Origin of the sequence: Thermohahella caldifontis (assembly GCF_041153465.1) — a bacterium.
Lineage (GTDB): Bacteria > Pseudomonadota > Gammaproteobacteria > Pseudomonadales > Oleiphilaceae > Thermohahella > Thermohahella caldifontis.
The window spans coordinates 626124-683794 of sequence record NZ_CP154858.1; the positions used below are offsets into that span (position 1 = coordinate 626124).

50 protein-coding genes and 2 pseudogenes (1 of these 52 only partly in view) are annotated in these 57671 nt (G+C 54.8%); 37 read left to right on the plus strand and 15 right to left on the minus strand.

Annotated features, from left to right (window positions below; translation table 11 throughout):
• The first annotated feature begins 222 nt into the window (after positions 1–222).
• The 28 genes from AAIA72_RS03045 to AAIA72_RS03180 all read left to right on the plus strand — a co-directional run bounded on the left by AAIA72_RS03045 (position 223) and on the right by AAIA72_RS03180 (position 31887).
• Entirely contained in the window at positions 223–1635 is a 1413-nt protein-coding gene (locus AAIA72_RS03045) for a TIGR03013 family XrtA/PEP-CTERM system glycosyltransferase (RefSeq protein ID WP_369601976.1), read from the plus strand.
• A 32-nt stretch (positions 1636–1667) separates the two neighbouring features.
• Positions 1668–2294 carry an XrtA/PEP-CTERM system exopolysaccharide export protein gene (locus tag AAIA72_RS03050; RefSeq protein ID WP_369601977.1) on the plus strand — a complete coding sequence of 209 codons (627 nt, stop codon included), beginning with the start codon at positions 1668–1670 and terminating at the stop codon, positions 2292–2294.
• 18 nt (positions 2295–2312) lie between these two features.
• Positions 2313–3824, plus strand: coding sequence for an XrtA system polysaccharide chain length determinant (locus tag AAIA72_RS03055; protein WP_369601978.1), 1512 nt, complete (start codon positions 2313–2315; stop codon positions 3822–3824).
• Positions 3821–4645, plus strand: a complete 825-nt coding sequence (locus tag AAIA72_RS03060) for a polysaccharide biosynthesis protein (protein ID WP_369601979.1) — start codon at positions 3821–3823, stop codon at positions 4643–4645. The genes AAIA72_RS03055 and AAIA72_RS03060 overlap by 4 nt, the downstream gene beginning before the upstream one ends.
• Positions 4638–5903, plus strand: coding sequence for a hypothetical protein (locus AAIA72_RS03065; protein ID WP_369601980.1), 1266 nt, complete (start codon positions 4638–4640; stop codon positions 5901–5903). The genes AAIA72_RS03060 and AAIA72_RS03065 overlap by 8 nt, the downstream gene beginning before the upstream one ends.
• On the plus strand, positions 5900–6766 hold the full coding sequence (locus AAIA72_RS03070) for an XrtA system polysaccharide deacetylase (RefSeq protein WP_369601981.1): 867 nt from the start codon (positions 5900–5902) through the stop codon (positions 6764–6766). Before AAIA72_RS03065 ends, AAIA72_RS03070 begins: the two co-directional genes overlap by 4 nt.
• Complete coding sequence (locus AAIA72_RS03075; protein ID WP_369601982.1) at positions 6763–7908, plus strand: glycosyltransferase family 2 protein; 1146 nt, start codon at positions 6763–6765, stop codon at positions 7906–7908. Before AAIA72_RS03070 ends, AAIA72_RS03075 begins: the two co-directional genes overlap by 4 nt.
• A complete protein-coding gene (xrt, locus tag AAIA72_RS03080) occupies positions 7887–9260 on the plus strand; it encodes an exosortase (RefSeq protein WP_369601983.1) in 1374 nt (457 codons plus the stop codon). The genes AAIA72_RS03075 and xrt overlap by 22 nt, the downstream gene beginning before the upstream one ends.
• 118 nt (positions 9261–9378) lie before the next feature.
• Positions 9379–10506 (plus strand): glycosyltransferase, encoded by a 1128-nt coding sequence (locus AAIA72_RS03085; protein ID WP_369601984.1) that lies wholly within the window; start codon positions 9379–9381, stop codon positions 10504–10506.
• Positions 10499–11860, plus strand: a complete 1362-nt coding sequence (locus tag AAIA72_RS03090; protein ID WP_369601985.1) for a phenylacetate--CoA ligase family protein — start codon at positions 10499–10501, stop codon at positions 11858–11860. The genes AAIA72_RS03085 and AAIA72_RS03090 overlap by 8 nt, the downstream gene beginning before the upstream one ends.
• Positions 11844–12815, plus strand: coding sequence for a CapA family protein (locus AAIA72_RS03095; protein WP_369601986.1), 972 nt, complete (start codon positions 11844–11846; stop codon positions 12813–12815). Before AAIA72_RS03090 ends, AAIA72_RS03095 begins: the two co-directional genes overlap by 17 nt.
• Positions 12816–12826: 11 nt before the next feature.
• Complete coding sequence (locus tag AAIA72_RS03100; protein WP_369601987.1) at positions 12827–13858, plus strand: glycosyltransferase; 1032 nt, start codon at positions 12827–12829, stop codon at positions 13856–13858.
• Positions 13859–14123: 265 nt separating this feature from the next.
• On the plus strand, positions 14124–14846 hold the full coding sequence (locus tag AAIA72_RS03105; protein ID WP_369601988.1) for a methyltransferase domain-containing protein: 723 nt from the start codon (positions 14124–14126) through the stop codon (positions 14844–14846).
• A gap of 518 nt (positions 14847–15364) precedes the next feature.
• Positions 15365–16672 (plus strand): hypothetical protein, encoded by a 1308-nt coding sequence (locus tag AAIA72_RS03110; protein WP_369601989.1) that lies wholly within the window; start codon positions 15365–15367, stop codon positions 16670–16672.
• Positions 16673–16687: 15 nt separating this feature from the next.
• Positions 16688–16894, plus strand: coding sequence for a glycosyltransferase family 2 protein (locus tag AAIA72_RS03115; RefSeq protein WP_369601990.1), 207 nt, complete (start codon positions 16688–16690; stop codon positions 16892–16894).
• Complete coding sequence (locus AAIA72_RS03120) at positions 16891–17649, plus strand: glycosyltransferase family 2 protein (RefSeq protein ID WP_369601991.1); 759 nt, start codon at positions 16891–16893, stop codon at positions 17647–17649. Before AAIA72_RS03115 ends, AAIA72_RS03120 begins: the two co-directional genes overlap by 4 nt.
• A 142-nt stretch (positions 17650–17791) precedes the next feature.
• The gene (locus AAIA72_RS03125) at positions 17792–18757 is read left to right on the plus strand and encodes a glycosyltransferase family 2 protein (protein ID WP_369601992.1); all 966 of its coding nucleotides are present in this window, start codon (positions 17792–17794) and stop codon (positions 18755–18757) included.
• A 39-nt stretch (positions 18758–18796) separates the two neighbouring features.
• On the plus strand, positions 18797–19903 hold the full coding sequence (locus AAIA72_RS03130) for a glycosyltransferase family 2 protein (protein ID WP_369601993.1): 1107 nt from the start codon (positions 18797–18799) through the stop codon (positions 19901–19903).
• Positions 19900–20802, plus strand: coding sequence for a glycosyltransferase family 2 protein (locus AAIA72_RS03135; protein WP_369601994.1), 903 nt, complete (start codon positions 19900–19902; stop codon positions 20800–20802). The genes AAIA72_RS03130 and AAIA72_RS03135 overlap by 4 nt, the downstream gene beginning before the upstream one ends.
• A gap of 32 nt (positions 20803–20834) precedes the next feature.
• The gene (locus AAIA72_RS03140; protein WP_369601995.1) at positions 20835–21947 is read left to right on the plus strand and encodes a glycosyltransferase; all 1113 of its coding nucleotides are present in this window, start codon (positions 20835–20837) and stop codon (positions 21945–21947) included.
• Entirely contained in the window at positions 21944–22954 is a 1011-nt protein-coding gene (locus AAIA72_RS03145; protein WP_369601996.1) for a polysaccharide deacetylase family protein, read from the plus strand. The genes AAIA72_RS03140 and AAIA72_RS03145 overlap by 4 nt, the downstream gene beginning before the upstream one ends.
• On the plus strand, positions 22935–24260 hold the full coding sequence (locus AAIA72_RS03150) for an O-antigen ligase family protein (protein ID WP_369601997.1): 1326 nt from the start codon (positions 22935–22937) through the stop codon (positions 24258–24260). The genes AAIA72_RS03145 and AAIA72_RS03150 overlap by 20 nt, the downstream gene beginning before the upstream one ends.
• Entirely contained in the window at positions 24257–25384 is a 1128-nt protein-coding gene (locus tag AAIA72_RS03155; protein WP_369601998.1) for a glycosyltransferase family 4 protein, read from the plus strand. The genes AAIA72_RS03150 and AAIA72_RS03155 overlap by 4 nt, the downstream gene beginning before the upstream one ends.
• Positions 25381–26631: a lipopolysaccharide biosynthesis protein gene (locus AAIA72_RS03160; protein WP_369601999.1), complete on the plus strand. Its 1251-nt coding sequence runs from the start codon at positions 25381–25383 to the stop codon at positions 26629–26631. Before AAIA72_RS03155 ends, AAIA72_RS03160 begins: the two co-directional genes overlap by 4 nt.
• A gap of 269 nt (positions 26632–26900) precedes the next feature.
• On the plus strand, positions 26901–28820 hold the full coding sequence (asnB, locus tag AAIA72_RS03165; protein WP_369602000.1) for an asparagine synthase (glutamine-hydrolyzing): 1920 nt from the start codon (positions 26901–26903) through the stop codon (positions 28818–28820).
• The gene (locus AAIA72_RS03170; protein WP_369602001.1) at positions 28813–29844 is read left to right on the plus strand and encodes an N-acetyltransferase family protein; all 1032 of its coding nucleotides are present in this window, start codon (positions 28813–28815) and stop codon (positions 29842–29844) included. The genes asnB and AAIA72_RS03170 overlap by 8 nt, the downstream gene beginning before the upstream one ends.
• Positions 29837–30724, plus strand: a complete 888-nt coding sequence (locus AAIA72_RS03175; RefSeq protein ID WP_369602002.1) for a glycosyltransferase — start codon at positions 29837–29839, stop codon at positions 30722–30724. Before AAIA72_RS03170 ends, AAIA72_RS03175 begins: the two co-directional genes overlap by 8 nt.
• A gap of 80 nt (positions 30725–30804) precedes the next feature.
• Complete coding sequence (locus tag AAIA72_RS03180) at positions 30805–31887, plus strand: GNAT family N-acetyltransferase (RefSeq protein WP_369602003.1); 1083 nt, start codon at positions 30805–30807, stop codon at positions 31885–31887.
• Here the strand turns inward: AAIA72_RS03180 and AAIA72_RS03185 are convergent.
• The 10 genes from AAIA72_RS03185 to AAIA72_RS03230 form a co-directional block, all read right to left on the minus strand.
• On the minus strand, positions 31875–32996 hold the full coding sequence (locus AAIA72_RS03185) for an acyltransferase family protein (protein WP_369602004.1): 1122 nt from the start codon (positions 32994–32996) through the stop codon (positions 31875–31877). The genes AAIA72_RS03180 and AAIA72_RS03185 overlap by 13 nt on opposite strands.
• 61 nt (positions 32997–33057) lie before the next feature.
• Positions 33058–33798 carry a PEP-CTERM sorting domain-containing protein gene (locus AAIA72_RS03190; protein WP_369602005.1) on the minus strand — a complete coding sequence of 247 codons (741 nt, stop codon included), beginning with the start codon at positions 33796–33798 and terminating at the stop codon, positions 33058–33060.
• A gap of 196 nt (positions 33799–33994) precedes the next feature.
• Entirely contained in the window at positions 33995–35851 is a 1857-nt protein-coding gene (locus tag AAIA72_RS03195) for an immunoglobulin domain-containing protein (protein WP_369602006.1), read from the minus strand.
• 238 nt (positions 35852–36089) lie between these two features.
• The gene (locus AAIA72_RS03200) at positions 36090–36998 is read right to left on the minus strand and encodes a tetratricopeptide repeat protein (protein WP_369602007.1); all 909 of its coding nucleotides are present in this window, start codon (positions 36996–36998) and stop codon (positions 36090–36092) included.
• Between the two features lie 35 nt (positions 36999–37033).
• The gene (locus tag AAIA72_RS03205) at positions 37034–38776 is read right to left on the minus strand and encodes a tetratricopeptide repeat protein (RefSeq protein WP_369602008.1); all 1743 of its coding nucleotides are present in this window, start codon (positions 38774–38776) and stop codon (positions 37034–37036) included.
• Entirely contained in the window at positions 38773–40146 is a 1374-nt protein-coding gene (gene prsR, locus AAIA72_RS03210) for a PEP-CTERM-box response regulator transcription factor (RefSeq protein WP_369602009.1), read from the minus strand. The genes AAIA72_RS03205 and prsR overlap by 4 nt, the downstream gene beginning before the upstream one ends.
• Positions 40147–40230: 84 nt before the next feature.
• Positions 40231–42333 carry an XrtA/PEP-CTERM system histidine kinase PrsK gene (prsK, locus tag AAIA72_RS03215; RefSeq protein ID WP_369602010.1) on the minus strand — a complete coding sequence of 701 codons (2103 nt, stop codon included), beginning with the start codon at positions 42331–42333 and terminating at the stop codon, positions 40231–40233.
• A 30-nt stretch (positions 42334–42363) separates the two neighbouring features.
• A complete protein-coding gene (locus tag AAIA72_RS03220; RefSeq protein ID WP_369602011.1) occupies positions 42364–42609 on the minus strand; it encodes a hypothetical protein in 246 nt (81 codons plus the stop codon).
• A 58-nt stretch (positions 42610–42667) separates the two neighbouring features.
• Positions 42668–43633 (minus strand): SDR family oxidoreductase, encoded by a 966-nt coding sequence (locus AAIA72_RS03225; RefSeq protein WP_369602012.1) that lies wholly within the window; start codon positions 43631–43633, stop codon positions 42668–42670.
• 1 nt (position 43634) lies between these two features.
• Complete coding sequence (locus tag AAIA72_RS03230) at positions 43635–44450, minus strand: lysophospholipid acyltransferase family protein (RefSeq protein ID WP_369602013.1); 816 nt, start codon at positions 44448–44450, stop codon at positions 43635–43637.
• A gap of 291 nt (positions 44451–44741) precedes the next feature.
• On the opposite strand from AAIA72_RS03230, the gene AAIA72_RS03235 reads away from it, so the two are divergent.
• Positions 44742–45191 (plus strand): phasin family protein, encoded by a 450-nt coding sequence (locus AAIA72_RS03235; RefSeq protein ID WP_369602014.1) that lies wholly within the window; start codon positions 44742–44744, stop codon positions 45189–45191.
• Here the strand turns inward: AAIA72_RS03235 and AAIA72_RS03240 are convergent, their stop codons facing one another.
• Complete coding sequence (locus tag AAIA72_RS03240; RefSeq protein ID WP_369602015.1) at positions 45192–45809, minus strand: TetR/AcrR family transcriptional regulator; 618 nt, start codon at positions 45807–45809, stop codon at positions 45192–45194.
• 42 nt (positions 45810–45851) lie between these two features.
• Positions 45852–46673, minus strand: coding sequence for an exodeoxyribonuclease III (gene xthA, locus AAIA72_RS03245; RefSeq protein WP_369602016.1), 822 nt, complete (start codon positions 46671–46673; stop codon positions 45852–45854).
• Between the two features lie 133 nt (positions 46674–46806).
• Here xthA and AAIA72_RS03250 point away from each other — a divergent pair, with 133 nt between their 5' ends.
• Both AAIA72_RS03250 and AAIA72_RS03255 read left to right on the plus strand, forming a co-directional pair.
• Complete coding sequence (locus AAIA72_RS03250) at positions 46807–48108, plus strand: HD domain-containing phosphohydrolase (protein WP_369602017.1); 1302 nt, start codon at positions 46807–46809, stop codon at positions 48106–48108.
• Positions 48105–48665, plus strand: a complete 561-nt coding sequence (locus AAIA72_RS03255) for a response regulator (RefSeq protein ID WP_369602018.1) — start codon at positions 48105–48107, stop codon at positions 48663–48665. The genes AAIA72_RS03250 and AAIA72_RS03255 overlap by 4 nt, the downstream gene beginning before the upstream one ends.
• A 39-nt stretch (positions 48666–48704) precedes the next feature.
• On the opposite strand, the gene AAIA72_RS03260 is transcribed toward AAIA72_RS03255, so the two are convergent.
• Complete coding sequence (locus AAIA72_RS03260) at positions 48705–50159, minus strand: HD domain-containing protein (RefSeq protein WP_369602019.1); 1455 nt, start codon at positions 50157–50159, stop codon at positions 48705–48707.
• A gap of 140 nt (positions 50160–50299) precedes the next feature.
• On the opposite strand from AAIA72_RS03260, the gene AAIA72_RS03265 reads away from it, so the two are divergent.
• The 4 genes and pseudogenes from AAIA72_RS03265 (at position 50300) to sixA (ending at position 53545) form a co-directional block, all read left to right on the plus strand.
• Positions 50300–51472 (plus strand): PP2C family protein-serine/threonine phosphatase, encoded by a 1173-nt coding sequence (locus AAIA72_RS03265; protein ID WP_369602020.1) that lies wholly within the window; start codon positions 50300–50302, stop codon positions 51470–51472.
• Between the two features lie 2 nt (positions 51473–51474).
• Entirely contained in the window at positions 51475–52017 is a 543-nt protein-coding gene (locus AAIA72_RS03270; RefSeq protein ID WP_369602021.1) for an STAS domain-containing protein, read from the plus strand.
• Positions 52018–52063: 46 nt separating this feature from the next.
• Positions 52064–53091: pseudogene (locus AAIA72_RS03275) on the plus strand (NAD(P)H-dependent glycerol-3-phosphate dehydrogenase).
• A 1-nt stretch (position 53092) separates the two neighbouring features.
• Complete coding sequence (gene sixA / locus AAIA72_RS03280; protein WP_369602022.1) at positions 53093–53545, plus strand: phosphohistidine phosphatase SixA; 453 nt, start codon at positions 53093–53095, stop codon at positions 53543–53545.
• Here sixA and AAIA72_RS03285 read toward each other — a convergent pair.
• On the minus strand, positions 53526–54659 hold the full coding sequence (locus AAIA72_RS03285; RefSeq protein ID WP_369602023.1) for an aminotransferase class V-fold PLP-dependent enzyme: 1134 nt from the start codon (positions 54657–54659) through the stop codon (positions 53526–53528). The genes sixA and AAIA72_RS03285 overlap by 20 nt on opposite strands.
• A 48-nt stretch (positions 54660–54707) precedes the next feature.
• On the opposite strand from AAIA72_RS03285, the gene AAIA72_RS03290 reads away from it, so the two are divergent.
• Both AAIA72_RS03290 and AAIA72_RS03295 read left to right on the plus strand, forming a co-directional pair.
• Entirely contained in the window at positions 54708–55601 is an 894-nt protein-coding gene (locus tag AAIA72_RS03290; protein ID WP_369602024.1) for a radical SAM protein, read from the plus strand.
• On the plus strand, positions 55598–56164 hold the full coding sequence (locus tag AAIA72_RS03295; protein WP_369602025.1) for a DUF1285 domain-containing protein: 567 nt from the start codon (positions 55598–55600) through the stop codon (positions 56162–56164). The genes AAIA72_RS03290 and AAIA72_RS03295 overlap by 4 nt, the downstream gene beginning before the upstream one ends.
• Before the next feature lie 122 nt (positions 56165–56286).
• Here the strand turns inward: AAIA72_RS03295 and AAIA72_RS03300 are convergent.
• Positions 56287–57671, minus strand: a pseudogene (locus tag AAIA72_RS03300) (electron transfer flavoprotein-ubiquinone oxidoreductase) (it continues 255 nt past the right edge of the window).

Below are 57671 nucleotides of genomic sequence, written 5' to 3' on the forward strand. Positions count from 1 at the left end.
GAAAGAGATTTTACATTTGAGGGCGCATGGAGCGGTTTCAGATCGCAATTACGAAAGTGTCTGCGCAGTCGCGAACGGAAATTTTCCTTGCCGGCAACGGGGTGACAGGGCGCACATCTGCAATGCGCTTTACAGAATTTGATGATTGGTAAACTTATGTAAAGATCATTTTTTTGGTAGGATGAGCACTTCAACAGGACGTTGTGCGAAGGAGTCACCGCGTTGACGCACGTCAGGATTTTCGGACACTACATACACTTTCCTTATGTCATGCTGGCGCTGCTGGATGCCGTCATCATGGCGTCTGCAGTTTATGCCGCAGCTTTCTTTCGGTTTTTCGGAGACTTGGGTTACTTTCTTCAGAATCTGCCTTATGTGCTGGATTCGTCCCTGATCTTCGCGGCGGTCAATCTGGTCACCATGCTGGCGATGGGGGTCTACCCGTCCCGAATCAGCGAAGGCATGAGCGGCATGATGCTGCGAACCATCATGGCGCTGATCGCCGGCATTGCGTTGCAGGCACTGCTGTATCAGATCTTCCGCGACTGGCTCTGGTACCTCAATCCGGACGTGCTGACCTTTGCCAGCCTGCTGTCCATCCTGGGCATGGGGATGGCCAGGAGTCTCTTCTTCTTCGGCCTGGGGGATCATGCCTTCCGGCGCAGAGTGCTCATACTCGGCGCCGGCAAGAGGGCGATGGGACTCATGGAAGACCTCAGCGATCCGCAATCCCGGCGAGGGTTCGAGCTTGTCGGGTTTGTGCCGGTCCCGGGAGAACCCGTAATGGCGCCGGCCGACAAACTGGTGGAACCCCATCAGTCACTCAACCATTTCCTGGTTGACCATGATGACATTGACGAAATCGTCATCGCCCTGGACGATCGCCGCAACAAGCTTCCGGTCGAAGAATTGCTCGAATGCAAGATGCTGGGCGTCAGTATCGTGGATGGTGCCACCTTCTGCGAGCGGGAAGGGCGCAAGATTCCGCTGGAGCTGCTGCAACCGAGCTGGATGATTTTCTCGGATGGTTTCGGCGGTGTTTCCGCACGTAATCTGGGCAAGCGTCTTTTTGATATTTTTGCCAGTCTCACGCTTCTGGCGGTGACCTGGCCATTCATGGTGCTGACGGCGCTCGCCATCAAGCTGGAGGACGGCTGGAACGCTCCTGTTTTCTACCGCCAGGTGCGGGTCGGGCAGGGTGGAAAGCCGTTTGAAATCATCAAGTTTCGCAGCATGCGCGTGGATGCGGAAAAGAGCGGGGCGCAGTGGGCCAGCAAGAATGACTCGCGCGTGACCCGTGTCGGTGCATTTATCCGCAAGGTCAGGATTGACGAGTTGCCCCAGATCTTCAATGTCCTGAAGGGTGACATGGCATTTGTGGGGCCGAGGCCCGAACGCCCCGTGTTTGTGGAGCAACTGGCAAAGAAGATTCCGTATTATAACGAACGTCACCGTGTCAAACCCGGCATCACGGGTTGGGCGCAACTCTGCTTTGCCTATGCGGATGATGAAGAAGACACCAGGGAAAAACTGAGGTATGACCTTTACTACATCAAGAACCAGAGCCTGCTGCTTGATCTCGTCATTCTCATTCAGACTGTAGAGGTGGTGTTGTTCAAGAAGGGAGCGCACTGAGCATGACATTCATTTTAACCGGGAGAACAACAATGAAAGTACTGATCACCTGCCTGTTGGCATTGCTCATGGCCGGCTGTGCCGGACAAAGGGTTCAGACCTCCGAGCCGGCACTGATTGACAAGGCACTGGCCATGAAGCCCGCCAGCCTCGAAGCCTATACGCTTGGTCCGGGCGATGTGGTATCGGTTAGTGTCTGGCGCAACCCGGATCTCTCCATCACCGTACCTGTGCGGCCTGACGGACGCATTTCCACACCGCTGGTGGGCGACGTGGTTGCCTCGGGCAAGACCCCTGCACAGCTCGCTCAGGATCTGCAGCGTGCACTGGCCGTCTATCTGAGGGAACCCCAGGTCAGCGTGGTGGTCACCGGCATGAGCAGCTACGAATACCTGAACCGGGTGCGTGTGACCGGTGCGGTCAACCGGCCCCTTTCCGTGCCTTACCGGGAAGGCATGACCATACTGGACCTGGTACTGGATGCCGGCAGCGTCAATGATTTTGCAGATGCGGACAACGCCATCCTCTACCGCCAGATGGGCAAGCAGACCGTCGCCATCCCCGTCAACCTGGATGACATCATCAGGGGTGGCAACCTGCAATCCAACTACCGCCTGCTTCCCGGCGATGTACTCTCCGTTCCTGAACGCGCATTCTGACAAACAGGACCACTAAGCATGGCAGTACCGATTACCCGCCTGGTGCGGGAGGCAGTACAGGAAGTTAGTCAGCACAAGGTGCTTGCCGCCTTGCTGATTATCGTGGTGAGTTTTGGCATCCTCGCACTGGGGTTTCTCTGGCCCTACAAGTACACCAGCCGGTCCGTCATATTTGTGGATGACCAGAATATCATCCGCCCCCTGATGGAAGGCTCCGCCGTCACCACCAAGGTCAAGGACCGGGCTGCAGATGCCCGGGAGATTATCTACTCCCGGCAGGTACTGGAAAAACTGGTGGCCATGCAGGACTTGTGGGGCGTACTGACGACCCCGGAAGAAAAGGAAGCCAAGATGCAGGAGCTGCGCAAGAAGATCAAGGTGCAGAATACCCGCTCCAAGGATTTTTTTGCCATCAGCTATACGGACAAGGATCCCGACCGTGCGTACTGGGCCACCCTGAAAATCACCCAGCTCTTCATTGCGGTCACGGATGAATCCAAGAAAGCCGAAAGCCGGGCGGCTTACGAGTTTGTGGATCGTCAGGTGAAAGCCTACCAGGCCCAGCTTCAGGCTTCCGAGCAAAAGCTTAAAGACTTCCTGTCCAAAAACGTTGAAGGCACAGAAGACGAAGTTAACAAGAAAATAGCCCGCCTGATGTCCGATATTGAATCGGCGGATCTGGAGATCAAGGAGGTTCGGGCACAGCAGGAGGTGATCCGCAAGCAGTTGTCCGGTGAAAGACGCGTGGTTGCGCAGGAAAGGGCAGGCAGCGAAATCCGGCAACGCATAAAGGCGCTGCAGAATCAACTGGACACACTCAGACTGAGTTACAAGGATACCTATCCGGACATTGTCAGCCTCAAGCAACAGATTGCCGACCTTCAGCAAGCGCTTCAGGAAGAGCTGGAGAGTGGCCGTAAGGCAACAGGCGACGCGGTTCTCAATCCGATTTACCAGGATCTGCGTACGGAGCTTGCCAAGGCCGAGGCCCGGATGCAGACACTGCTTACGCGGCGTGCTTCTCTCGAACAGTTACTGGAGAAAGAAAAGCTGCGCATGGAGAAAATCCAGAAAAACAAGGCCAGAATTGCGGAGCTCACCCGGGACTATGAAGTGAACAAGGAGATCTATAACGATCTGCTTAAACGCCGGGAAAAGGCACGTGTCTCCATGCGCATTGATGTGGAAGGTCACGGATTGCGTTACCGGATACAGGAGCCGCCATCCTATCCGCTGGCACCTGACAAGATCCGCTTTGAGATGTTCGCGGCCGGTGGTCTGGTATTCGGATTGCTTGCGCCGTTTGGTCTCGCGCTCGTGTTCGTGCAGCTTGATCCGCGTGTCCGCAGTGCCGATCAGATAGAACAGCAACTCGAAATTCCGGTGCTGGCAACCATCCCTCACTGGCGCACGGCCAGCGAGCGGAGAAGCGAACGCAGACAATGGGTAGCGTTCGCGTCTGTTGTGCTTGTCAGCCTGGGCGTGTACGGTGGTCTGTTATGGATGCATTACACCGGAGGGCTGGCATGAGCGAGGGCAAGAAGAATCCGAAAAGTGGTGATGTGTTGCCACTGCACAACGAATCCATCGATGATGCCATCAAGGGGATGGACCTCTGGCTTGATGCCCGCGAGGAACAGGCCGATGATCAGGCCCTGCAGAAATTCGAGTTCAGCCGCCAGATCAAGCAGATGCGGGAGCCCCTTGCGCTCAGCCCCCACGATCTTGAGCGCAGGAAAATCATTTATCCCGAAATGGATGACAGGCTGGTTCTCGATCGGTTCCGGGAACTGCGTACACGCCTGCTGGAACTGAGCCGGGGTGAAAACTTCGTTCTCCTGGTTACCAGTGTGGCACCCGAGGGCGGTGGCTCGTTTACTGCGCTGAACCTGGCGTCAGCGATTGCACTGGACGCCACCAAAACCGCATTGCTGATTGACTGCAATCTGCGCGAGCCATCATTGCACCGCTATCTGGATCTGGTGCCGGACATGGGCGTCACCGATTTCATCGAAGACCCGGACATGGAAGTGGCTTCCATCATTTACCCCACCGGCATCAAGCGACTGCGCCTGATCCCGGCGGGCAGCCGGCGCGAATCGCCCAGTGAATTCTTCACATCCTTCCGGATGAAATACTTCATCAAGAGCATCCGTGCCCGTTACCCGGACCGTTTTGTCATCATGGACGCGCCGAGTATCAGTACCTCGCCGGATGCACGGATACTTTCCGAACTGGCCGACTACACGCTCCTGGTGGTGCCGCATGCGCGGGTCACCCCGGAAGAAGTGCAGAAGGCCGCTGAAAGCGTTTATCCAGGCCGCTTGGCGGGAGTGGTGCTCAATGACTGACATCCGCCGCACGCTTGTACTGATTGCATGGGCCGTGCCGGCCATCACAGTGGCCGAACCTCTGGAGCTGGGCGCCAGCGCCGGCCTCACTTGGTCCGACAACATGCGTCTCGCCAGCCAGCAGGAAGAAAGCGACCTGCTCGAAACGCTGGACGTGACGCTGGCTCATCGGCTTGCCAAATCTCAGGTCCGCTGGGACACCGCACTGGATCTCGGTTTCGAACGCTATCAGCAAGACAGCTATGACGACAAGATAACCGGTGAGGGCAGCATCAGCGCCCTCTGGCGTCCGGATCCGCGCTTTGACCTGACCCTGAGCGACCGCCTCAGTCAGGAGCGAATCAATCGCAGCGATGCCCTGACACCGGATAACCGCACACAGCAGAACGTACTTTCCATTGAACCGGGCCTGAACCTTTATCAGAACACGCCCTGGCCGGTTCGCCTGTCGTATGCCCATGTGCGTACCGATTACAGCAAGGCCTCGCAGGTCGATAGCGTCCGCAATCGTGTTTCGGCTCGGGTCAGCCACGCACTCAGTCCCGTCGTCACAGCCGGGCTGGCGGCCAGTCATGAGGTGACCGATTTCGATGACGACAGCCAGAATACCCGCAATGAAGCCGTGTTCACCTGGAGTCGCATCCTGCCGTCCGGCATGGTTGATCTGCAACTGGGCGGCGTCACACTGGAAGCCGAAACCGGCAGCCTCACAAGGGATGACTCGGGCGTTTCCGCCAGCCTGAGCTGGACACACCGCTTGCCCGGTCGTGCCCGGTTCAACCTGTTCTTGGAGCACACACTGGATGACAGCGGCTCTGACCGTCAGGCGTTCGCTGCGGATGGCCGGCTTCTGAATGAAAACTACAGCCAGAGTTCAAAGATCACACGGGGTATCGGCACGCTGACATGGCAGGCCACCGGCCGCGACACCACCGAAGTCTCGGCGGGCTACAGCCGGGAAACCGAGCTGGGGCAGAGCCAGAACAGCACACAACTGACACTGGACATCAATCAGAGCCACCGGATCAACACCCTCGCATCGGCCGGCATCCGGGCGGCCTGGCAGCGGGACGCCAGCGTGACCGGGTTCGATACCAATCTCGGCACACTGGCCGTCTGGTATCAGCGCACGCTGTCTCGCCAGTGGTCAATCTCATCCGAAATCCAGCACCGAAAACGCACGGCAGACCTGGCCTCTGCGGAATGGGATGAAAACCGCATCATGCTCACCCTGAACTGGAAAGGATTGTCCCGATGATCAACGCGCTGACTGTGGATGTGGAAGACTACTTCCAGGTCGCCGCCCTGTCGGAAACCATCCGCCCCCAGGATTGGGAAAACTGGCCCTGTCGGGTCGAGCAGAACACACACCGGATCATGGCGCTTCTGGATGAAAAGGGTGTTCGCGGCACCTTCTTCATCCTCGGCTGGATAGCGGAGCGTTATCCGCAACTTGTGCGCGAGATTCAAAAGGCCGGGCACGAAATTGCCAGCCATGGGTACAGTCATCAACTGGTCTACGCGCAAACACCTGAAGTCTTCCGGGAAGAAACGCATCGCAGCAAAGCGCTGCTGGAAGACATTACCGGCGAACCCATCATTGGCTACCGGGCAGCCAGCTACTCCATTACCCGCAAGTCACTCTGGGCACTGGATATTCTGGCCGACCTCGGATTCCAGTGGGATTCGTCCATCTTCCCGGTCGTGCATGACCGTTATGGTATCCCCAATACCCCCCGCTTTCCCTATCGCATCGAAACCCGGCAGGGCACGCTGACCGAATTTCCAATTTCCACCTGCCGCATCGGCAGCTACTTGCTGCCCATCGCCGGAGGCGGCTATTTCAGAATCTTTCCCTACTGGCTCAGTCAGTGGGGACTGGCCCGGGTCAACCGGGAAGGGCAACCGTTCATTTTCTACCTGCACCCCTGGGAAGTGGATCCGGAGCAACCCCGGGTGCCCGTGAGTGCCCGGTCACGTTTCCGGCACTACACGAACCTGGATCAGACGATGCCGCGACTGGCACGTCTGCTCGACCGGTTCAGGTTCGGGCCCGTGCGTGACGTGCTGGATCAGCGGGCCCTGGAAACGCTCCGTCTTGACGAGGCGCTGGCGGCATGATGGAAACCCTGTTCTGGACCAGTATTGCACTGGTAGTTTACATCTATGCCGGATACCCCCTGATTCTCTGGATCTGGTCCCTGTTGAATCCGAGGCCCGTCAACCGCAAGGCACAGACCCCCTCTGTGTCGATCCTGATCTCCGCCTATAACGAAGAGGCCAATATCGGGCAGACACTGAAAAACAAGCTGGAACTGGACTATCCCAAAGACAAACTGGAGATCCTCGTGGTCTCGGACTGCTCCACGGATCGTACCAACGCCATTGTGGAAGACATGGCGGCCCGCTCGCAGATCCCCATACGGCTGGTCGTTCAGCAAACCCGGCAGGGCAAGACGGCAGGTCTCAACCGGCTCGTGCCCATGGCGCGCGGCGATATTCTCGTTTTCAGTGATGCCAACTCCCACTATGCTCCTGATGCCGTGCGCATGCTTGTCCGCAATTTTGCCGACCCCTGTGTGGGATATGTAACCGGCAAGATGATCTATGTGCAGGAAGATGGCAGCCTGATCGGTGATGGCTGCAGCACCTACATGCGCTACGAAAATCACCTGCGCCAGTGGGAAACCGACACGGGCAGCATTGTCGGCGTGGATGGCGGCATCGATGCCATGCGCCGCAACCTGTATTCACCACTCAGACCCGAACAGTTGCCGGATTTCGTGCAGCCGCTCAAGGTCGTGGAGCAGGGGTACCGGGTGGTGTACGAACCCGAGGCCTTGCTGGAAGAACCGGCGCTCAACAACCACCGCGACGAGTTCCGCATGCGTGTGCGTGTCTCGCTGCGGGCACTCTGGGCACTCCGGGACATGGCACACATGCTCAACCCCCTGTCATACGGCCTCTACAGCTTCAAGCTCTGGTCCCACAAGGTGTTGCGATATCTGGCGTTCATACCGCTGGCCGGTGCCTGGCTGACCAGCATTCTGCTGGCCGATCACCATCCCCAATACCTTGCCTTCGGACTGCTTCAGACCGGCTTTTACGGCCTCGCGCTGGCGGGAATACGTGGCTACGGCGAGTCCAACCGCTGGGTGCGGCTCGCTGCCTTCTTCACACTGGTCAATGCTGCCTGCGCGGTGGCATTCTGGCGATTCATTCAGGGACAGAAACAGGTCATATGGCAACCCCGATCCGGATAACACAGCAATGGCCCGCAAGCATCTGGGCCGGCATCCTCATACTGGCAGGCTGGCTGTTCACCCTCCCGACCTGGATGGAAGTCGTGCCCCAATGGACCATCATGGATGGGGCCTATTCCCATGGCTTTCTGGCGTTTGGCGTCTTCATCTGGCTGCTGCATCACCTCCGGCCGGAACTGGATGGCCAGCCGGTGCAATTCAGCTGGATCGGCGCGGTGTGGGTCCTGCTCAGTCTGGCGGGCATTCTGCTCGGCACGAGCCTGCTCATCGAAGCGGTGGAACAACTGGCGGCATTTGTTTTGCCATTCGCTCTGGTCTGGATGGTGCTGGGCTGGCCTGTTGCCCAACGTCTGATCCTGCCTGCCGGGATTCTCTTTACCGCCGTGCCGGTCTGGGATGTCACCAGCTATGCCCTTCAGAGTCTCACCGTGGCCGTGGATCACTTCCTGCTGGGATTCTCGGATATCGACTTTGAAGTGAATGATATCTTTGTTACCCTCAAGGGCCTGGGCACCTTTGAAATTGCCACAGGCTGTTCAGGCCTGCGCTATTTTCTGGTCGGCCTGGTCGTTGCCCAGCTCAATGCGATTCTTTATGTAAGGAGCTGGCCCCGGAGGCTGTCCATCATAGGGATCGGTATCCTGTTTTCACTGGCCGCCAACTGGCTCCGGGTCTACATCATTATTCTGGTGGGCTACTACTCCAAGATGGAATCCGGCCTCATCCGGGATCACGAAGCCTTTGGGTGGGTACTGTTCGCCGTCATGTTGGTGATTTTTTATTTTGTTTCCCGGAGGCTGGAAGATGCGCCGGACGGCCAGCCACAGGGCACGCCGGGCACAGCCGCTCCCGCAGTCGTCTCCGGTACCGCGCTGGCCTGCGTCGTGCTGGCGGGCATCGTTTCGCTTGGACTGTACGCGGACCAGCGTCAACCGTCGTCCGTTACCGATGCGCAGATTGCACCCTTGCCCGAGCGGATGGGGCACTATTCCCGTTTGCCCATCATGCTGGATCCGCCCTGGAAACCCATCTGGAAAGGCTATGACCGTCTCAACGCAGGCGCTTACATTCCCGCGGAACAAACCCCGCTCGGCAGCGTTTATGTGTTTGATTACTGGTACATCAACCAGAAGCCCGGCCGGGAAATGATTCAGGACGCCAACCGGTTCTACGACAGCTACCGCTGGAAGCTGATCCATCAGGATCAGATCACGCAGCCAGACGGAAACCTGGGCGTTTTGGTCCTCGAATCCCTGCGCGAGGGGGGCGCGTCAGAATTCTCTATGGGTTCAAGGTCGGAGATCGTTACTACGCAGACGGCATTGCCGCAAAATTTGCCCAGCTCCGGCTGATTGGCCGGGACGACAAGACCGTACGCGCGCTCTTTGTCAGCCAGGCCTGCACGCCTGAAACCTGCTCGAATGAGACGGATACGCTCGTCACCCTGATCCGGCAACTGGGAGGCGCCTGATGCGAGTGATCCACCTGATCGACAGTGGCGGCCTGTATGGTGCGGAACGCGTCCTGCTGACCCTGGTTGATGAACAACTCAAACAGGGTGACATCCAACCCCTGATCGTTTCCGTGGGGGCGCCGGGCGAGCCGGAAAAGCCCCTGGAAGCGGCGGCCCGCGAGGCAGGACTGCCGCTGCACGTGGCGCGCATGAAGCCCGGCCTCAACCTGAAGGCCACCCGGGCACTGCTGCAGACGCTCGGCGTTGGCAGCGAGGGCGAACCGGTCCTGCTGCACAGTCATGGTTACAAGTTCAATATCATCCTGGCCTTCCTGAAAGTGCGCGAAGCACTGGCCGTACCCGTGGTTTCAACAGTACATGGCTACGTCAGGCCGGCGTTGTTCAGCAAGATGTGGATCTACGAACGCATGGACCGATGGGCGCTGAAGCACCTGGATGGCATCGTTTGCGTAAGTGAAACCCAAAAGCGACACCAGTTGCCGGAGCGCCTGCAAGCCCGGGCCACCGTGATCTACAACGGCCTGCCGGGTATGGGAAAAACGCCGGTTCGCCTACCACAGGGGAAATATACACCCAGTCAGCCCATGAAGCTGCTTGCGGCCGGCCGCCTCTCGCCGGAGAAAGGCTTTGAATTGCTGCTGCGCGCACTTGCACCGCTGGTACACAAGGGGCTCCCCATCTGCCTGACCATTGCCGGAGAAGGGGCTTTGCGATTGCGTCTGGAACATCTGGTCGATACCTTCGGTCTCAGAAACGCCGTCACCTTCGCCGGTTATGTCAGGGATATGGAGGCGCTGTACGCCTCCCATGATGTCCTGGTCATGCCATCGCTGACAGAAGGACTGCCCATGACGCTCCTCGAAGCCCTGAGGGCCGGACTGCCGGCCATTTGCAGCGCCGTGGGCGGTATTCCCGAGGTGGCTGAGCAGGCCCCGATTCAGCTTTTTCGTGCCGGGGATGTGCGGGCGCTGGAAAAACTGATTGAAGATGCACTGCACGGAAACCTGCCGATTCGACAACACACGGATTTGAGCAAATTCTCGGCAGAAACCATGGCAGAGGGCTATCATCAGTTGTACACAGGCATCCTGCAGGGTGTAGCGGCAGGGGTGGCGTATGAATAAATGGGCGGAAAGCCTGTATTACCGGTCTCCGGTATGGCTGCAGAATATACTGGTCAGCCTCTATGGCCTCAAACTGGTTCGCGAACGCTACGCACCGGGCTCTGACCATGTTCTCCAGTCACTTTGTGACAAGGAGTTCGCCCCGGCTGATACGGTCCGAGCAGAGGTGGATGCCGCCTTCAGAACGCTGGCGCGTGAAGCCATTCGAGACGTACCGTACTACCGGAAATGGGCCAAAAGGGAAGGGGTGCGTGAACAGGACATACAAGGTTTGGATGACCTGAAACGCTTTCCGGTTCTGGACAAGAAAACCGTCAAGGCCAACCCGCTGGACTTCGTATCCGAGCGGTTTCCACTGCGTTCGCTCTTCAGACTGAATACCTCCGGCACAACCGGCACGCCCCTGGATATCTATACCAATGCCGAGTACCGGACGCTGCACTATGCCTTTTTCTCGCGCCTGCGCAGACACTATGGGCTGACCAAACACAGCCGGAGAGCAACGTTCTTTGGCCGGATCATCATGCCCGCAGCAGCCAGCAAGCCACCCTTCTGGCGATATGACAGGCCACAACGCAATCTGCTGTGCTCCTCCTATCACCTGTCAGAAGCTCATTTGCCACATTATGCACGCAAACTTGAGCAATTCTGGCCGGATGAAATCATCGGTTACCCATCCAGCCTGTACGTACTGGCGCGCTTCCTGGTAAACCATCCGGAATATTCCGTTAATCCGAAAGTGGTGTTCACAACATCAGAGACGTTGTTTGACCACCAGCGTGAAACGATAGCCCGGGCATTCAGGGCACCAGTGGTCAACCAGTATGGCTGCACCGAGATGGCATTCTTTGCGTCCGAATACGAGTGCGGCAAGCTGCACGTTCATCCCGAACACGGCTGGCTGGAATGCACGGATGTGGGAGAACTTCTGGCGACAGGGTTTGTGAACCGCGTGATGCCTCTGATTCGTTACAAGGTGGGCGACAGCGGAGAGGTTGTCACGACCTTTGAGAAGTGCAGCTGCGGACACGCCTGGCCCGTGATTGAACATCTGATCGGGCGGACGGATGACATTCTGTACAAAGCGGATGGGACGCCTGTCGGCAGGCTTGATCCGGTTTTCAAGGGAGGCCAGGGCATACTGGAAGCGCAGGTAATACAGACCGGACAAGGGCGCTTCACCGTCAATGTTGTGCCTGATGGCGAATTTTCTGAAGCGGAGAGAAATCATCTGCTGAATGAGCTCCAAAAAAGGCTGGGGGATGACGCAGTCATCTCCATTGAGTTGCTGGAAAGTATTCCCAGGGGAAATAATGGAAAGTTTAGAGCAGTGATCAATGACAACAGAGAATAAGTTGAAGATTGCGCTTGCAGGAGATATTTGTTGCGGAGATCACTATTTTAATATGGGTAGCGGGCTGGTAAGCGCAATACAAAAAGGTAGCGATCCTTTTGCTGTAATCCGAGACAAGCTGCAAGGCTGTGATCTGTTTATGGGAAACCTGGAAAGTGTTATCTCTGTTGGGAATTTTGAAAGCGGTTATAAAAATCAGGCATTTATAGCTCCTCCAGAAGCCGCGGATCTTTTGGATTTTAGCGGTGTTAACGTGTTGAATGTTGCCAATAATCATTTTGAGCAGCATGGGCCCCGTAAAGCCCGTGATTGTATCAGTTTACTCAGGGATAAAGGGTACATTGTTGTTGGAGAGAAATCGAAGCCTTGGGAAATAGTGAATGCGAAAGGCGTGAATGTTTTTATCGTGGGTGTGTCTATGGTAGACAAGCCACATGGTGACGCGGGGGTAGTGTTCTATCACGACATCAGTCATGTGGAGAATTTGTTGAAAAATGAAGCTTCTGAATGTGACCTTAAAGCTATATCAATTCACTGGGGTGAAGAAAATACCCTTGACTTGCACGACAGAAACACGCTGGTAGAAAAGTTATTAGATTTGGGAATTAATATCGTACACGGTCATCATCCTCACATATTGCAGGATTTTATTTTGAGTGACAATTCTTTTGTATCCTATAGTTTGGGTAACTTTATTTTTGATCTGAATTGGAATGACGCTAACAGATTCTCGGAGTGCATATTGCTGAACTGGAATGGCGATCTTGGTTTTAATGGACTCGAGCTTGTTCGTAACTTTATAAATGATGAATTCCAGCTCTCTACCAAGAAAATAGGAAGCAGAAGACGGGAGGCAGCCCGTAAGCTTTCCTATTTTTTGTTTAATCTTTTTGGAAAAGGCGGAAGAGGTCAAAAGATTGCTTTTTTAATGGATAAAATGTTTGGTAGGTTATGAGTGTAATACAAGTGGTACGTTGGAAAGATGGCGGAATTCCCTATGTAGCCAAAAAAATAACCGAAGAATTGCGCCTCGCTGGAATAGAATGTGAATATATTTGCTGCAACGAGAAAGGTGTTCTCAAAAACTATCTGGATTTTATCCGCGCGTGCTTGTCAAAAAAGAGTACCATAATCCATTCTCATGCTTTAGTGACCAGCTTGATTGCATGTTTTTGTCGTGCATTTAATAGACGTCTAAAGGTGTTGCATCATATACATAACGATTACCCTTATCTGATGCAAATGAATAATAGTTGTTTAGATCTGGCCAAGAGGTTCTTGTTTTTTTATGTTTTTAATCGCTCCGAAATTGTATTTACAGTTATTAAAAGTCATGTTGAAAGACTCAAATCATTTTCTATGGGCGACAAAATAAGGTATCTGCCGAATGCGGTAGATATAAATTACTGCCGGGTTCATTCTAAAGAGAGATTAAAAGAATATAAATCTTATTGTGCGTGCAGGCTGGATAAGGAAAAGAACCTTTATTATTTGATTGATCTAGTAAAATTACTTAATGAATCTGGTGTATACCTAACTTTTCATATATATGGTAGGGGGGTTTTGTATGAGGGCCTTCGAAGAAGGATAGAGAGCCTGGGATTATCTGATCTTATTTATCTTAAAGGGTATACAAATAACCCAAGCGTTCTTCCGATGGAGTACGATTTTTATTTATCTGCTTCTACCAGGGAAGGGGCTAGCATATCTTGTATAACTGCTCTTAAGGCAGGGAATGCACTGGTTAGTACTCGAGTGGGTGATGTTGATGAAGAGTACATAGACAAAAAATATTTTATTGAGATATGCGGAAAAGATGTTGAGAAAGATACAGTAAAATTAGTGGGGTTAATAAAAGATAATAATATAGGGCAAATTTCTATAAATGGGCATATTTTTGCTGAGAAGCGTTATGCTACAGAGGAATTTAGAAGTGAGTTGATAAAAGTGTATAGAGAATTGCTTGAAAAAAACATTGCTCGGTCTTTACAGCTATGAGTATATATTTCTGCATAATTGTGGTGGCGCATTTTTAGGTTTATAGTGTGTGCCCGTAAATCTTGAATGTAGTTTTTTGTTTGTTTGGTGATAAAAATGGCAAAGGATTGATGTTCTTAGAATTGTTCGTTTAAACTTAAAATTGATAATTTGGGTTCATGTCATTCTATAGTTTAAGTTATAATAAAATTAGCAATTCTTTGTGTGTGGTATGGTTAAGTTGTAATTCTCAGTTTGTGTGATGTAAAAGGTAGGAGTATTCGCTATGAATAAAACAGAAAATCTCCATATAGAGGATTACTTGCGCGGCAAAAGATTTTCAGATGGTGTTTCTGTTGTCTATAAAAAGACAGGGAGCGTTGTATCAAGAATAGAATATTTGTCCGCAATGGTTAATGGGAAGGCAGTGATTCACGTTGGGTGTGTTGATCATCTTCCTTTGTTAAATAAAAAAATAGACTCTGGCACTTGGTTGCACTCTAAGTTATGTGAACGGGCATCTCGCTGTGTTGGGTTGGATATAAATAGAGATGGTGTCGAAGAGCTTAGGCGGTTAGGGTATGATGACGTATATCATTTTGATATTTTGTCTGATATAGATCTCATTGAACACGAGGGAGGATGGGACTACTGTATACTGGGAGAAATGATTGAGCATGTTGACAATCCAGTTTTATTTTTGTCAAACATGAGGCAAAAAATGCTGGGGCGAGTTCGTGGACTGATTGTTACAACTCCTAATGCGTTCAGAAAGGATAATTTTTTGTTTGCTTTAAGATCTAGAGAGGTAATAAATTCAGATCACAGGTATTGGTTTACTCCGTATACGTTGAGTAAAATTTTGGCTTTATCAGGGTTTAAAGTAAACAGAATCGATTTCTGTCATGGCGCCATAGCTCCGAAAAGTAAAATTAAAAGAATATTTTATGATCGGTTTCCAATGTTGTCTATGGGATTGGTTGCTGTGGCGCATCCGTCTTGTGATTGATGTTAAAAGAATTGGTTTCTGTATGAAACTATCAATAATTTATGGCGGTCTTTGTTGTGTGTGAATATATGATAATGCATGTTTGACTAGCTTTGTTGAAAACAGGATTTTTTTAAATAAATTGCATCGCGCTGAATGGAGCTATAAAGAGTATTGTTCTAATATGTGATCTTGATGAATCTAAACGGGCAATGTCAGATTGATTAGGCGAATAGGTTTGATAATCTAAAGTTTTATGCATCGTAAGCCACATTAAATTTTATCTATAATCAATATTTGTTTTTCTCTTTGTTGAGTTTTTAAAAGATTTTGGTGTGTGTAATATGAGGTAATGTCTAAATTAATTGCGTTGCCAATGTTTGTGTAATCTGTATTGCATTTGCGTGTTTAAGTGTTAGTGGTTTTGGTTTTTTGTTAAGTTTCGAAATTCCGTGAGCTGGTTAATTTTTGGATATTCTCTTTAGTGATAGTGTATGTGCGTCATCAATATAACCCGAGATTTGTTGCGGAGGTCTAATATGAAAACTACAGTTTCGGTTATTGTGTTATCTTTGGCGTTTATAGCTAGCGCCAAGTCATTTGAATTGGTTTATGAATCGCCTTTAAAGACAGGGGATATGCTCAGGCTATCTGGTAAAGATATTGTTGTCAACAAAACGAGGCCAGCAATTCTTTATGATGCTGTAGAGTCGGTGATTGAAAATGGAACTATTCAGGGAAGAGACGATGTTGTTTACGATGGGTTCTTGGTGCAGAGAGGTGATAGCGCAACGGATCTTGGATGGGATAAGCCTAGCAATCCTGGGTTTTATGGTTCCGTAAATGTAAAGGTTGTGAGTAGCGAAGGCTCAGCCTGGGAAAGCGATAAGTATGTGTACTATGTTAAAGGTCACAAAGGCTATCTTGGTTGGCCTAGGGCATATACAGATTATACTAATGACAATAAGAAAATTTATGTGTCTTGGTGGCTTAAGCAGCGCTATGATACAAAGTTCTACTATGTTCTTAAGCTGAAATCCGTTGATGCATCATTTCAGAACATTAAAGATAGTGAACTGGAACTTGAGGATGGCACTATAGGTAAACTGATTAATTATAGTGATAACGAGGTTCATGTAGAATTTTCTGGAGTATCTAATGCAAGTAGTTTGGTTGGAAAAAAAGTTACCCAAAAATTAACTGGTGCACAGGCTGTTTTTGATATAGATGGCGCAATGTCCTCTGGCAACAATAAGTATATTAGAATATGGGAGCATCCAAATGGTGATCAGGGCATTAGACTGTCGTGGACCAACGCAAATTTGGGTGCTGGCGGAGCTGAGGATTGGTTGTATTCGCTGGAAAAAGTTGCGCCAAAGCCAGGGCAATGGAATCATATGGAGGTCTTTGTAGATGGGGCTTCTAATACGGCCAATTCTTACGTAAATGGAATTAAGCAAGCTAGCATCGATTGGAGTTCTGGTGTGGAGGCTTATAAAGACATTTCCGGGATGTATAGCCCGACCATTGCACTTATTGGATTTGATGGAAAAATACCGGTTCACCAAGAAACCTATTTTGATAATATCTACATGGATAATGATTTCGAAAGAGTGGTTATATCGAAAGATTCCGTGCTTACACAAGGTTCTGAGTATATAGTTCAGCCTATTATCAAAAGGCAGAATGGTGAAATAACAGTAATGTTTAATCCTGGATTTTTTCAACCTGGAACATATTACGTTCATTATATTAAAGGCGAAGAGTTTGAAGGGGATGTTGGTGTTCCTTTTTGTTATAAATGCGAAATTCCGAAGCCTTCCAGCCCTACATCATACGTGGAGTGAAATTTTGGTGAATTCATGTTGGTTAGTATAGTTATACCAGCATATAATGCTGAAAAAACAATTGCGCGCACATTGGATAGTATTAAGGGTATTGTTGAAGAAGACAAGGATGTCGAGGTTATTGTTGTCGATAATAATTCTTTAGATTCAACGGCAAATATTGTGAAAAATTATCCTTTTGTGAAGCTGATTGTGTCTGATGCTTGCTATGTGGGGGGGTGAGAAATACAGGTATTCATCAAAGTCAAGGAGTTGTAATATATAATGTAGATGCAGACTGCCTGGTTAATAAAGGCTCTATAAAAGAAATAAGGGATTCACTTAAAGACCCTAATGTTGGTGCCGTGGGCGGAGTTTATTTGAAAACGAATGAACCAACTTGGGTCGAAAACGGTTATATATTAGTCTCAGATGAGGGGGGTTTTGGAGAGGCTAACGACTTGCCTGGTGGTAGCTTGGCTTTCCGAAGAGAGGTTTATGAAAAAGTAGGTGGATTTGATGAGGATGTCGATGCAGGTGAAGACTCAAGATTCGTTCGCGTAATTAGGAGGTTAGGGTACAGGGTATTATATTTGCCCTCATGTTCCGTTGTTCATCTTAATAACTCTAAAACGATTGGGCAATTAGTCAAAAGGCAAATGTGGCATGGGTCTTCGTATTTCAGAACGACACCCCTGGTTTTAGATAAGACATTTTTTGCAACCGTATTATTTATTTTGTCAATTATTTCTGGGTTTTTGAGCCTAATTTTAGGGTGCCATTTGATATTTTTAATGTCTTTGGCTGGTCTCTTCTTTTTGATTTTTGTCTTTTCTTTAAAGAGAGCAAAATATTCTTTGTCCTTGCTATTGTCAAACCTATTTCCTGCGTTGGCAGTTAGTTTTTTCTATTTTTTGGGTCGTGCCTTAGGCTTGATCTATGGACTTATTCAATTTCTGTTTAAGTTTGGTGAAAGCAAGTCGATTCGTAAATTATAGGACTTTCACCTTTTTTGGTATGATTTATTGCTTTTATCGCAAGTTGATATTGGTTGAATTGGCTGTTTGGGGTTGTAATAGAGTTTTGTAAAAAATATATTTTGGGTTGCGTCTAACCTTTTAAACAATGGATTGAACTCGCATGTCGAAGAGTCCCTTTGGTAGCTGTTGTTTATCGGTTGTTGTGCCGGCTAAGAATGCTGGGCATACAATTTCTAAAACTATCTCTTCAATTATTTCTAGTTCAACTATTGGTGCATCTTATGAAGTAATTGTTGTGGATAATTTTTCTGTTGATGATACGTGTCTGAAGGCTAAGCAGTTTAAGAGTGTACTACTTATAAAGTCCTATTCTAATCGGGTCGGAGGCGTCCGCCACGATGGCATTCAGGCCTCAAAAGGCGATATCATCATCAATACTGACGCCGATTGCATTCTGGGGCCGGAATATATCCGCGCAGCCTGCGAAGCACTTGAAGATCCTTCGGTTGGGGCTGTGGGCGGTGTTTGTCTGAACCCCGACAATGCCACCTGGGTGGAGCAGGGCTGGTTGTTGTTCGAGCCGCCCGGGTTGTCCGGCCCGGCGAACATGCTTTGGGGGAGCAGTCTTGCCCTGCGTCGTGAGGTGTATGAGGAAGTCGGGGGTTTTGATACCACCATTGAAGCGGGTGAGGATTCCAAGCTGACCTACAGGATTCAGCAGGCAGGCTACAAGACCCTTTACCTGCCGGAGTGCAGCGTCATTCATCTGGGAAACCCCAAAACGTTGGGTGATGTGTTCAGGAAGGAAATCTGGCATGCGTCCAGCTTTCTCCAGTCCAAAACCAGCCTGCTGGACAAGACCTTCCTGGCGACCTGTGTTTTTTTGTTGGCCGAGGTGATGTTTGCACTGGGCTGGCTGATGGCGCCGGCAGTCTCTCTGGCCGGGTTGCTGCTGGGGGCTGCCGTGGTGACGGTGTTCACCATCCACCGTTTCCGGCGCAGCCGCAGAAAACGGATTACCCCCGATCTGGTACTCAAGGCGTGGATCGTGGACTGGGCGTATTTTGCCGGCCGGAGTGTCGGGCTGCTCAAAAGTATCTGGAAGACCTTCAAAAAACAGGTCTAATCCGTTAGGCTGATCCAGGCTCTCAACGTGGGATAGGGAATGTCAGATTCAGTGATCAATTCAGGTAATGCACAGGGGATGGAAAGCCGGCGTGCGGGCGTGGATCCCGGCGACTTCGGGGCTGAAAGCCAGGGTGTCAGAACCCGGTTCACAGTGTTCATTCCTGTCCGCAACGAATCACGCTATATCCGTCAGACACTCCAACAGCTTTATGATCAGGATTATCCCAAGGAACTCTATGAAGTGATTGTGGCTGATGGTGAGTCGGATGACGGAACGCCGGATATTGTTCGGGATTTTGCCAGGCAGCACCCCGACTTTGCACTCACCTTGATCAATAATCCCGTAAGGCTGTCAAGCGGGGCACGCAACCGCGCCATCCGGTCAGGGAAGGGTGACTACTTTCTCCTCGTGGATGGTCATGTCTATATACCGTCACGCCAGCTATTGAGAAATGCGGACCGGTTGATACGTGAAACGGGCGCAAGCGTGCTGGGTCGCCCCCAGCCTCTGGATCCTCCGGATATCACGTCTTTTCAGCGCGATCTGGCCATCATACGCTCCAGCCCCCTGGCGCATTCTGTCGAATCCCTGATCTACAGTGATTACGAGGGCTGGGCCAGTCCGCTGACTATCGGTACGCTGTATCACCGATCTGTTTTTGAGGCGGTAGGTCTCTTCGACGAGCAGTTTGATGCCGCGGAGGATCTTGAATTCAACTACCGGCTGGAGAAGCTGGGGTTTCAGTGCTACACCTCACCTGAACTCGAGATCAAGTATTATCCGAGGCATGACGTGCGTTCCCTGTTCCGGCAATTGCAGCGCTATGGCCTCGGGCGCGCACGGTTTATCCTGAAACATCCCGAGCGCCTGACCTGGGAAGTCCTGGTGCCGCCGGCCTTCGTGCTCTTTCTCACGCTGGGTGCGTTGATTGCGCTGATGCTGCCGGGTTTTGGTTGGCTCTGGCTTGCAACGCTTGCATTGTATGTTGGGCTGGTCGCCATAGAAGGCGTCCGCCTTTCCCTTGCTCACGGAAGATTCCTGCTGCACAGGGCGTTACAACTGATCCCGGTAGTGCATGTGGCGTTGGGTTGGGGATTTTTGAAGGGTTTGTTGGGGTTGCTTAAGAAGAGGTCAGATGCGTGACAGCCAGAGAGCCAGCCATTGAGGATCTTGTATCCGTCATCATCCCCGCCTACAACCGCGCCGCGTACATCGGGGAGGCCATCGACAGCATTCTGGCCCAGACCTGGCCGCACTACGAGATTCTGGTGGTGGATGATGGCTCCACGGACAACACCTGGGCCATCCTCAAGCAGTACGAAGCGGAGGGAAAGATCCGGCTGTTCAGTCATCCCGGCCATGTGAATCGGGGTCAGGCGGCTTCCATCAATCTTGGCCTCAGGCACATGCGTGGCGAGTATGTCCTGGTGCTGGACAGTGATGACTATGTCATGCCGGAAAAACTGGAAAAGCAGGTCGCTTACCTCAAGGCCCATACCGATGTGGGCCTGGTGTACTCGAATGGTTATTTCGTCAAGGCGGATGGGGAGATTCTCTGGCCTTACCATGCCAAGGACCATCAGGACCCGGGTGATCCGAATGCCGTGCTGCTGGATTGCTACATGGCCTTGCCGGTGAATGCATTGGTGCGGCGATCCGTTTATGAGCAGGTTGGAGAGTTTGAAGAGGGCTTCCGGGCTGCGCAGGATCACGACATGCTGATCCGGATGGCCGAAGTGACGCGTTTCGGATACATTCCCGATTTCCTGTTCTGTTATCGCCGTCACGGTGATTCCATCAGTGCCAAGCGTCAGGATGTACGGTGGCGTACCGGATTTGAAATTCTCGAGCGCGCTGCAAGGCGTTATCCGTATCGCCCCTCGACCCTCCGCAAACGTCGCGCAGTGCTCCACTACAGGATGGCGCAGGTCTCACTCTCTTCGAAAAGTTATGTCAGCGCTCTGTTACATTTGGTAAAATCAGGCCTCCTCGACCCGGTTCGGGCAGCGAAGGTGGCTCTGCGTCTGGAACGCAGGGCATGAGCCAGGGATGATGAGCAGGACGAAACAGGGCGGTGTCTGGTCTGAATATTCTTTACGTCATTGATCGTTTTGATTCGCCCGGAGCCGGGACAGAAGGGCAGCTCTGGCGCCTGGTGCGTGGCATGCAGGCCCGGGGGCATCAGGTGCGTCTGCTCATACTGGCCCCTTCGCCCTGGATTGAAGCCAATGGTTTTCCCTGTCCGGTCGATGTTCTGGGGCGCACGCAGGTATCCCGGCCGGCCACCTGGGTGGCGATGTTCCGCTATGCCCGCCAGTGTCGCAAGGACGGTATTCAGCTCGTTCAGTGTTTTTTCAATGATGCCTCGGTGCTCTGTCCACCGATTTTCCGGATGGTCGGTATCCCTGTGCTCATCTCCCGCCGGGACATGGGATTCTGGTACACGTCCCTGTACCGGAAGGTTCTGCCGATCACCGGGCGATTTGTCACTGCAGCCGTGGTCAACAGTCAGGCCGTTGCGGAGATTACAGCGCGGGTGGAACGTATTCCGACTTCGCGGATTGAGGTGATTTATAACGGTTATGAATCCGGAGATGTGGACGCCGTGTTCGTACCGGAACTGGAGGGGTTTCGCAAACTTTTCCCCGTGGTGTTCATGCTGGTGGCCAATCAGCGGCCGATCAAGCGCATCCAGGATGCCATCCGGGCACTGGCCATGATTGTACAGAAAGGGGTAAATGCCGGGCTGGTGCTGGTGGGTGGCGGTGACTGGGTACCACTGCAGAAGCTTGCACGAGGTCTGGGAGTGGCCGAAAATGTGTGCTTTCTCGGGCCCCGGCCAGATGCACAGGCCTGCCTTGGGTATGCGGATATAGGGATTTTGTGCTCGGAGTCCGAAGGTTTTTCGAATGCCATTGTGGAGTATATGCAGGCCGGACTGCCGGTGATCTGTACGGATACCGGGGGCAACCCGGAAGCGGTGCGCAATGGCCGGGAAGGGTACGTGGTGCCGGTTGCGGATGTTGAGGCGCTGGCAGGTGCCATGCGTGCGCTGGCCATGGATCCGCAGTTGCGGAAGCAGTTGGGAGAGCAGGCCCGCTTGTCCGCCAGTCAGCGTTTTGGCATGGACCGCATGCTCGCTGAGCACGAGGCGCTTTACCGGCGTGTAACGGGAGTCCTGGCATGAGTGTGATGGGCCGGCTCGTTCGCATCGCGGCGCCATTTGGCGTGTTTGCGCTTTCCCGTCTGATGACGCGCCACGCACCCAGGGTGCTCATGTATCATCGCTTTTCGCCAGAACCGGCACCTGGGGCGGTCTCCGCGGCGGCACTGGACCGCCAGCTCGCACAAATTGCCCGCCACTACCATACCTTCACCATGGCTGAGGCCATTCAACGCTATTATGAAGGGGAGGGCTTGCCACCCAATTCTGTGGTGATCACCATTGATGACGGATATCGCGACTTTTATGACGTGGCCTGGCCACTATTCAGAAAGCATGGCGTGCAGGCCACATTGTACGTGACCACCGGCTTTATTGATGGGGAAACCTGGCTTTGGCCGGATCGCGTCAAGCGCTGTATCCAGGGCGGTCGGTTCAGCAGGGCAATCACGCTGGGCCATGTGGTTGTGCCTGCCGGCCGGGTCAGTGAAGCGGCTCAGGATGCGCTATGTCATGCTTTGTACAGCGTACTTCTGAGCGTTTCCGATGATGAAAAGAACCGGATGCTCCTGGAGTTGGAAGAGGCGAGCGGGCTTTATCCTGCCGGCCAAATCGAGCCGCCCTGGTCCCCTTGCTCCTGGGATGAGCTGCAGCGCATGCAGGACGAGGGATTGGAAATTGGCGGGCATACAGTGTCCCACCCGTCACTGGGGCGCGTATCCCGGCGCCAGGCAGAAGATGAAATACATGGCTGTGCGGAACGCATCAGCCAGGTGCTCGGCCAGCGGATCCGAAGTTTCTGCTATCCCAACGGTACGCCTTCGGACTACACGACAGAGGTGATGGAGATCGTCCGGCAGGCCGGTTTTGTCGGGGCAGTCACGGCTTTTCATGACGATATGGGCTGGAAGCATCGTTATGCCATCCGGCGCTTTTCTGGTTGTGAAGATGCATTCCAGTTCGGAAAGGCGCTTCATGGTGTCGAATGGTTGAGCAACCGGAGCCGAAGGCATGTACTCAGCAATCCGTAACCAGGTCTCCGGTGGTACCTTCGTTCTCTACTGTCTGTTTCTGGCGGATTTCTTTCTCCATTCTTCGGCACGCATCCGGGCTCTGGAAGTGCTGAGACCGACACTTTTGCTGGCAGTGCTGATAACAATTTCTCTGGTGTTCCAGAAAGACAAGCTCCGGGGGCGTTTTGATTATCCTGCTGCCGAGCGCCTTAAAGCGCTCCTGATCTATCTGGTGCTGAGCCTGCCTCTGGTTTCCTGGCCCGGCTCGGCCTTGAATAACGCTGACAACTTCATCAAGGCTTTGGTGTTTTTCTATTTTACAGTGGCTTGTGTCGATTCGCCCGAGCGCTTCCGCAAGGTTGTCTTGTTGTTCATGGCACTTCAGACTTTTCGTGTGCTTGAGCCGCTTTACCTCAACATCACTGAAGGCTATTGGGGCAGCAGAACCTATCTGGGTTCCGACGACGGTTTTGCCCAGCGCCTTGCCGGCGCACCGGCGGATGTTATTAACTCCAACGAACTGGGGTTTGTGATCGCGACCGTGATTCCCTTCCTTCACTATTACATGTTCAAGTCACCCCGCAAGCTGGCAAAAATCTTGTACCTCGTGTTGCTCCCGGCGCTGCTCTATGCGCTGATTCTGACGATGTCCCGGGGGGCGTTTCTGGCTCTCCTGGTTGTGGCATTCTTTGTGTTTCGTGAATCACGTCAAAAGGCACGAATGCTCGCGCTGGTGATGATCGGTGCGGTGGTGGCATGGAGCGTAATGACGCCCGTGCAGAAGGATCGCTACCTTTCTCTGGTGAGCAGCGAAGCCAAACAATCCCATACCGTAGAAGGCCGATTGAATGGGATCATCCAGGAGTTTGAACTGGCCATGACACGGCCCATATTCGGCCACGGGCTGGGAACCACAGCCGAGGCCAAATATCACACATTCGGAAAGAGACAGGCAAGCCACACGCTCTACGCCGAGCTGATCATCGAGATGGGCCTCATCGGGGCCATCCTCTTCATTCGCTATCTTCTGGCATTGTACCAGCAACTGCAGGCAACCCGCGCGCTGCCTGATCCGGGGCAGGCATACCTGAGGCGCATGCCCCAGGTGTTTCAGGCGGTCTTCTGGATGTATGTGGTCTATAGCAGCAATTACTGGGGGCTTTCACAGTATTACTGGTATTTTTTTGGCGGGCTGATCCTGGCCTACGCGAACGTAGTGCAAAATCAGGTAACCGGTAAAAGCCAGAATGCTGAAGAAGCGGATAACAGAGCGGGGAAGCGCCTTCAGCTGGCCTTGCCGTTCAGGGAGGCCAAACGGACATGAACGTATTGCTGACAGCAAGGTGGCCGGCCGGAGGTATCCGGACTTATTTTCGGTACGTGTACGGCCGGGACGATTTTTCAGATATTCGTCTTACCCTTGTTGCACCGGACTTTGATCTAAGTGAATTCCTTGCGAACAAACTACCCGAAGGACGAATCCGGTTTATACCTTGTGATAATACCAACCAGGCGCTGTTCCGGGCTGCTCGTGAGCAGCTGAGACAGGAGAGGTGGGATCTCATTCACTCGCATGGTTTTTCCGCCGGTATTCTGACCGAGTGGGCACGGCTGGGGTATCGGAATATTCCTCATCTCATGACGGCCCATGATGTCTTTCTCGAGTCGCAATTTGCGGGGTGGAAGGGCCGGCTGAAAAAACTCATGTCAGGAATCAGTTTTGCGCGAATGGATGCCATTCACACCGTCACTGAAGATGCGGGCAGGAATTTCAGCGAGTTCTTTCCGCGTATTCCCCAGGACAGGATTGTCCCCATTCTGCACGGAGTGGATACTGGCTATTTTGCATCAGGAACGCCCTGGGATGTGCGCAGCAAGCTTGGTAACGTGTTGCCTTCAAATCCCGTCGTCGGATTTTTCGGTCGTTTCATGGCTCAGAAAGGCTTCCGGGTGCTGGTTCGTGCGGTTGAGCTGATGAATCGGGAACGGCCTGAGGATCAGAAGGTTCATGTACTGACCTGGGGGTGGGGCGGCTTTGTGCGGGAAGATTATGCCTGGATTCACGAGCAGGGATTGGAGCGTTATTTTCACCAGATGCCCCATACCGATGATATGCCGTCCGCAATAGCCAGCATGGATGCGGTGGCCATGCCTTCACGCTGGGAGGCCTGTGGCTTGCTGGCGATGGAGGTGCTGGCGGCCGGCGTGCCGATCGTGGGCACCAACTGCATCGGTTTGCGTGAGGTATTGGACGGGACACCCGCAACTCAGGTGCCTGTTGGCGATGCAGATGCGCTTGCTGCCGCACTTGATCAGGCCCTCACACCTGAAGCAAAAGCACGGTTCAGGGACTGGCAGGCAGAGGCCGTTCGCCGCTTTGATGTGACAAGGCCTGCGAGAGAGCTCGCTGAGCTCTACCGCCGCATGACAGGACGATCCCCGGCATGATACGTACCTTGCTGGTAAACACCGGCTCCAATATGGCCGTGCTGATCGTCAAGCTGGCGATCACGTTCATCATGACACCGATCTTTGTCCGCAATCTGGGCAATCATGATTACGGGTTGTGGGAGATGCTCGGTGCCATCATTGGTTACATGGGGTTGATCGAGATGGGCATCCGCCCGGCGGTCAGTCGTTATGCCGCACACTATCATGCGCTGCAGGATGACGCAGCACAGCGGGAAACCTACAGCACTGCTTGGCTCTTTATGCTGGCCGTGGGGACGATGCTCGGGGTGCTTTTTTATACTAGTGCGGCCTTATGGCCCGAATTGTTGTCTGATACCCAGCCGGTGCCGATGCGTTACGTCTGGGTACTCATGATTATCGGTACGGAACTGTTTTTCGTCTTTCCGGGCTACATCGCCGAAAGTTACCTGGACGGTTTTCAAAAATATTATCTGAAAAACGCCATTACTGTCGTCAATTCTGTCCTGGGTGCATTGATCCTGTACCATTACATCACGCCCGAAAATGGCCTGATGCTGCTTGCACTGATCAATGCCCTGGGCATGAGCAGCAAATATCTGATTTTTGCGCTGATTCTGTCGCGCCCACGTTTCGGGCGCCTGAAACCTTCACCTGGGTATTTTCGCTTCGTTCGTCTGACAGAGATTCTCACCTTTGGCTCAAAATCCCTGATACAGGGCATTGCGACCCGGATTGAGAACGCCACGGACAGCCTGGTCATTGGTGCCTTCATGGGGCCTGCTTCGGTGCCCTTCTACAGCATTCCGGCCAACCTGGTACAGTATATCCGCACGATAGGCTGGACACTGACGCATGCCTTCATGCCCTTGTTTGCCGCCATGAATGCAAAAGGCGAGGCAGAACAGATCAGTGAGGTGTACCTGCGCGCCAGCCGGATTGTGGTGGGACTGTTGGGAATGCTGGCAGCCTGTGTAGTGGTACTGGGCGGCCCATTCATCGGGCTTTGGATCGGGCAGGATTACGCTGCGCGGGCCGACGTGTTGGTTCCGGTGCTGACAGCATTCACGGTACTGCCCTTGCTCAATCCCTTTCAGAGCCGGGTGCTCACGGCCATGAACAAGCATGGTATCTATGCCCGGTGGCAGCCTGTTTCCGCTGCCATCAATCTTGGACTGAGTCTGTGGTGGGTGCAGATCTGGGGAATTGAAGGCGTGGCGGTTGCCTCTCTGGTACCGGCACTGCTGTTTTTCCCCTTTTCCTGAGATACGTCTGTCGTGCGCTGGATCTGCCATTGTGGTGCTACTTCAGGAACGTAATGGTGCCGGCCTTGGTGCCGGCGGCCGTGATTCTGTCAGTTGGCAGCTGGGGCCGTCAGTTGTATGTTCTGGATGACTGGAAATTTTTCCTGGCAACGGCCTGTATCCTTGCTGCAGCCGGGCTTGTCATGTTTGTGATGGTAACGCTGCAGCCGGACGAGCGGCGTTGGATGTGGTCAAAGCTGGCCCGTTATTCAGTAGCAGGAGGTTAGCGAATGTGCGGACTGGCAGGCATCATTGATCGAAACCTGGATGAAGTCCGCGCCGCCCAGGTGACTGCCGCCATGGGGCAGGCGCTGATCCATCGTGGCCCGGACGGTGAGGGAAGTGCCTTTTACCCCGAGGCCGGCCTGGCCTGGGTTCATCGCCGGCTGGCCATTCAGGATCTCTCGGAGGCAGGTGCCCAGCCCATGACATCCGCGAGCGGGCGCTACAGCCTGGTTTTCAACGGAGAAATTTATAATTTCAGGACCTTGCGGGCGGAACTTGAGGCAAAAGGCCATGCATTTCGCGGGCATTCCGATACGGAAGTGCTGCTGGCCGGAATCGAGAGCTGGGGTCTGGAAGCCACCCTTCAACGCGCTTGCGGCATGTTCGCCATTGCACTGTATGACCGGCACGCCCGCACTCTGACGCTTGCACGGGACCGGATGGGTGAAAAGCCGTTGTACTACGGCTCCGGCCAGGGGCGGTTGTTTTTTGCGTCCGAACTCAAGGCGTTGCGAGTCATTCCGGGGTTTTTACCGGCGATCAACCGGGATGCACTCACGCTGCTTCTGCGTCACAACTTTATCCCTGCACCACACACCATTTATGAAGGTGTGTTCAAACTGTTGCCGGGGCACTGGATCGAGTTGTCGCTTGGGGAGATGTCCGAGTGGCCGGCCCCCCGGAAATACTGGTCTCTCGATGCGCAGTTTGCGGCATCCCCAATGGCCGGTTCACCGGAAAGTGCCGTTTCGGCTCTTGAGCAGCTGTTGATGGAAGTGGTGGATGAGCATTGTGTGGCGGATGTTCCCTTGGGGGCATTTCTGTCCGGCGGCGTGGATTCCTCAACCGTTGCCGCCATCATGAAGGCGGTACGCGGTCAGAATGTGCATACCTACAGTATCGGTTTTCAGGAAAAGGGATTTGATGAGTCCGTATATGCCCGGGAAGTGGCCAGGCATCTCGGTACCGAGCATACCGAGCTTCAGGTAACTGCGGACGATGCACTCCAGGTGGTTACCCAACTGCCAGAGATTTACGACGAACCTTTTGCCGATTCGTCTCAGATTCCCACTGTCTTGCTCAGTCGTCTGACACGTCAGCACGTAACGGTTGCGCTGTCCGGTGATGGCGGGGATGAGCTGTTCTGCGGATACCCGCGCTATGGCCATGCGGTAACAGCATGGCAGCAACGGCATTCCCCCAAAGCTCAGTTGAAAGGGTGGATCGGCAGCCTGCCGCCTGCCTGGGTGCGGTCCGTACTCGCACTTGTCAAACCGGCCTATCGTGATTTGTCTGACTTTGATGTGGCCGAGAAGCTGCGTGCTGTCCGTAACAGTGCGTCAGCCAGGAGGATTACCGATCTGTACCGCGCTCAGGTCAGTTACTGGCAACAGCCGGAATCCGTGGTCAAAGGCGGAAGGGAACCGGATTACGCGCTGACAGCAACAGCCCCGGATCATCTGGATGATTTCAAATCCCTGATGCGAGCGGATCTGGAGTGGTATCTGCCGGATGATATTCTCGTCAAGGTGGACAGGGCGGGCATGTCGGCCAGCCTGGAAACCCGTGTGCCGTTGCTGGATCCCAGAATCGTAGCCTTTGCGCTGTCGCTGCCCGTCGAATGGAACCGACAGGATACCCAGGGCAAGAGTATTCTCAGGAATGTGCTTTACCGGCATGTCCCCCGGGCCTTGATTGACCGCCCCAAACAAGGTTTCGCCATCCCCAAGGCCGAATGGTTGCGTGGCCCCTTGAGAAGCTGGGCCGAAGATCTGCTTGATCCCGGTCGGCTTGAAGCGGAAGGTTTCTGGAAGGTTGACCCCATCCGGTCACGTTGGGAGGCCCATTGCCGGGATATCTATGATTTCTCCTTTCAGCTTTGGGGAGTGCTGATGTTTCAGACCTGGTTGGATGCTCATGACTGAAGTCCGGATAACCCCCTATCAACCGGAAATGGCTGCGTCCGTCATGGCGCTGATGGGCAATCAGTCCAGAAAATCGCATATCTGGAACTGGCAGTTTCATGACAATCCCTATGCACGGAACTTTGATCCGGTGGTTGCCTGCCTGGGTGGTGAGGTGGTGGGGTTCAACGGCGTCATGCCTGTGCGTCTTAGTGTGAACGGGCAGGAATGCGAGGCACTCTGGAGCTGTGATTTTTATGTTGACTCAAAGGTGCGGGGCCAAGGCGTTGGCCGGCTGATCAAGGATGCGCTGCATGAAAGGAGTGATCGGATCATGGCGCTGGGGGTCAGCGAAAAAGCAGCGGCTGTCCTCGCGCATATTGGCTGGAAGGAAGTGCCATGCATGCACATCATGCACCGGATTTACAGAGTGGGTAGTTGGCGTGACCTGATTCTCCATGGGTTTCAGTGGATCAATCGCCTGAAAGGTGGGCCCGGGCCCGCCCGGGGCAGGGTGGTCAGGCTCGAGACTCTGCCCGAAACCGGCGTGCTGGAAATGCTGTGGCAGGCCATGGCCGGAAACTCCACTGTGGTTCAGGTGGTACGCTCGCCGGCCTACCTTAACTGGAAGTATGCACAACATCCCCTGGCACGTTATCAGAGTTATCTCTATGAAGCGCCGGATGGACAACCTGGCGGCCTGCTGATTGTCCGGGAGAAGCCGGATGCACTGATCGTTGTGGACTACTCGGGGCGCCATGATGCGGGCATCAAGGCAGCCCTTCTTGAGGCGGTCACACGGCGTGGGCGTCTTAACCGGCAACACATTGTGCTGGCCACTTCGGATGCTCAGTTCGTCTCCGTAGCAAGGGGAATGGGATTTTACCGGGGCCGCTATGCGTCAAGATTTTTTGTGTACCAGAAAGGTGAATCGCCCGCCGCGCTGGCTGATGCAACGTGGTTTCTGATGGCGGGTGACAGTGACGGCGAGCTGCTGGCGGCCACACGCGATGCTTTGAATGAAGAGGATTCAGTTCATGGATAAACCCAAGGTTTCTATCATCACTCCAACATGGAATCGTGCCGACCTGATTTCGGAAGCCGTTGAAAGTGTGCTGGCGCAAACATGGGCAAACTGGGAATTGCTGATTGTTGACGATGGTTCCACGGACAACACGCGGGAAGTGCTGGCACCCTACCTTGAGGATCCCCGGATTCACTACTTTTACCAGGAAAATCAGGGGCAATCTGTCGCGAGAAATCTCGCACTGAAACATGCGAAAGGCGCATACATCAGTTTTCTGGATTCAGATAACCGGTTGGTGCCAGAAAAACTTGAATGGGCACTGGAAGCTCTCGCCAGTAATCCTGATGTTGACATTGTTTATGGAGATATCATCACGATTGATGAGCAGGGTAACGAGATCAGTCGGGAGAACATGCGGCGTTACTCCGGACGCATTGCCAAATACCTGATCGTGGACAATTGCGTCAGCATGAATACGGCAGTGGTCAGGCGCAAGTGTTTCGATGAAATGGGCGGATTCAATACGGAGCGCAGGGTTGCCGATGATTTTGAACTCTGGTTGAGATTCTCCGCCCGGTACAGCTTTCTCTACATCCCGAAATTTATGGCTTTTTATCGAGTCATGGACAACCAGATTTCTTCAGATAAAAGCCGGCGCTTTGCCAGCAATGAAGCCAGTATCATGGATTTCCTGGAAAAGTATCCGGATGCCGTGACGCCACGGGAAGCCCGCTATGCGCTATGCCGCTTTTATACGCGCAAGGCCCGTTATCACACAACAGTAGGGCAATGGGATCAGGCGCTGGCTACTTTGGGCAAGGCACTGATGTACAAGCCCCTGGATCCAGGCCCCTGGCGCGTTCTGGCTCGTGTGCTGACACAACGTACGACACCCTGAGGCAGGTTGTGATCAAAAGAGAGATCTTCCGGAAAGACGTCTGGCGTGCCTGCGAGCTGAACTGGTCAGATCAGATGGACATGCAGCGTCTGTGGTCAGATCTGGAGAGCAGAGCCGACGCAACGCTGTTTCAAAGCTGGCCCTGGATCAGTAACTGGTGGAAGGTCTGGGGCGAGGCGCTTGGTCTTTGTCCGGTAGTCATCGGGATCTGGAAACATGATCAGCTTGTTGCCATGGCGCCGTTCTATACGCGTGACTATTCCCTCATGCCCGGGTTGAGATTGAAGCAGTTACAGATGATGGGCAATGTCTGGCGTGGAGCCAATACTGTCCGTTCGGAATACACTCGCCCCCTGACTGACTCAAAGTTTGAGCGGGAACTCCAGGGCATCCTGGCCGAGGTGCTGGGAAAGCTCAAATGGGATGACATGGTGCTGCCGGATGTTGAAGAATCCGGTCCGGCAACCTTCTGGAAAGATGTCGATGCCTACACTGTAATCAGACAAGAGGATACGAGCTGGTTTGTTGATACGCACGATGGTGACTTTGAAGGCTATCTGTCTTCCCTTGGCAAGAATACCCGGTTGAAACTTTACAATCGCAGGCAATGGGCCAATGACCGCTACGGCATGCTTCACGAATGGATTGATCCGGATGACTTTCATGCAGTCGCACGATTCCTGGAACAACTGAATGAATTTCATGTGACACGCTGGGGTGCGCCGGCCTTTGATCTCAGGGCTACGGCATTCCATTTGGCCATGATACAAGCATTGCCTCCCGCCCATGTGCGTTTAGGTGTATTACGTGCCGGAGATCAGGTCGTATCCGTCAGTTATAATCTGCAATACCGTAACACACTCTACAATTTGCAGTCCGGCTATATCGAGGATTTTGATCGCAAATTGTCTCTGGGAACCCTGCACATGGGGTATGTGATTGAGTGGGCTTTTCAGATGCATGAGGTGGCCAGATATGACTTACTGGCCGGGGAGGGCAAACGAACCGCTTACAAAGGACATCTGAGCACCCATGACACATCGTTCCTCACTGTCCAACTGGTTCGCCATCCACTATTTCGGTTAGGGGTTAAGCTTTATGGGCGCGCGCCCCTGACGGTCCGCCGGTGGTTGCAAAGAACCCTCAGGCCCTATTCCGGCTGAATTCCGCGCACTGCCATAGCCGGTCTGGCACTCCATCTTTGCAAAAAATCCGGCATGGGTAATCGAAGTGCTCTGGATTCGAGAAAATGCCAGCTGATCGCAGCCAGAGACAGGGTGACCATGAAGGAGAGGATGAAGTTGCTCAGAACCGCACCGCCCGTCAATGCGAAAATGATTTGCTGAACCGGATAACCGTAGATATAGGTGCCATAAGAATAATCCCCCAACCTGTTGTAATGGCGTATCCAGCCTGAAGGGATACAGGCCAGCCAGAAGACAAGGTATGGCGTGAGGACCGCCAGTGCCATGCGCCTTGCTGCCAGGTTGTCTGTCAGGAAGCTGAACACAATAAAGCCTCCAACCATGGCACACAATAACGAGGCGCGCAGCGGAATCTGCTTGCGATACAGCCACGCAGATGAACCGGCGAAGAAAAAGAACACAAAACGCAGCGCTTCAGTCCAGGAGGCAAGTTCAGGCACTAGCCTGGAGTAGGCCAGGGCAAAAAGAATCCCCGCCCCCATTGAAAGCGCAAGCGTCAGCCCGCGTCTGTACAGCAACCCTGTCCAGCCCAGTGCAGCCAGCAAAAGGTACATCTTGAGTTCGTACGGGAGTGTCCAGAGGGGGGAATTGATATCTGCAGAAGGATGGGCGGTAAAGACACCGGGCAGATCAGTCTTGACGCCCTTGATCAGCAAGGTCGTATTTTCAAGCAGGTATTTCAGGGTATCCAGGTGCAGTAAGTATTCTTTCAGGCGAAGTTCCGTAAACAACGGGCCGACGATCAATGCGATGACAAGAGTCGATACCCATAAGGCAGGATAGATGCGCAGAAACCGCGCATAAAGAAACCGTAAAAGATTCTGACGTGCATGCCAGCTTTTGCAGATCAGGTAGCCGCTGGTCACAAAAAAGAGATCAACAGCCCAAGAGCCGAAAGACAGGCCGCTGAATTGATAGAGCGGTTCTGCCTGGCCGTGACCGGTAATCCCGAAAGCATGCGTGAAGATGACGAGAGTTGCTGCGATCATCCGCAACAGATTGAAGTTGTTGTCACGGCCTTCGGAAAAATCATCAAGCGTTGTGTTGGGTATTTGGGTTTTCATCATGTTGATCATACAACCAAAAAGGGGTGACGAGTCACCCCTTTTCTGATCAGTCCGGCTGGTGTCAGGCAGTCTTGCGACGACGTGACAGGCCAAATCCGGCAAGGCCGAGGCCGAGCAGTGCCAGTGTGGCAGGCTCAGGCACCTTGGCGGTCAGTGCGCCGATATAGAACTGAGACGCGTTGGTGAGTGTCTTGAACTCGAACTGCTTGCCATACAGCATGCCTGCTGAGTTCAGCTGAGCCCAGGCACCACCGTCAATCCGCACCTGAATGTCATTCGGTACGCTGGCATAAACGTTGTGGTTTTCATCAATCAGGCTCAGAGCCTGAATTTCGACGTCATAATTGAAGTCGAGGTTCAGGACTTCATGATCCGTCCCGCCGTGAACGGTGACGTTGTCATCGCTGCCGGGCTGGCACTGGTTGCTGGCGTTTACGACGCTACACACGCCCAATCCGGCCAGACCATAATCAAGGTAAGCATAGTCGGCATTACCCTTGGTCATGGAGCTGGAGTAGGCCTTCAACGTGACGCCACTCAGTGTCCAGTCAAAGGTCTGAAAACCGTTTTCGCCAGGTGAGGCCGCTGCCGCGTTGACCGCCAAAGGAGTTCCGTCACCGAGGATGCCATTGAAAGTACCACCAGCCCACTGGCCGGCCAGCGGCGATGCTGCAACGCCGGAATCGGTCAGTTTCTGGAAATCGTAGGTGACGATGATGGGTGCTGCATTAACCGCAGATGCCGCAATGGCAAGTGCTGATCCTGCAACAAGACTCTTTAAGGTTCGTGCGTTGTTCTTCATAACTTCCTCGCTGTTTCTTCGTTGGTGAGCGTACATCCTTATAAGCAGGTATTATGCCATTAAAAATATTTGTTTAAAAAGCATAGAGATAGCGTTTTGTGAAACAGCGAAGATTTCGCGTGATGTAAAGATAGCTGACAACAAGAACGGGCCTCTGGTTGCCGAGGCCCGCTGTTAGCCGGTTTCAGGGGATGGGTCAGAAAATGTCCTTGTAGCCTGAATTTGACAGTTCGCTTTCCAGTCCATTCACATCCACGACGCTGACTGCGAAATACCAGCGGCCGGTGGGAAGATCCGTAAACTGCTGCATGGTTTGGGTGGCATCAGTGATATAGGCCACTTCTGTCAGATTGTTTTCACTGGTGCCCTTGTAGATCTTGTAACCCGCAATATCGGTCAGGGGCAGGGCAGAGCCATCCTCCCGGGTTTCCGGAATGGTCCAGGTCAGGGTGGCGGTAGTATCGACCTCTACGGTCAGGGTGGCTGCCGTGCTTTCCACGCTGCCGGCTTCGTTACTGACGACTACGCTGTACTGACCTTCGTCTGCGCGGGATACGGCATTGAGGGTCAGGGTCGCCTGATTGGCACCTTCAATGGTCACGCCGTTCTTTTTCCACTGGTAGGCGAGCGGGCCGGTACCGGTTGCGCTGACGTTCAGTGTGACGGACTGGCCGTAGCCTGCTGTTTGAGAGGCGGGAGGCAGAGAGATCGCTACCGGCTCAATGATAGGCTCTGAGGGGGTGGTAGTGGTGTCTGTACCGTTGCCTGCAGCGGTTTCACTGCCAGTGTTGTTTCCCAGATTGGTGGTCTCCGCCACCGTGCCAGTGTCTGACGTGTTGGGAGTCGTATTGGCTTCCGTAGTTGTGTCTGTAGTCGTGGTACTGCCTGTGCCGTTGTCTGTGGTAGTCTGACTGCCAGTGGTGTCTCCCGGGTTGGTCATCTCCACCGTGGTGCCGGTATCAACCACGACAACCTCTGTCGTCTCGCTGCCGCCGGGCGCCGTTTCTGTCGTGGTCAGACCTGTATCGAATCCTGACACATTGCTGGCGTTGTCGTTGCCAGCGGTGGTTGTCGGAGTGGTGGCCGTATTATCTGCGACGGTCGGTTGAGTCTCGGTGTTCGTCGGCTGAGAGCTGGCTTCATTGACGGCGGCCAGCGCCCAGTCAATCACGGACGCGTCGGCTGCATCCGGCTGGGATTCAACAACTTTGACCGCAACCTCACCAATACGGGTCAGTATGGTGTCTCGCTGGGGAAGTGTGTTCTTTGCTGCGAATGTTTCTGCAAGGTTGCTGACCAGGGCGCCCATATCCTGCTGGCTGTCCGAGAGGCTGGCCAGCGTCGTGTTGAGGATGGAGGCTTTCAGTGACCTGGTGTCCCTGGGAACGGTGACGGTCACGTCTTCAACCATGGCATCCAGCACCTCCGTTTCCACGGCAAGCTGTGCTGCGAGGGCTGATTTGGCAGCCTGAACGGTTTCACGGGTCAGCCCCATCTGATGCCGGCGAGCTTTCCCGACCACGATGTGGGAGAGGGTGGAGACGCTGACCGGCTGGGCATTGCCCTGACTGCGCCAGGCTTCAAGGCGCAGTGATCGGGGCGCGGCCATGCGCTTGCCGAAGGCGACAACGCCTTTGCCATTTGTACAGCCGTCCACGTCATCACAGATCATTTCTGTGGTGTCCGTGGATGCGACCTCGACCAGAAAGTCGGTATCGACGGAGGTATTCAGGGTAAAGGTGAAATGACCGGTTTGGTCAGTGGTAGTCTCCGCCAGTGCCTTGCGGGTATCCGGTACCGCTTGTCCTGCCACGTTCCGGATCGGATACAGTGCCACCCGGGCACCGATGAGTGTGCCCTTGACGGCCTGCCCGCTGACCACAACGGTCTGCGTTGTCCCGTTTTCTGCGCTGTCGCTGATGGCCGTGGCGGTCTGAAGTGTTGCTGCGGTGTCGCCTGTGCTCCCTGCACCACATCCTGTGAGCAGCCATGCCGTGGCTGCCAGCAGACATCCGTTGCGAAGTGTCTGGATGATCTGGTGTGTCTTGAGCATGATGGCGTACCCCTGGTCGGTTATCTCTGTATCTGGCGACCATTTTAGGGATGCAAGCCGATGGTTTATGAACAGACGTCACAAAAGGGGAACCAAAACCGCCGAAAATTTGACATTGTTTTGCAAAATGACGTTGTGTGTCAAAGTGTTACTTTTTGGCTGGATGATACGGATGTGGCGTTACAAAAAGCAAAGGCGCCGACGGGCGCCTTCATGGGGGACGGGAGCATGACTGCGGTCAGTTGAACTTGCTGCGCAGTGCCTGTGCGCCGGATGAATCTCCGGTTTTTTCGAGGGCTTCGGCCAGATGAAGTGCAATCTCCTTCACTTCGGGGGCGGCGTCATGGGCCTTTTTGAGAATTTCCCGGGCTTGTTCCGGCTGGCCCTGCCTGAGCAGGATGTAGCCGTAGGTATCGGCAATGGCAGCGTTGTTCGGCAACAGTTCCCAGGCCTTGCGGGCTGTACCCAGCGCATCGCCCTTGCCAAGCTCCTGATAGATCCAGGCAAGGTTATTGAGGGCGACGGCGTCATTGGGGCGGAGCTTGATCACCTGTTCATAGAGCTTGCGTGCTTCTTCAAGGCGCCCTTGAGACTGGTGGTTCATGGCCAGCAGGGTGAGTGCCTGCGGGCTTTGCGGATCCTTGTTCAGCCAGGCTTCCAGTTTGCTGACGGCTTCTTTGGGCTTGTTGGCCGCCTTGAGTACCTGATACATCTTCACGGCCAGTGTCTGTGAGGGTTTCTCATACCAGCCGAGCTGATAGGCATCGGCAGCCTGCTCGAATTGTTTTGCCTCTACCAGAAGGTCGCCTTCCAGCTCATAGGGTGCAGATTCGTGAGGGAAGCGTTCCTTGGCCTGTCTCAGCACCAGCAGGGCGTCGCTCTGCTTTCCGCTCGCCGCCAGTATTCGCGCCTTGAGCAGCCAGGGGCCGAGCTTGTCCGGAAAGCGTTCCAGGGTGGTTTCGGCGATTCCCAGTGCTTCGTCGTATTTCTTGTCGTTGAGCAGTGTACCGATATGCTCGACATTCAACCGGAACAAGGCTTCGTCCAGTGTATCGGTGCTGCCCTTGAGCGTTCTGGCCTCTTCGATCAGTTGCTGGCCGCGTTCGAAATCGCGGAGATGGATGGCCCGGGTGATGACAGGCAGCATGGGTGTCACATTGCCCGTGGCCTTCGCAATTTCGATCAGTCTGGCGTCTGTTTTTCAGCCCCCTGATCTGTTTTGGCGGCAGCCCTCACATAACTGCGCAGCAGTGAAATGTCATCAGGGTGTTTGCGCAGACCTTCTTCGGCCAGTTTCAGCACGGTTTTCCAGTCGTCCTGGAGTTCGAGATTCTTCAGGCGGTTATGCCACGCCGAGAGATTGTCCGGATCCTGTGCAATGGCCTTGGCGTAGGCCCCATCGGCTTCGCGCCATTTCTTTTGCTGAGAATACAGCGCACCCAGTGCATTGTATCCCTGCGCACTGTCCGGATGGGTCTTGAGCCAGCTTCTGACCTGCTTCTCGGCCTCGTCGAACTTGGCCAGGCTGGCAAGCGCAGAGACGCGCAGGCCCGTAATATCCCAGTCTCCGTTGTCCTTGATCTGGTCAATCAGCGCCAGTGCTTTGGTCGCCTGTCTGTCCTGGATATAGACCTGTGCCAGCTTCTTGCGCAAATCGTCGTTGGGTTTCTGGCGCAGTGCGGCTTCAAGATTCAGGATGGCTTCGGAGGTGTTGCCGGAGTGAGCCGAGGCAATTCCCATGAGGGTCAGAATGTCCGTATCCTTGTCATCCACCTGTCTGAGCAGAAGCTCAGCCTGCTCATATTGATTCAGCTTGAGCTTGGTGGTGGCCAGCGCCTTGGTGACTGCAACCGGGTCGCTGGACGGGTCCGCGTAGCGGCTGAGATATTCGTCTGCGGCCTTCCAGTCTCCCTGCCGAACCTTGACCATGCCCATCAGGATGCCCGCTTGCTTGTATCCCGGAGCCATATCCAGCAGCTTCCCGAGATTGTCCTCCGCAGCCTTGAGATCACCCTTTTCATAGGCTGTCAGCGCGGTTGCATACAGATTGCGGACGGTTCCCGGTGAGGATTTGTCGAGCTGTTCCTGATAGGCGAAAGCCTCGCTGTGCTTGCCCTGGGCGCGAAGCACTTCAATCAGGCGGGAAATGGCGGTGAATTTTCTGGGGGTCATGACGTCCACGCTGCCTACCTGATCCAGCAGGGCGACATAGGCTTCTTCTGCATCGGCCCAGCGCTTTTCCAGATCGGCGAGTTGGGCATTCCAGGTCAGCACTTCAATATGCATCGGTGCTGCGCTCCTGGCCTTGTCGAGCAGGGCGTGGGCCTTGTCCGGTGCCTTGCGGCCCCACTCGATGCGGGACAGCACTATCAGGGCCGGAGCATTCTGCGGATCACGCTTGAGGACTTCATTGGCCAGATGTTCTGCCTTGTCCAGCTGGTTCTGTCTCAGCGCCCATTGCGCCTGCAGGGTCAGCATCCGGACTTCTTCAGCCTTGGCGGGATGGGTGAGCCCCTTGAGCGCCTCTTCTGCTTCATCAAACTTACCCAGCATGCCCAACGCTTCAGCGAGACCCAGCCGCGCCTGATTGAGCTCACTGTCAGAAGCGCCTTCCGGATTGACTTCAATCAGTTCCCGGTAATACTGCGCGGCCCGTGCGGCATCTCCGGAATCCAGAAAGATGCGGGAGACAATCAGATAGGGTTCGCGCTGTCCGGGTTTGGATTGAATGGCGCTTTGCGCTTCCTGAAGGGCCGCCTTGTACTGACCTTGTTCCTGATAGAAGCGCGCCTGATCCAGATGACTGAGATAAACCCGGTCTGCTTCCCCGGTGTCATCGGTATTGCTGCTGCAGGCGGTCATTCCGGCCATCAGACTGGCTGTCAAGAGTATGCGGAGCAGGTTGCGGCGCGGCTTCCGTTTCATGAAGGTTCCCTCGCTGGCTTGGAGTAGTCGATTTTGTATTTATCTGTGAGGTTATAGAGTGTGGGGCGTGTGATCCCGAGCAGCCGTGCGGCCTTGGCCATGTTGAACTGGGCGGCCTGGAGTGCAGTCATGATGGCGCGCCGCTCAGCTTCTTCGCGAACCTGGCGGAGATTGAGAACGTCCATTTCACTGACCGTGGCCGGGTCCAGTTCGAGATCACGTGCGCTGATTTTACGGGTTTCGCACATGATCACCGCGCGCCGGACCCGATTGATGAGCTCGCGGATATTGCCAGGCCAGTGATGGCTCTGAATGGCCCGGATGGCATCTTCCGAGAAGCCCAGAATGGTCTTGTCCATGTTGCGGGCCACGTCCTGCTTGATGGATTGGGCAATCAGCACTGCATCGCCGGCGCGCTTGCGCAGGGGCGGTACCTCAAGGACGATCTCGCCAAGACGATAGAACAGATCTTCCCGGAAACCTTCCGATTCCACCATCTTCCGGACATCGTGGTGTGTAGCACAGACGACCCTGACATCCACCGGAATTTCCTGGCTGCCGCCCACACGCCGGATGACGCGCTCCTGCAGAAAGCGCAACAGCTTGGCCTGAAGGGGCAGCGGCATGTCACCGATTTCATCGAGGAAGAGGGTGCCACGGTGCGCCTGCTCGATCTGGCCCTTCTTCTGAGAGACCGCACCGGTGAAGGCGCCTTTCTCATGGCCGAACAGCTCGCTTTCCAGCAGGTCGTGGGGAATGGCGGAACAGTTGATGGCAATGAAGGGGCCATCCTTTCGGGGGCCGAGATCATGCAGACCCCGGGCCAGCAGTTCCTTGCCGGTACCGGTTTCGCCCTGAATCAGGACGGAGACATCGGTCGATGCCAGCTTTTCCACGGTGCGGCACACCTTGAGCATGCCTTCATCAGCGGTAATCAGCCCCTTGATGGACGTGTTGGAGCAACGGTTTTCCAGCTCGGCATTCTTCTGTTCCAGCTCGTGCAGGCGGAAGGCCCGATTGACCACGAAATTGAGAATATCCGCATCGACAGGTTTCTGATAGAAATCACAGGCACCCATACCGACCGCCTTGACGGCATTTTCACGCTCTTCACGACCGGTAACGACAATGACTTTGGTATTCGGGGCAAGGGTGAGGATGTCCTGAAGCAGGGCAAAGCCTTCACTGGCACCACCCGGATCCGGAGGCAGCCCGAGGTCGAGCGTGACAACCTGAGGCTCGACACGGCGCAGAATCGACAAGGCCGTTTCCCGATCCTCGGCCACTTCGACTTCCATATCGCTGAAGCACCAGCGCATCTGGCTTTGCAGTCCCTCGTCATCCTCGACAATCAGTAGCTTCTTGTTCACTCGTGCATCCCTGTAAACTGTAACGAATGGTATTCAAGTGTAACAGCAGATGTCAGCAAGGCAAACAGTCTGAGCGCTCATAGATCAATTTCTCACGCTGGCGCTGCGCGCACCTTGCGTTTGGCTATATGCCAGCGCAGACCGGGTCGGAATCCGAAGGGTGAAACAGCTGCCCACGTTGACCTCGCTGGTCACTTCAAGACTGCCGCCAAGTTTCCTCAGATATTCCCGGCTCTGGTAAGCGCCAATGCCCATTCCGGAGACACCTTTGGTGCTGGCGAACGGTTTGAAGAGTTCATTGCGTATGAATTCGGTATCCATGCCCTTGCCGGTATCCTGCACGAAGATGAACACCCAGCCGGGTGTCTGCTTGACTGATACTTCGATATCTCCGTCCTTTGGGGTCGCATCCTGTGCGTTGGTGATGATATGGGTGAACACGGACTTCAGTTGCTCCGGGTCGGCAATTGTCACGGCGCCGTTGAGATCTCCGGTCAGCCGTGGAACGGGTTGCCGCTGAGAGCAGCGGTCAATGACATAACGCAGAGTCCTGATGATGTCCACCTCCCGGTTATCCTCCTGCTGAACCGGTTTTCTGACCTGCTCAACAATCTTGCTCATTTTCTTCACAGCGTGCTCGGTTGTCTTCAGCATGTCATCAATAAATGCGGGGTTGTTCTTGTGTTTCCCGGCATTGGACAGGAGCAGGTTGAGCTGGGCGATAATGGTCTTGAGGTCGTGAATCAGGAACGCGGACGTTTGTGTCACGGCCTCGAACTGTTTGGCTTCAGTCAGCTGCTGCTGGGCCCGGTAAAGGGCCAGATAGCTGCAGGCCTGCCGTGCGATGATACGGAGCAGGTCGTAGTTTTCCCAGTTCAGCTCCTGCCGGGCATAGGGTTCGGCAATGACAACAAAGCCCAGCAGACTGTCCGGTGTGTGCAGCGGCACGATGAGCCAGGGATTGTGGGATTTGCGGATCACTTCCGGAATCTCGATCAGGTGATATGCCGTGGGATCGCGATTGTAATCCTGGAGGTTGATGATCCAGTCCTGCTCGGTGAAATAACGTACCAGATCCGAGTCCTGATCAATACCGCTGCGCTTGGGGAGTGGTTGGTTGAGTCCGTATCTGAACTCGAAGTTATTGTTGTCATCGCGCACCCAGAGCAAGCCACCCGGGCTGTTGACGGCATTGGCAAGGACACGTATCACAGCGTTTTCGATAGAATCATCCACGATAGCCAGTTCGCGCGTGACCTTCAGCCATTCCTCGCGGTAATCATACTTGTAATCAAAAAAGTGCTGACCAAGAAATACGATCAGTCGTGCCCGCAATCTTCTGGAGGTGGTTACAATGAGCAGACCGATGACCGCCACGCTGACCAGCAGCGTGGCCAGAATGTCAGACCACCCGGTACCGAATTCCTGAATCAGCCATGCGGCCAGAGCGACCAGCATCAGGTAGAGGCCGGCCAGAACCATGACCGTGCCGCGGAAAATGAATTCTCTGGAGACCTGGAATTCAAGGGGTTGCCGTTTGGCGTTGACCAGCGTCAGGGCAATCAGCGGAGCAAGGATGGCGTGAATGATACCGCGGGAATCCCACAGGGCGGGTGAGATCTGGTTGGTCATCATGGCGTCGGTGTACATGGCGCCGTCGTACAACAGGAAGCCGGCCAGTGCGATGCCCAGAAATTTGGTGGATGAGCGATTGAAGCCCCGCAGATTGAGCCAGACCTGCTCGAGCAGAATCAGACCCAACAGGGACAGGGTCAGGTGAAATATGATGAGCGTCTCGGCACCAATCACGAAGGGTATGTTGGGGATGGCTCTGGAGATGCCGGCAAGCAACATGATGGCAATCAGGGCATAAATGCCTGCTGCCAGGTTGCGCTCGGGTCTGGAAAGCAGTCGATAGCGGCTGATGCGGATGTTGAGCATTGCAAAGAGCACTTGCATCCAGGCGGCAGTATGCAGGACTTCGAGCACATAACGCAGTTCAAAGGGGATATTGGCCCCGATCTGCTGTGCGGCAATGACGCCTGACCAGAGGGAGGTCATGAACGTGGCGCCGGTCAGTGCCCGATCGGTGTGGCGGGAATAACGGCTGCGCAGGAAGAAAAGCGTTAGTATCAGATAGGCCAGGCTACCCAGCAGGTAACTGACAGCGCCAAATTCAAGTGTCATGGTCATCCGTCCGTGAAGCGTCTTCCTGTCTCAGGAAGCGGTTTCGTCCAGTATGCAGAACGAGAGAAATACTGTAAACAGTGTGGACGCAGCCAACCAGGCGGGATGCTGAATCAGCAGGGCAAGCAATGCATGAACTCCCCAAAGAAACCGGACACGCTTTTGCTGATACCTGTAGGCTGAACTGTAGCGCCTCAGCCAGCCTGGGGCCTGAATGGATGAGCCGGGCACCGTATATGCCCGGCAGATCAGCTCATGCAGCAACCAGTTTCCCATGCGGCCTCCCGTCATCCGTCAGAAAAGTATAGCCGGCATGGGAACGGGCTGCCCGGATTCAATCCTTCTGGCTGCGGTAATAGCGGAAAATTTCCCCGAGGTTGTAGCGGCTGCGAAATCCGAAAGTCTCCCTGAAGCGTGAGCCGTCAATGACAACCGGGTACTTGAAATAGTTGATCAGATAGGGAGGGAATGACTTCAACCCCAGAACGCGGGCCAGCAAACGAGGAACGGCCGGCGGGATACCGGGCACCGGAATACGGATACAGTTGGCGGCCGCCAGTGCCTCCTGATAGGCCACGCAATCATCCGGTGCGACGTTGTAGATGCCCTTGCGGTTTTTCTCGAAGGCAGTGACAACGGCCTGCGCCATATCCTCGATATGAATGAACTGCATCATCGGCGAAAAACCGGCGAGGACCGGGGCATAGCGGGACGAAAGCAGGGTGGACATGGTGTTCTTGACCCCGGGGCCGACGATGTTGCAGGGGCGCAACACGGTAATGTTCAGCTTGGGGTAGCGCCAGAAGTTGATACTCGCCAGATTTTCCAGCTCGACCGAGTCCACCAGATCCATCGTCAGTTCGGCTGCCTTCAGGGGCGCGGATTCGTCAATCAGCGCAGGGTTGTAGGCATGCGCGCCGTAGACATGGTAGGTGGACAGAATGAGCGTGCGGTTGACGCCGTACTTGTTGCCCAGATCCAGCAGCCGCTGCGTGCCCAGAACGTTGAGATTGTAGCGACTGGCCCGGTTGCTCTGACTGGACATGATCCGGCCCAGGTGAACGATGCCACGAATCGGGTGCTGACGGAAAATGTCCTCGAAACCACGCTTGTTGGCATCTATGCGGTAGCTGGGAATATCCTCGCCCAGATAGACCTGCTCGCGGAAATCCACAGCCACCACCGGATAGCCCTTGTCCCGGAGATCGAAAATGACGCGTTGCGCCAGCGCACCGGCTGCACCGGTGACCAGGACGTGGGGTTTGGCTGCAGCCTGGCGGGTACGTTGGGATTTTGCCATGTCAGAACACCCCGTCCCGCTCGGCCAGCCCCTTGTCGATGAGCCGGCTGATTTCAGCCTTGACCTGTGCCACATATTCGGCGACCTGCGCTTCTGTCAGATCTTCACCCTCGAAATACATGGGCTCTCCGAAATTGAGGATGACCTTGGCCGGCAGGACCGCAGGAAGTGCCACCGGGACATAGGGCACGCCCAGCATGCGCGCCAGCGGCTTGATGTTGCCGATGGCCGGAATGGTTTCTTCACACCCGACCACACCGACGGGGACAATGGGCGCCTTGTGCTGGATGGCAAGGTGCATGAAGCCATGACCAAAGCGCTTGAGCTGATAGCGGTCCTTGTAGAGCTTGCCTGAGCCGCGGATGCCTTCCGGGAAGACGATGATCGCCTCGTCCCGCTGAAGCATCTTGCTGCAGTTGACCGGGTCCCCAAGCACGGCGCCGCACTGATTAAGGAGGTTACCCAGCCAGGGAACTGTCGGAAAGAAGCGCTCGATCATGGCGCGTGCCGTACGGGGTTTGTCCTCCCGGGTGGCCAGCGCGTAACCGATCAGCAATCCGTCAATCGGCAGCTGTCCGCTGTGGTTGGCAATGATCAGTACCGGGCCACTGGCAGGTACGTTTTCGACCCCTTTCGCTTCCGTTCTGAAATAGCGCTCGTAGAAAGGCTTGAAGAGTGCTGCAGCGATCTTGAATGTTTCGAGATTGAAACCCCAGGGGTCATAGCCCATTTCACCGATGGGCTTTTCGTTCGTATCCAGTTTCTTGTCCAGTTCGGTGGGAACCAGAATCTGCTTCAATCGTGTCCTGAACGTCATGCGCTGTCCTTCATGGAGTCCCTTTATTTGTTGTGTGCCGCCTGAATGGCGGTCTATGGTATGTGCGCGGGAAATTGTGCAGAGAGACGTGGCGTTTTGCAAATGAATACCGGTTGCTGACACGAAGATGTAGGTCCGCGCTCCGGAATGACGTCATAATCTGTCAAGGAAGCCTGTTCTGACGATCCGCATGCCCGGCAAAAGGAATGCGGAACAATTACCCTCTGCTGTCCTTGTTCGGGAGGCAGTGTTAAACTGAAAGAAGATTCGTTCAAGAGGCTCGAAGGCAACATGACTGAAGAAAACGACAAGAATCTTTCCAAAAAGATTCGCGAAAGTGCACGCCAGATCTGGCTCGCAGGGCTGGGTGCCTACAACAAGGCCGGTGAAGATACCGAAAAGCTCTTCGAACGCCTGGTCAAGGAAGGTGAGGCACTGGAAGATCTGACGCGCGGTGTGCTGGAAAAGCAGATCAAGGTGGTCGAAGGGACGGTGGAAGAAGTCAAGAAAAATGCCAACACCACTTGGGACAAGCTGGAGTCGGTTTTCGACCAGCGCGTCTCGCGGGCGCTCAAGCGGCTGGGCATTCCCACATCTGAAGACATCCGGGCACTGGAAGCGCGTATCGAGACCCTCGAAAAGGAACTGGAAAAAGCCAGGGCAGAAGCCTCGCGGCGCAAAGCCGGGAGCAAGGCCAGCGCCAAGGCCGGGACCAGGTCCAAGAGCAGTCCCGGGGCCTGATCAGAGGTATTGTCTGCCGAGCGCTTCCACTTCCTGGCGCTCGGCGTCTCTGAGATAGGGTGCCACCTGTGCCACCACGTGATAGACACCGCGCGCCAGATCCACATCATCGCCAGGCTGTTTGAAAAGGATATCGAAGCTCGACCAGTAGGTGATGGTCAGCACCAGGTTGTGGCACAAAGCTTCCATTTCTTCCTGTGACGCCTGAAGAATGTCCTGCGCCTTCAGACTGGCCAGCAGTGTCTTGGTCGTATCCAGCTTGCGGTTGAGGATGCGCCGGAAGTGTGTATTCAGTCGGTCGTAGCGCTGAAGGATGTTGACCAGATCCCGGTAGATGAACCGGTACTCTGCAATCAGCTCGAACAGCAGGTGCAGGAACAGCCAGTGATCTTCCAGCGTGATCGTGGTGCCCGGCGGAACATCCAGCAACTCGATCATGCGCTTTTCAAACTGACCAAACAGCTCGTTGATGATTTCGGACTTGTTCTTGAAATGGTAATAGAGATTGCCGGGACTGATATCCAGTGTGTCTGCAATCTGCAGGGTGGTGACATTGGGCTCTCCGTAGGTATTGAAGAGCTCAAGACTGGTGATCAGGATCCGGTCCCGGGTTTTCATGGTCTGAGGGTGCCCTGAAAATGGATTGGGCAAAAGAGTATCCTAGTTTGACGGCAAATCAAAATCCGCCCATACAGGACTGTGATCGCTTGGACGTTCCATGGCACGAATATCCAGCGCAATGCCCGCATCAGTGCATGTTCTGGCCAGTGGCGGCGTGGCCAGAATCAGGTCGATGCGCAGACCACGTTTGGGGTCGCGTTCGAAACCACGGCTGCGATAGTCAAACCAGCTGAACTGATCATCCGCATCCGGATGAATGATGCGGAAGGTATCCTGCAATCCCCAATCCTTGAGCTGCTGCAACCATTCGCGCTCCTCCGGCAGGAAGCTGGTCTTGCCCGTTCGCAGCCAGCGCTTGCGGTTGTCTTCCCCGATGCCGATATCCTTGTCCTCCGGAGAGATGTTCATGTCTCCCATGAGAACAAGGGGTTCATCCGGAGAAAAGCGGCTTTTGAGAAGGGCGAGCAGCCGTGCGTAAAAATCACGCTTGTGCGGAAACTTGACGGGATGATCCCGGTTCTCTCCCTGAGGAAAGTAACCGTTCAGCACCCACACCGGAGTGTCACCAACCTGAACCCGGGCGCGGATGAAGCGACAGTGATCATCGTCATCATTGCCTTCCAGCCGAGTGGTGACCTCATCCATGGGAAACCGCGAGAGCAGGGCAACGCCGTAATGGCCTTTCTGTCCGTGCCACGCCACCTCGTAGCCAAGATCCCGCATGGCTTCGACAGGGAATTCGCTGTCATCCACCTTGGTTTCCTGGAGGCCGATCACATCGGGCTGGTAACGCTCTACCAGTGCCTGCATCTGATGGATTCGGGCCCTGAGTCCGTTGACATTGAATGATACGACGCGCATCTGCAGCTCCCTTTGAAATCAGCGGCGTATTGCAACGAAAAACCTGCCAGAGCTCAAGTTTGATACTGGTTATGCCAGATAATGTTGGCTACATTTGCAGTAACCAGATGAATCAAACAAGGAGAGGTGCCCCGTGAGCGAGGCTGAAGAATTTACGCCCGCCGTATTGCTGGTTGATGATGAGGCCAACATTCTGTCCTCACTGAGGCGGCTGCTGCGCCGTCAGCGTTACGACATCTTTACCGCCGAGTCGGGCAGGGAGGGTCTCGAAATTCTTGAGCGCGAGCATATTGACCTTGTGGTATCCGATATGCGGATGCCGGAGATGTCCGGTGCCGAATTCCTGGAAGAAGTGTCCCGAAAGTGGCCGGATACCGTACGCATCATTCTGACAGGCTACGCGGATCTGGAAGCGACAGTGTCGGCGGTCAACAAGGCAGGCATTTTCAGATACCTCTCCAAACCCTGGGACGAGCACGATCTCATCAGTACGATTGAGCAAGGGCTTGAAACGCTCAGATTGCGCCGGGAGCGTGACCGGTTGGTGGAAGAGCTGCGGACGCTGAATGAGAGTCTCGAGGCCCAGGTCAGGGCGCGCACGGAGGAAATCCGACAGACCGCAGAAATGCTGGATCTGGCGTACAAGGAGCTGAGCAACAGCTATACCTCCATTATCCGCGTCTTTTCGTCACTGGTATCGCTCAACAAGAAGAAGTACAAGGGACAATCCCGTGCCGTTGCGGATTTGGCCAAATATATGGGGCTCGCTCTGAAACTCCCCAAGGATGAAGTACGCCAGATCTACTTTGCGGGCTTGCTGCATGAAATGGGCAAGATGGTGCTCCCGGACCGGCTGCTGGAGAAGCCCGAGCAAATGCTTCAGGGGGATGATCTGGCCCAGTACCAGCAATACCCGGTGCACGGGGAAAATGCGCTGACGTCAGTGGAGGAACTGAACAGAACCGCCCGTTACATCCGGCATCATTGCGAATATTTCAATGGCAGCGGCTTTCCGGATGGCCTGAAAGGTGAAGATATCCCGCTGGGTGCCCGCATACTCCGGCTGGCCAGAGATTATGTGGGGCTGCAAACAGGGCTGATGCTTTCGCAGTCCCTGGATCATGAAGGCGCGGTGGAATATATCGGGCACCACAGCAAAACACTCTACGACCCGCAACTGGTGGCGCTTTTCCTGAAGATTCGCGACAAGATCAAACTGGATATTGCTCCGGCAGAAGAGATGATGTGCCGTACCCACGCCCTGAAAGCGGGGATGGTGCTGACCAGGGATCTGATGTCCGATGCCGGCGTCCTGCTTGTGGCAAAGGGCCAGGCGCTCAACGAAAACATCATCGACAAGATCATGCGCATAGAGAAAAGCGAGAAGGCCCAATACAAGGTATACGTCGAAGTGCATGAGGGGGCGGAGGCATGACACGAATTCTGCTTGTCGACGACGAGGCGAACATCCTCAAGGCACTGACGCGGGTGATTCATGTCCGCCGGGCGTGGGACGTCGTCAGCACTACTTCACCGGCTGAAGCGCTGTCGCTGCTCGACGGGCAGCATTTTGATCTGATTCTGTCAGACTATCGCATGCCCGAAATGGATGGCGTGACCTTCCTCAAGGCGGCCCGGCGGATCTGCCCGGATGCCGCACGTCTCATACTGAGTGGGCAGGCCGACATGAACGCGGTACTGCAGGCCATCAATGAGGCCGAGATTTATCGCTTCATCACCAAGCCCTGGGAGGATGACGAGTTGCTCATCACGCTCGACAAGGCGCTCGAACACCAGCAACTCATCGTGGAAAACGCCAGGCTGGCCGCAGAAGTGAAACGGCAGCGCGCACAGATCAGGGAACAGCTGAATGAGTTGCGGCGGCTGGAAGCCGAGGCCCCGGGGATTACCCGCCTCAACCTGGATGACGAAGGCTATATTGTGCTCGATGAAGATGACCTGGATGATGTGGACCTGGATGACCTGCGTTAACAGGCAAAAAGCGGCGGTACAGCGCACCGGCCCGCTTCATCAAAGCAGCGGATCGGGCGCCTCTTCCGGGAGCAGGTAGAAGTGTGTCAGTTGCCTGTCCTCGAATTTCTGGAAGAAATCGCTGGCCTGTACCAGAGGCTGATACCCCGTCCTGCCGCGTGACTTGAACTGATTCCGGTGTCCGTACTTGATCAGATCAAAGCCCGCATTGATCCGTGTGAAACGGATGGGCAGTGAACAGAAGATGATCCGCGAAGGCGGCACGCCGTATTCCCGCGCCAGATCCGTGCGCACATCAGTGAACTGGGACCCTCCGTTCTGAAGCGTGAGGACATGCTGAAGCCGCTGACGCCTCATCATCATGGCACAGAAGCTGTTGGGCCGGGTACGGGCATGGCGGCGGAAGGCCTCCCAGAAGTAATTGTCCGTCAACTGGCAATACGCCTCCAGATCGGTCAGGGCTGCACGGACTTCGTCACGGCAAGCGGGTTCCTGCAGGACCTCCTCAATGGCCTGGCGTAACAGCCAGTCAAAGCCGATTGAGGTCTTGTGCCCGTATACCTTGCGGTACATCTGATAGCGGCTGTAGACAAAATCCTCCAGTGCACCCAAACCCTTGCGGCTGACAGCGATACCCAGCCAGCCCGATTCGGGTTCCCAGCCGATATAGAGGTTCTTGGCCAGGTGATCCAGATTGAACCCGCCAACGGTAACCGACGCATGGAACCCGTCCCGCATCAGGTAGTCTGCCCTGTCCGCATCCATTTCGCTGGAGACGATACCGGACAGCACCCGCGCCAGCTTGTCAGGATCGGCGGTGGACCGGTCACTCAGGGTCAGAACGGGCCAAAGCACTTCGGTCGCCTCACGAAAGCGTGAGCTGGGCCGGATTTCGGATTTGTCCATTAGACTCAGGACATCGCCCGGAACGATGCCGTCACGTTCTACCCCCGTTTCCGAGCAGAGGTGGCTGGCAATCGCCAGGGAAAAGTGTTCGTGCTCAATGGCTCCATCGGGGTCAACCGGGTGCGGGATGTTCCCCTGCACGTATTGCCGGACGTCCGGCAGATCCAGCCAACGGCGAAGCGAAGGCGTCCGTTCGAACTGATGGGAGAAACTGCTGTGCCCGCAGTCATGGAGAAGACAGGCCAGTCTGACCACACGGTAGAGATAGGCGATGGCGCGGGTCAGCTCGCCCTGATCCGGCAGCGATGTCTGATGGCGCGCCCGGTCGAGACTGGTTTCCATCAGCCCCAGGAACAGGCGCCCTCCAACATGGGCAGTGCCGATACTATGCAGAAATCGGGAATGTGTCGCACCGGGAAAGACGTAAGACAGGATATCATTCTGACAGATAAACCGAAGACGCTGAAACCAGGGGTGGTCAATAATTCTGACTTCATGCGCGAACAAGGGAATGCCGCCGTGTACCGGATCCATGATCAGGCGATCGCTGACATCCAGCAAAGTAAGCAAGTCTGAGTGTGTAGTCATATATCCCTATCTGCACCCCTTGGGTTTTAGTATGATAATTCTAAAAATAAACCTACACTGCTAGTAATAACGACATAAACAATAGCACGCATTGCACCACCCAAACAAAGCCGCCGGCTGAGGGGTTGTGACTCGGGATTATGGCAGACATAGAAGAGCGGATCCTGCTGATCGGGCAGGATGAAAACTGTGATCGTCTGGCCGCGCATCTTGCCCGGGAAGGGTACGTTGTCGAGCGTGCCGAGAGCGTCGAGGCGCTGACTCATGCCCGTGCGGAACAACCGGTGGACGCAGATCTGGTGGTTGTCAGCAGCGATGCCCGGGGCATACGGGAGCTCACGAGCTTCCTGGATGTCTCTAAAGTCCCCATTATTGCACTGAATCAGCCTGTTACCGCCTCCGATGTGGTCACCACACTGCGTGCCGGAGCAAGTGATCTGGTTGTCGTACCGTTCAAGGACTTTGTGGATGCGGATCGGGTGATCGCCCAGCAACTTTCCCGGGTGCGGCTTCAGAAGGACTATGCCCACGCACGATCCGAGCTCGAGCGTGCCAACCGGGATCTTCAGACCGGCCTTGCCGAGCTCCGCAACGACCAGTCTGCCGGGCGGCAAGTTCAACAGAAAATGCTGCCCGATCGCAATCAGACCTTCTGCGGTTTTCACTTCGATCACATGCTCAAGCCGTCGCTGTATCTCAGCGGAGATTTTCTGGACTACTTTTCATTGAGCAAGAACAAGGCGTTCTTCTACCTTGCGGATGTTTCCGGGCATGGGGCCTCATCCGCATTTGTGACGGTTCTGCTCAAGAATCTCACCAATCGCCTGCAACGCAATCTGCGGCGGGGCTCCAGTGATGACATTCTCGACCCGCACCGGTTTCTGGCCCGCGTCAACAAGGAGCTCATCGATACGCAACTGGGCAAACATTTGACAATATTTGCCGGAATTCTGGATGTTGAGCGCAAAGTGTTGCGCTATTCTTTAGGTGCACATTACCCGATGCCCATTGTCTGGACGAACGGGCATCCCCATTATCTGGAAGGAAGGGGTAAAGCGGTTGGCATGATGGAAGATGCGACCTATGAAACGCTGGAAGTACCCATTGGTCCGGATTTTCGGTTGGTTGCATTTTCGGATGGCGTTCTGGATGTCGTGAATGCCAACTCGCTCGCAGAAAAAGAAGCCCTGCTGCTTGAAACCGTGGCACAGGCAGGACACACTATTGGTAGCCTCGAAAAAGCTTTGGGGCTGGACGTTATCCGGGATTTGCCGGATGATATCGCGGTTTTGTCGATAGCATCGACGGAGTAGCCATGTCGCAGTTCCGTATACTCCAGGCGGAGAACAAGGGCGTAATTGTCCTGAGGTTTGAAGGGGAAGTTCGCCTCAGTGTCTGCTGTGCACTGGATCGTCTGATCGAAGAGATCGAGAACCGGCCTCATTTTGTGACCGTGATCGTCGATCTGACCCAGGCGACCATGATCGACAGCACGACGCTCGGTCTGATCGCCAAACTGGGACTGTTTGCCCGCCAGGAACGCAAGGTACTCCCCACCATCATTTCCAACCGGGAAGACATTGATCGCCTGATCCACACCATGGGACTTGATGATATTTTCATTGTGGTTCGTGAGGCGGCAACCGATCTGGGTGACCTTCAGGAAGTGCCGCAGCTCACTGCCACGGAAACGGAAGTGAAGGAGAAAGTCCTCTGTGCGCACCGGATTCTGATGGAGCTCAATGAGCATAACCGGAACGAATTCCGCGATTTGGTGGCCATGCTTGAAAGTGATGTCGAGGGCCCCAGTTGCCCCGTCAACGCTCAGTCGGCCCGCAGCAAACATTTGACCCACTGACTCACGCCGCTATCATTCAGCCCGAAGCCATCGCAGAGAGTTTCTCATGACGCAATCCAAGACCCATGTGGCTGTCCTGGGGGGCGGCAGTTTCGGGACCGCCATCGCCTCAATTCTTGCTGACAACGGTCATCATGTTCACCTGTGGCTGCGTGACCCGGAGGTCGCCGACGCCATCAATAGCCGCCGGGAAAACACGCATTACTTTCCGGGCCGGATCCTGCCCGAGGGTATTGAGGCCTCCACCGACCTGGCATCCTGTGTCCGTGCAGCCGATACCGTATTCGTCAGTGTGCCGTCCAAGGCTTTCCGTCGGGTGGTGCATGAGGCCCGGGACGCATCCCGTCCGGGGCAATACTGGGTGAGCACGGCAAAGGGTGTAGAGCCGGAAGGTTTTCACCTGATGAGTGCCATTCTCCGCGAAGAATTGCCGGATGATCCCAGTGGCGTGCTCAGCGGGCCCAATCTGGCTCAAGAGATGCTGGATCGTTGCCTGACTGCGACAGTCATCGCCAGTGTTCATGAAGGACTGCGCAAGCGGGTACAGCAGCTTCTGGGTAACGCTTACTTCCGGGTTTATGCCAATACCGATACTTACGGTGTGGAGCTTGCCGGGGCATTGAAAAATATCTATGCCATTGTATCCGGGCTGGCTGCGGCCCTGAAAATGGGGAAAACACCCGTGCCATGCTGATGACCCGCGCCCTGGCAGAGATGAGCCGCTTTGCCGTCAGCATGGGGGCCAATCCCATGACCTTCATGGGACTGGCCGGAGTAGGGGATCTGATCGTTACCTGCAGTTCCAGCAAGAGTCGTAACTTCCGTGTTGGCTACCAGCTCGGGCAGGGGAGAACGCTGGACGATATTGTCAGCCACCTGGGGCAGGTTGCCGAGGGGGTCGAAACCCTCAAGACGGTCTGGCACAAGGCACACGAAATGGAGGTGGAGATGCCGCTGGTCAATGCCCTGTACGAAATCGTCTACCGCAACGCACCGATAGAAGACGTGGTGCGCTCGCTGATGTCCCGTCAGCAAAGCAGTGACGTTGAATTCATCCTGCCGAGGGAGTCCTGAAATGGAGCTGATTGTGGTGCGCCACGGTGACGCCGGGCCCTATACACAGCCGGATCATGCCCGGCCGCTCAGTGACCTGGGCAAGACACAGGCACGGTCCACGGCTGACCAGCTGGCTGCAGCCGGTTATGAAGGCGTGACCATCTGGCACAGCCCCTATCTTCGTGCTGCGGAAACCGCCCGCATTCTGGCTCAAGTGCTGAAGGCTGCCACCGAAGTGATTGATGGAGTGACCCCCGATGGGCGTCCGGAGCAATTTGTTTCGCGATTGGATCAGCCGGGCGTACCGGAACAACTGATTCTGGTCAGCCACATGCCGTTTGTCGCCAATCTGGTCGCGTTGCTGAGCGGGGAACGTGCAGTTCCGTTCATGACAGCCGAAGCCCGCATACTCAGGACAGAGACGGTGTGGTATCCGGGCGAGGCGGCACTCATCAAGTCATTGACGCCTTGATCCGGCTGACCACGTTGCCGATCTGCTCCGCCGGCGTATAGAAATGGGGTGAGAGACGGATACCGCCGCCACGCAAGGCACAGACCACACCTGACTTACTGAGCTTGCGGTACACTTCAGCAAGATCATGGCTCGGGATATCAAAGGTCACCATGCCGGCTCGGCGCTCGGGCTGTTCCGGACTCAGCAGGCGAATGCCGGGCGTGTTGGCGAGCGCCTGGTAGAGCTGGTCAATACGCGCTTCAAGCGTCCGCTGAACCGTTTCCATGCCCACTTCAAGAAGCAGGGACAGGGAGGCGGACAGGGCATGAATGCCAAGCATGTTGGGGCTGCCGCACTCGAAGCGGGTGGCGTCCGTGGCCGGGGTCCAGTCCCGGCGTGTGTAATCACCACGCTGATGCACCATATGCCAGCCAAACTCGGAAGGCTCCAGAATTTCCAGCCATTCCGGCTTTACATACATCAGTGCCAGCCCTTCAGGCCCGAGCATCCACTTGTGGCCGTCGGCCACAACGAAATCCGCCTCACAGGCCTGTGCGTCAAACACCTGCGCGCCGAGTGACTGAATGGCATCCACACAAAACAGGGCAGGGTGATCACGAAGCGCGGCACCAATCCGGGCGATATCCAGCCTGAGGCCGTTGGCGTATTGCACCGAGCTGACGGAAACCAGCCGTGTTCGCGGCCCTACCTCATTGAGGATTGCCTCCTCCGGGTTGCCGGCTGGTGTGAGCTCCGCCTCACGCACGCGTACGCCCCTTGAACTCAGCGCTTCCCAGACAATGCGGTTGGAAGGAAATTCCTGATCGGTGATGACCACTTCGTCTCCCGGGGCCCACTTCAGGCCGTTGGCAATCATGGACAAGGCTTCGGAGGTGCTTTTGGCCAGGGCAATGCTGCGGATCGTGGGGGCGTTGATCAGTGTCTTGAGCTGTTGTCTCAGCGTGCGTTCAGTGTTCAGCCAATCCGGGTAATGGCTGGCCCCGTAGTGAAGGTTCTCCTGAGCGAAACGATACACTGCCTCAGCCGTGCGTCGGGGCCAGGGCGCGACCGCTGCGTGGTTGAAATACAGGCAGTTGTCCACAACTGGAAATTCATGACGCAGCTGAACCATGGGTTATTTTCCTTTAAGATGTGCCCGGAGAGGAGGAAACAGACTACTATGCTGCCCATACCCGTGCAATACATCGAGCCGGTATTCCGGCCCCCCAGCGAAGCGCGATCCTTTATCCTGCAGGTGACCAATGGCTGCAGCTGGAACAAGTGCACCTTCTGTGAAATGTACACGCAACCACAGAAGGCCTTCAGGGCGCGCAAGGATGAAGAGATTTTCGCTGACATCCGGCGTACCGCCGCAATCTATCCGGGGCTAACCCGAGTGTTCCTGGCAGACGGCGATGCCATGGTTCTGCCTGTACGGCGGCTCACGGGCATTCTCCAGATGCTCAATGATGCCTTTCCGGCACTTGAACGAGTGTCGGCCTATTGTCTGCCGCGCAACCAGCGGCGCAAGTCTGTGGAGGATCTTCGCGCTTTGCGCGAGCTCAAGCTGGACATCATGTACGTGGGCGTCGAGTCCGGATGCGACACGGTCCTGGAAAAGGTACAAAAAGGAGAGACCGCTCAGTCACACCTGGAGGCGCTGATCAAGATCCGCGAAGCAGGATTGCGGTCATCCGTCATGGTGTTGAACGGCCTGGGCGGCACGCGCTACTGGGAAGCCCATGCGGATGACACGGCCGCGCTCATGAATAAGGCTCAACCGGACTTCCTGTCAACATTAGTGGTGTCTTTTCCTCTGGGGCGGGCGCGACTGAAATCCCATTTTCCGGAATTTGAGTTGCCGGATCAGCAAGGTCTGTTCCGGGAGCTGCACCGCTTCATCTCCGGTCTCGAGTTGAAGCAGACGGTGTTCCGCTCGGATCATGCTTCCAATTATCTGCCACTCAAGGGCACACTCAATCGGGACAAACGTGCGATACTGGATGTACTGGAAATCGCCATGACGCAGCCCGGAAAACTTCGCCTGCGGCAGGAATGGGAGAGAGGCCTGTGAGTACCGATGCACTGAAGAGACTGCAAGAGCAGCTGGAAAACCGTCATCACTACCCCGTGGACAAGTGGGATCCGCCGTTCTGCGGCGAGATCCCCATTCGTATTGATAGTGACGGAAGGTGGTGGTATCGGGGCAATGCCATCGACCGTCCCGAGATGGTCAGGCTGTTTTCTGCCATCCTCAAGAAAGAGGGTGAAGACTACATGCTGGTGACCCCGGTTGAAAAGGTGCGGATCCAGGTGGAAGACGTCCCCTTTGTCTTTACCCGTCACAGACTGGTTGAGGAAAGCGGGAAACCCTGGCTGGCACTGGAGACCGAGGTTGGGGAAGCCGTCATCGTTTCAGAGGACCATCCCCCCGAGTTACGCAAGAGAAGGCAGGATGGCGTGCTGCTGCCGTATTTCCATGTACGCAATGGTCTTTACGGTGTGCCCGGCAGAGCCCTCTATTACCGGCTCATTGAAGAAATGGCAACCTGCAGGGAGGAGGCTGACGGCCGCCAGGTCTGGGGGCTGACCAGTGGTGGGGTGTTTTATCCCCTGGAGCAAACTCCGGGAGCCTGAACAAGCTTGTTGACGTCAGATTGGTTGTTGTGGGCGGTCACATGACACTGCTGACCGTTTCACAAAAAAAGAGCAGGCATGACGCCTGCTCGCAGTAGGGGTATCGATCAATCCCGGCGGGATTACATGTTGGGATAGTTCGGGCCGCCGCCACCTTCCGGAGTCGTCCAGACAATATTCTGCGTCGGATCCTTGATGTCACAGGTCTTGCAGTGAACGCAGTTGGCGAAGTTGATCTGGAAGCGCTTGCTGCCATCCTCGTTATCCACCACTTCATATACCCCTGCCGGGCAATAGCGCTGAGCCGGCTCATCATAGCGGGGCAGGTTGTAGTTGATGGGAACGTCCGGATCCTTCAGCTTCAGGTGGCAAGGCTGGTCTTCTTCGTGGAACACGTTGGCCAGGAAGACTGAGCTCAGCTTGTCAAAAGTCAGCTTGTTGTCCGGCTTCGGATACTGAATCTTCGGGCACTCGCTGGCCAGCTTCAGCATCTCGTGATCCTTGTGGCGGTCATGCAGCGTAAACGGCAGGCTGCGGCCAAGGATATTCTGCTCCAGGAATGCGATCGCACCGCCGATGACCGTACCGAACTTGTGCATGGCAGGGCCGAAGTTGCGGGTTTCGTAGAGCTCCTTGAACAGCCAGGACTTTTCGAATTTCTCCGTAAAGGAAGTCAGTTCTTCACGGCCCTCGCTGCCACGCTGAATCGCTTCGAATACGGCTTCGGCCGCCAGCATGCCTGACTTCATGGCAGTGTGGGCGCCCTTGATCTTGGTGAAGTTGAGCGTGCCGGCATCACAACCGAGCAGCAGGGCGCCAGGCATGGTCATTTTTGGCAGGCAGTTGTAGCCGCCCTTGGCAATGGCGCGAGCGCCGTAGCAGACACGGGTACCGCCTTCCAGATACTTGCGCAGCTCCGGGTGCAGTTTGCAGCGCTGGAATTCGTCAAACGGACTCAGGTGCGGGTTCGAGTAGTTGAGATCGGTGATCAGACCCACAACCACCTGATTGTTCTCCATGTGGTACAGGAAGCCACCACCGGAAGACTTGCTTTCGGTCAGAGGCCAGCCGGAGAAGTGCACGACCTTGCCGGGTTCATGGACTTCAGGCTTCACATCCCACAGTTCCTTGATGCCGATGGCGTAATGCTGCGGGTCCTTGCCCTCGTCCAGTTTGAAGCGCTCGATGAGCTGCTTGCCCAGATGTCCGCGAGCACCTTCGCAGAAGAGCGTGTATTTGGCATGCAGTTCCATGCCGGGGGTGTAGGTATCCTTCGGATTGCCGTTCTTGTCCACACCCATGTCGCCGGTCAGTACACCTTTCACGCTGCCGTCCTCATGGAACAGGACTTCGGCAGCAGGGAAACCGGGATAGATTTCCGCGCCCAGAGCCTCGGCCTGTTCCGCCAGCCAGCGGCACAGGTTGCCCAGGCTGATTACATAGTTGCCGTGGTTGTGCATGTTGCGGGGAACAAAGGCATTGGGAATCTTGACTGCAGAGGTTTCAC

Excerpts from the sequence above, each read along its gene's own strand:
- AAIA72_RS03050 (WP_369601977.1), top strand. The coding sequence starts at position 1,668 with ATGAAAGTACTGATCACCTGCCTGTTGGCATTGCTCATGGCCGGCTGT.
- AAIA72_RS03055 (WP_369601978.1), top strand. The coding sequence starts at position 2,313 with ATGGCAGTACCGATTACCCGCCTGGTGCGGGAGGCAGTACAGGAAGTT.
- AAIA72_RS03060 (WP_369601979.1), top strand. The coding sequence starts at position 3,821 with ATGAGCGAGGGCAAGAAGAATCCGAAAAGTGGTGATGTGTTGCCACTG.
- AAIA72_RS03065 (WP_369601980.1), top strand. The coding sequence starts at position 4,638 with ATGACTGACATCCGCCGCACGCTTGTACTGATTGCATGGGCCGTGCCG.
- AAIA72_RS03070 (WP_369601981.1), top strand. The coding sequence starts at position 5,900 with ATGATCAACGCGCTGACTGTGGATGTGGAAGACTACTTCCAGGTCGCC.
- AAIA72_RS03075 (WP_369601982.1), top strand. The coding sequence starts at position 6,763 with ATGATGGAAACCCTGTTCTGGACCAGTATTGCACTGGTAGTTTACATC.
- xrt (WP_369601983.1), top strand. The coding sequence starts at position 7,887 with ATGGCAACCCCGATCCGGATAACACAGCAATGGCCCGCAAGCATCTGG.
- AAIA72_RS03085 (WP_369601984.1), top strand. The coding sequence starts at position 9,379 with ATGCGAGTGATCCACCTGATCGACAGTGGCGGCCTGTATGGTGCGGAA.
- AAIA72_RS03090 (WP_369601985.1), top strand. The coding sequence starts at position 10,499 with ATGAATAAATGGGCGGAAAGCCTGTATTACCGGTCTCCGGTATGGCTG.
- AAIA72_RS03095 (WP_369601986.1), top strand. The coding sequence starts at position 11,844 with ATGACAACAGAGAATAAGTTGAAGATTGCGCTTGCAGGAGATATTTGT.
- AAIA72_RS03105 (WP_369601988.1), top strand. The coding sequence starts at position 14,124 with ATGAATAAAACAGAAAATCTCCATATAGAGGATTACTTGCGCGGCAAA.
- AAIA72_RS03110 (WP_369601989.1), top strand. The coding sequence starts at position 15,365 with ATGAAAACTACAGTTTCGGTTATTGTGTTATCTTTGGCGTTTATAGCT.
- AAIA72_RS03115 (WP_369601990.1), top strand. The coding sequence starts at position 16,688 with ATGTTGGTTAGTATAGTTATACCAGCATATAATGCTGAAAAAACAATT.
- AAIA72_RS03125 (WP_369601992.1), top strand. The coding sequence starts at position 17,792 with ATGTCGAAGAGTCCCTTTGGTAGCTGTTGTTTATCGGTTGTTGTGCCG.
- AAIA72_RS03130 (WP_369601993.1), top strand. The coding sequence starts at position 18,797 with ATGTCAGATTCAGTGATCAATTCAGGTAATGCACAGGGGATGGAAAGC.
- AAIA72_RS03145 (WP_369601996.1), top strand. The coding sequence starts at position 21,944 with ATGAGTGTGATGGGCCGGCTCGTTCGCATCGCGGCGCCATTTGGCGTG.
- AAIA72_RS03150 (WP_369601997.1), top strand. The coding sequence starts at position 22,935 with ATGTACTCAGCAATCCGTAACCAGGTCTCCGGTGGTACCTTCGTTCTC.
- AAIA72_RS03155 (WP_369601998.1), top strand. The coding sequence starts at position 24,257 with ATGAACGTATTGCTGACAGCAAGGTGGCCGGCCGGAGGTATCCGGACT.
- AAIA72_RS03160 (WP_369601999.1), top strand. The coding sequence starts at position 25,381 with ATGATACGTACCTTGCTGGTAAACACCGGCTCCAATATGGCCGTGCTG.
- asnB (WP_369602000.1), top strand. The coding sequence starts at position 26,901 with ATGTGCGGACTGGCAGGCATCATTGATCGAAACCTGGATGAAGTCCGC.
- AAIA72_RS03170 (WP_369602001.1), top strand. The coding sequence starts at position 28,813 with ATGACTGAAGTCCGGATAACCCCCTATCAACCGGAAATGGCTGCGTCC.
- AAIA72_RS03175 (WP_369602002.1), top strand. The coding sequence starts at position 29,837 with ATGGATAAACCCAAGGTTTCTATCATCACTCCAACATGGAATCGTGCC.
- AAIA72_RS03180 (WP_369602003.1), top strand. The coding sequence starts at position 30,805 with ATGCAGCGTCTGTGGTCAGATCTGGAGAGCAGAGCCGACGCAACGCTG.
- AAIA72_RS03185 (WP_369602004.1), bottom strand. The coding sequence starts at position 32,996 with ATGATGAAAACCCAAATACCCAACACAACGCTTGATGATTTTTCCGAA.
- AAIA72_RS03190 (WP_369602005.1), bottom strand. The coding sequence starts at position 33,798 with ATGAAGAACAACGCACGAACCTTAAAGAGTCTTGTTGCAGGATCAGCA.
- AAIA72_RS03195 (WP_369602006.1), bottom strand. The coding sequence starts at position 35,851 with ATGCTCAAGACACACCAGATCATCCAGACACTTCGCAACGGATGTCTG.
- AAIA72_RS03200 (WP_369602007.1), bottom strand. The coding sequence starts at position 36,998 with ATGCTGCCTGTCATCACCCGGGCCATCCATCTCCGCGATTTCGAACGC.
- AAIA72_RS03205 (WP_369602008.1), bottom strand. The coding sequence starts at position 38,776 with ATGAAACGGAAGCCGCGCCGCAACCTGCTCCGCATACTCTTGACAGCC.
- prsK (WP_369602010.1), bottom strand. The coding sequence starts at position 42,333 with ATGACACTTGAATTTGGCGCTGTCAGTTACCTGCTGGGTAGCCTGGCC.
- AAIA72_RS03220 (WP_369602011.1), bottom strand. The coding sequence starts at position 42,609 with ATGGGAAACTGGTTGCTGCATGAGCTGATCTGCCGGGCATATACGGTG.
- AAIA72_RS03225 (WP_369602012.1), bottom strand. The coding sequence starts at position 43,633 with ATGGCAAAATCCCAACGTACCCGCCAGGCTGCAGCCAAACCCCACGTC.
- AAIA72_RS03230 (WP_369602013.1), bottom strand. The coding sequence starts at position 44,450 with ATGACGTTCAGGACACGATTGAAGCAGATTCTGGTTCCCACCGAACTG.
- AAIA72_RS03235 (WP_369602014.1), top strand. The coding sequence starts at position 44,742 with ATGACTGAAGAAAACGACAAGAATCTTTCCAAAAAGATTCGCGAAAGT.
- AAIA72_RS03240 (WP_369602015.1), bottom strand. The coding sequence starts at position 45,809 with ATGAAAACCCGGGACCGGATCCTGATCACCAGTCTTGAGCTCTTCAAT.
- xthA (WP_369602016.1), bottom strand. The coding sequence starts at position 46,673 with ATGCGCGTCGTATCATTCAATGTCAACGGACTCAGGGCCCGAATCCAT.
- AAIA72_RS03255 (WP_369602018.1), top strand. The coding sequence starts at position 48,105 with ATGACACGAATTCTGCTTGTCGACGACGAGGCGAACATCCTCAAGGCA.
- AAIA72_RS03260 (WP_369602019.1), bottom strand. The coding sequence starts at position 50,159 with ATGACTACACACTCAGACTTGCTTACTTTGCTGGATGTCAGCGATCGC.
- AAIA72_RS03265 (WP_369602020.1), top strand. The coding sequence starts at position 50,300 with ATGGCAGACATAGAAGAGCGGATCCTGCTGATCGGGCAGGATGAAAAC.
- AAIA72_RS03270 (WP_369602021.1), top strand. The coding sequence starts at position 51,475 with ATGTCGCAGTTCCGTATACTCCAGGCGGAGAACAAGGGCGTAATTGTC.
- sixA (WP_369602022.1), top strand. The coding sequence starts at position 53,093 with ATGGAGCTGATTGTGGTGCGCCACGGTGACGCCGGGCCCTATACACAG.
- AAIA72_RS03285 (WP_369602023.1), bottom strand. The coding sequence starts at position 54,659 with ATGGTTCAGCTGCGTCATGAATTTCCAGTTGTGGACAACTGCCTGTAT.
- AAIA72_RS03290 (WP_369602024.1), top strand. The coding sequence starts at position 54,708 with ATGCTGCCCATACCCGTGCAATACATCGAGCCGGTATTCCGGCCCCCC.